This is a genomic window from Paenibacillus abyssi (genome assembly GCF_014640295.1).
Lineage (GTDB): Bacteria > Bacillota > Bacilli > Paenibacillales > Paenibacillaceae > Paenibacillus_D > Paenibacillus_D abyssi.
The window spans coordinates 115,344-161,500 of sequence record NZ_BMGR01000013.1 but is presented as its reverse complement, the minus strand read 5'-3'; the positions used below and the strand labels follow the sequence as shown (position 1 = coordinate 161,500).

38 protein-coding genes and 2 pseudogenes (1 of these 40 only partly in view) are annotated in these 46,157 nt (G+C 48.5%); 10 read left to right on the top strand and 30 right to left on the bottom strand.

Annotated features, from left to right (window positions below; genetic code table 11):
- Positions 1–103: 103 nt before the first annotated feature.
- The 3 genes from IEW11_RS19000 to xylA form a co-directional block, all read right to left on the bottom strand.
- On the bottom strand, positions 104–436 hold the full coding sequence (locus tag IEW11_RS19000) for a hypothetical protein (RefSeq protein ID WP_188532634.1): 333 nt from the start codon (positions 434–436) through the stop codon (positions 104–106).
- A gap of 349 nt (positions 437–785) precedes the next feature.
- Complete coding sequence (gene xylB / locus IEW11_RS18995) at positions 786–2,282, bottom strand: xylulokinase (protein ID WP_188532633.1); 1,497 nt, start codon at positions 2,280–2,282, stop codon at positions 786–788.
- A 42-nt stretch (positions 2,283–2,324) separates the two neighbouring features.
- Complete coding sequence (gene xylA, locus IEW11_RS18990) at positions 2,325–3,638, bottom strand: xylose isomerase (protein ID WP_188532632.1); 1,314 nt, start codon at positions 3,636–3,638, stop codon at positions 2,325–2,327.
- A gap of 259 nt (positions 3,639–3,897) precedes the next feature.
- Here xylA and IEW11_RS18985 point away from each other — a divergent pair, with 259 nt between their 5' ends.
- Complete coding sequence (locus tag IEW11_RS18985; RefSeq protein WP_188532631.1) at positions 3,898–5,064, top strand: ROK family protein; 1,167 nt, start codon at positions 3,898–3,900, stop codon at positions 5,062–5,064.
- 202 nt (positions 5,065–5,266) lie between these two features.
- On the opposite strand, the gene IEW11_RS18980 is transcribed toward IEW11_RS18985, so the two are convergent.
- Positions 5,267–6,031, bottom strand: coding sequence for a DUF2087 domain-containing protein (locus IEW11_RS18980; protein ID WP_188532630.1), 765 nt, complete (start codon positions 6,029–6,031; stop codon positions 5,267–5,269).
- Between the two features lie 238 nt (positions 6,032–6,269).
- Between IEW11_RS18980 and IEW11_RS18975 the strand changes: the two genes are divergently transcribed.
- On the top strand, positions 6,270–7,097 hold the full coding sequence (locus IEW11_RS18975) for an aldo/keto reductase (RefSeq protein WP_188532629.1): 828 nt from the start codon (positions 6,270–6,272) through the stop codon (positions 7,095–7,097).
- 666 nt (positions 7,098–7,763) lie between these two features.
- Here IEW11_RS18975 and IEW11_RS18970 read toward each other — a convergent pair.
- Positions 7,764–8,633 carry an AraC family transcriptional regulator gene (locus IEW11_RS18970; RefSeq protein WP_229725463.1) on the bottom strand — a complete coding sequence of 290 codons (870 nt, stop codon included), beginning with the start codon at positions 8,631–8,633 and terminating at the stop codon, positions 7,764–7,766.
- Between the two features lie 324 nt (positions 8,634–8,957).
- Between IEW11_RS18970 and IEW11_RS18965 the strand changes: the two genes are divergently transcribed.
- A complete protein-coding gene (locus IEW11_RS18965; RefSeq protein WP_188532628.1) occupies positions 8,958–9,722 on the top strand; it encodes a dioxygenase family protein in 765 nt (254 codons plus the stop codon).
- 15 nt (positions 9,723–9,737) lie between these two features.
- On the opposite strand, the gene IEW11_RS18960 is transcribed toward IEW11_RS18965, so the two are convergent.
- Positions 9,738–10,958, bottom strand: coding sequence for a sn-glycerol-1-phosphate dehydrogenase (locus tag IEW11_RS18960; RefSeq protein WP_188532627.1), 1,221 nt, complete (start codon positions 10,956–10,958; stop codon positions 9,738–9,740).
- Between the two features lie 186 nt (positions 10,959–11,144).
- Entirely contained in the window at positions 11,145–11,465 is a 321-nt protein-coding gene (locus IEW11_RS18955) for a DeoR/GlpR family DNA-binding transcription regulator (RefSeq protein ID WP_188532626.1), read from the bottom strand.
- 140 nt (positions 11,466–11,605) lie between these two features.
- Here IEW11_RS18955 and IEW11_RS25160 point away from each other — a divergent pair, with 140 nt between their 5' ends.
- Positions 11,606–11,737: a hypothetical protein gene (locus IEW11_RS25160; protein WP_268237418.1), complete on the top strand. Its 132-nt coding sequence runs from the start codon at positions 11,606–11,608 to the stop codon at positions 11,735–11,737.
- Between the two features lie 148 nt (positions 11,738–11,885).
- Complete coding sequence (locus tag IEW11_RS18950; protein WP_188532625.1) at positions 11,886–12,086, top strand: hypothetical protein; 201 nt, start codon at positions 11,886–11,888, stop codon at positions 12,084–12,086.
- Between the two features lie 17 nt (positions 12,087–12,103).
- On the opposite strand, the gene IEW11_RS18945 is transcribed toward IEW11_RS18950, so the two are convergent.
- Entirely contained in the window at positions 12,104–12,487 is a 384-nt protein-coding gene (locus tag IEW11_RS18945) for a VOC family protein (RefSeq protein WP_188532624.1), read from the bottom strand.
- Between the two features lie 57 nt (positions 12,488–12,544).
- Positions 12,545–12,853 carry a hypothetical protein gene (locus IEW11_RS18940; RefSeq protein WP_188532623.1) on the bottom strand — a complete coding sequence of 103 codons (309 nt, stop codon included), beginning with the start codon at positions 12,851–12,853 and terminating at the stop codon, positions 12,545–12,547.
- A gap of 75 nt (positions 12,854–12,928) precedes the next feature.
- Between IEW11_RS18940 and IEW11_RS25370 the strand changes: the two genes are divergently transcribed.
- Together IEW11_RS25370 and IEW11_RS18930 are read left to right on the top strand one after the other, a co-directional pair.
- Positions 12,929–13,273 carry a polymorphic toxin type 44 domain-containing protein gene (locus tag IEW11_RS25370; RefSeq protein ID WP_373289350.1) on the top strand — a complete coding sequence of 115 codons (345 nt, stop codon included), beginning with the start codon at positions 12,929–12,931 and terminating at the stop codon, positions 13,271–13,273.
- 11 nt (positions 13,274–13,284) lie between these two features.
- On the top strand, positions 13,285–13,674 hold the full coding sequence (locus IEW11_RS18930) for a hypothetical protein (protein WP_188532621.1): 390 nt from the start codon (positions 13,285–13,287) through the stop codon (positions 13,672–13,674).
- Between the two features lie 354 nt (positions 13,675–14,028).
- On the opposite strand, the gene IEW11_RS25365 is transcribed toward IEW11_RS18930, so the two are convergent.
- The 5 genes and pseudogenes from IEW11_RS25365 to IEW11_RS25230 all read right to left on the bottom strand — a co-directional run bounded on the left by IEW11_RS25365 (position 14,029) and on the right by IEW11_RS25230 (position 17,035).
- The gene (locus IEW11_RS25365; RefSeq protein ID WP_373289351.1) at positions 14,029–14,274 is read right to left on the bottom strand and encodes a polymorphic toxin type 44 domain-containing protein; all 246 of its coding nucleotides are present in this window, start codon (positions 14,272–14,274) and stop codon (positions 14,029–14,031) included.
- Between the two features lie 66 nt (positions 14,275–14,340).
- Positions 14,341–14,760 carry a hypothetical protein gene (locus IEW11_RS25015; protein ID WP_229725460.1) on the bottom strand — a complete coding sequence of 140 codons (420 nt, stop codon included), beginning with the start codon at positions 14,758–14,760 and terminating at the stop codon, positions 14,341–14,343.
- Between the two features lie 564 nt (positions 14,761–15,324).
- On the bottom strand, positions 15,325–15,957 hold the full coding sequence (locus IEW11_RS18915; protein ID WP_229725458.1) for a hypothetical protein: 633 nt from the start codon (positions 15,955–15,957) through the stop codon (positions 15,325–15,327).
- A 70-nt stretch (positions 15,958–16,027) separates the two neighbouring features.
- Positions 16,028–16,402, bottom strand: a pseudogene (locus IEW11_RS25235) (PGAP1-like alpha/beta domain-containing protein); the annotation flags it as partial.
- A gap of 18 nt (positions 16,403–16,420) precedes the next feature.
- Positions 16,421–17,035 carry an RHS repeat-associated core domain-containing protein gene (locus tag IEW11_RS25230; protein WP_188532649.1) on the bottom strand — a complete coding sequence of 205 codons (615 nt, stop codon included), beginning with the start codon at positions 17,033–17,035 and terminating at the stop codon, positions 16,421–16,423.
- A 54-nt stretch (positions 17,036–17,089) separates the two neighbouring features.
- Here IEW11_RS25230 and IEW11_RS25005 point away from each other — a divergent pair.
- A pseudogene (locus tag IEW11_RS25005) lies at positions 17,090–17,293 on the top strand (IS256 family transposase); the annotation flags it as partial.
- 150 nt (positions 17,294–17,443) lie between these two features.
- Here IEW11_RS25005 and IEW11_RS18900 read toward each other — a convergent pair.
- From IEW11_RS18900 to IEW11_RS18885, 4 genes are all read right to left on the bottom strand, one after another.
- Entirely contained in the window at positions 17,444–18,643 is a 1,200-nt protein-coding gene (locus tag IEW11_RS18900; RefSeq protein ID WP_188532617.1) for an IS110 family RNA-guided transposase, read from the bottom strand.
- A gap of 598 nt (positions 18,644–19,241) precedes the next feature.
- On the bottom strand, positions 19,242–19,640 hold the full coding sequence (locus tag IEW11_RS18895) for a hypothetical protein (protein ID WP_188532616.1): 399 nt from the start codon (positions 19,638–19,640) through the stop codon (positions 19,242–19,244).
- 1,652 nt (positions 19,641–21,292) lie between these two features.
- On the bottom strand, positions 21,293–26,407 hold the full coding sequence (locus IEW11_RS18890) for a polymorphic toxin-type HINT domain-containing protein (RefSeq protein ID WP_188532615.1): 5,115 nt from the start codon (positions 26,405–26,407) through the stop codon (positions 21,293–21,295).
- 82 nt (positions 26,408–26,489) lie between these two features.
- Positions 26,490–27,041, bottom strand: a complete 552-nt coding sequence (locus IEW11_RS18885; RefSeq protein WP_188532648.1) for an SLOG family protein — start codon at positions 27,039–27,041, stop codon at positions 26,490–26,492.
- 296 nt (positions 27,042–27,337) lie between these two features.
- Here IEW11_RS18885 and IEW11_RS18880 point away from each other — a divergent pair, with 296 nt between their 5' ends.
- Entirely contained in the window at positions 27,338–28,009 is a 672-nt protein-coding gene (locus tag IEW11_RS18880) for a putative endonuclease domain-containing protein (protein ID WP_188532614.1), read from the top strand.
- A gap of 1,296 nt (positions 28,010–29,305) precedes the next feature.
- Here IEW11_RS18880 and IEW11_RS18875 read toward each other — a convergent pair.
- The 12 genes from IEW11_RS18875 to IEW11_RS18820 all read right to left on the bottom strand — a co-directional run bounded on the left by IEW11_RS18875 (position 29,306) and on the right by IEW11_RS18820 (position 45,275).
- Positions 29,306–30,307, bottom strand: coding sequence for an ROK family protein (locus IEW11_RS18875; RefSeq protein ID WP_188532613.1), 1,002 nt, complete (start codon positions 30,305–30,307; stop codon positions 29,306–29,308).
- Entirely contained in the window at positions 30,304–30,993 is a 690-nt protein-coding gene (locus tag IEW11_RS18870) for an N-acetylmannosamine-6-phosphate 2-epimerase (RefSeq protein WP_188532612.1), read from the bottom strand. The genes IEW11_RS18875 and IEW11_RS18870 overlap by 4 nt, the downstream gene beginning before the upstream one ends.
- Positions 30,994–31,051: 58 nt before the next feature.
- Positions 31,052–32,626, bottom strand: coding sequence for an FAD-dependent oxidoreductase (locus tag IEW11_RS18865; RefSeq protein WP_188532611.1), 1,575 nt, complete (start codon positions 32,624–32,626; stop codon positions 31,052–31,054).
- Position 32,627: 1 nt separating this feature from the next.
- Positions 32,628–34,262 carry a glycoside hydrolase family 3 protein gene (locus IEW11_RS18860; protein WP_188532610.1) on the bottom strand — a complete coding sequence of 545 codons (1,635 nt, stop codon included), beginning with the start codon at positions 34,260–34,262 and terminating at the stop codon, positions 32,628–32,630.
- A complete protein-coding gene (locus tag IEW11_RS18855) occupies positions 34,204–36,057 on the bottom strand; it encodes a glycoside hydrolase family protein (RefSeq protein WP_188532609.1) in 1,854 nt (617 codons plus the stop codon). The genes IEW11_RS18860 and IEW11_RS18855 overlap by 59 nt, the downstream gene beginning before the upstream one ends.
- A 10-nt stretch (positions 36,058–36,067) precedes the next feature.
- A complete protein-coding gene (locus IEW11_RS18850; RefSeq protein ID WP_188532608.1) occupies positions 36,068–37,078 on the bottom strand; it encodes a hydroxyacid dehydrogenase in 1,011 nt (336 codons plus the stop codon).
- Positions 37,079–37,302: 224 nt separating this feature from the next.
- The gene (locus IEW11_RS18845) at positions 37,303–38,199 is read right to left on the bottom strand and encodes a helix-turn-helix transcriptional regulator (RefSeq protein ID WP_188532607.1); all 897 of its coding nucleotides are present in this window, start codon (positions 38,197–38,199) and stop codon (positions 37,303–37,305) included.
- A gap of 159 nt (positions 38,200–38,358) precedes the next feature.
- Positions 38,359–39,864, bottom strand: coding sequence for an extracellular solute-binding protein (locus IEW11_RS18840; RefSeq protein ID WP_188532606.1), 1,506 nt, complete (start codon positions 39,862–39,864; stop codon positions 38,359–38,361).
- 78 nt (positions 39,865–39,942) lie between these two features.
- Positions 39,943–41,727, bottom strand: coding sequence for a cache domain-containing sensor histidine kinase (locus tag IEW11_RS18835; protein ID WP_188532605.1), 1,785 nt, complete (start codon positions 41,725–41,727; stop codon positions 39,943–39,945).
- The gene (locus tag IEW11_RS18830; RefSeq protein WP_188532604.1) at positions 41,727–43,298 is read right to left on the bottom strand and encodes a response regulator; all 1,572 of its coding nucleotides are present in this window, start codon (positions 43,296–43,298) and stop codon (positions 41,727–41,729) included. Before IEW11_RS18830 ends, IEW11_RS18835 begins: the two co-directional genes overlap by 1 nt.
- 118 nt (positions 43,299–43,416) lie before the next feature.
- On the bottom strand, positions 43,417–44,343 hold the full coding sequence (locus tag IEW11_RS18825; RefSeq protein WP_188532603.1) for a carbohydrate ABC transporter permease: 927 nt from the start codon (positions 44,341–44,343) through the stop codon (positions 43,417–43,419).
- Positions 44,343–45,275 (bottom strand): ABC transporter permease, encoded by a 933-nt coding sequence (locus tag IEW11_RS18820; protein ID WP_188532602.1) that lies wholly within the window; start codon positions 45,273–45,275, stop codon positions 44,343–44,345. Before IEW11_RS18820 ends, IEW11_RS18825 begins: the two co-directional genes overlap by 1 nt.
- 362 nt (positions 45,276–45,637) lie before the next feature.
- Here IEW11_RS18820 and IEW11_RS18815 point away from each other — a divergent pair, with 362 nt between their 5' ends.
- A protein-coding gene (locus IEW11_RS18815) for a hypothetical protein (RefSeq protein WP_188532601.1) crosses the window boundary here: on the top strand, positions 45,638–46,157 show its start. Its footprint extends 2,951 nt past the window's final position; 520 of the gene's 3,471 nt are visible here — the first part of the coding sequence; the start codon lies at positions 45,638–45,640; its stop codon lies beyond the right edge, outside the window.

Sequence of the window (46,157 nt, the reverse complement as noted above, 5' to 3'; positions counted from 1 at the left end):
CTCTCTCAATGTATTTGAGGGACGGTACCTTCTTTGTTTAAAGGACTTTTTCAGTGGCCTCGTGCAAGGTTGGCTGGGCTTGTTGATAAATCTGGCGATCCTGCTACAAACGGTTCTGCTCCGGGTCTGACTCTGTGTAGTTATCGAACCGATCCTCATTGACTATGTGAGCAGGAATACGAATTGAATCCATTGTATACGCCGTATCGGTATAGCAGGCCTCCTCCATCGGCGCTTCTTCAATTAACCGCCCCCCATGCGCCATAGCAATCTCGAGCGCAGAGGTCAGATCGCCCCGCTCTAAATGGATATGGACACGATGGCCGTCTTCTCGTACCGGCGAGTAGCCCAGCTCCTTTAACGTTCCCCATGCAAGAACTGCGCTGTTATTATCGAAAAATTCGAATCGTATCGCCTTCGAAGGGTACTGGTCCATTACATTCCGCTTCCTTTCCATTTACTATCATAAGTGATGCAGATATATATTTTGCCCATAATCAAACCTTAATATTACCTTTTAAAGGTAATGGGCGAGAAAAACCTGATCGGGAATCCCAGGCGCACTCGCTCCTGCCCCTCCGAATAGATAAAAAAGAATGCCCTGCGGGCCAATACGGCCGTAGAGGGCATTAATCAGTAGCCATTATAAAGAAGGAACCCCTTCGCGCTCCCCCGGCTAAAGAAATCAGTGCTCAGTCTGCCTTGCCCGCTGACACCGCCGGAAAAACGCTTCATTCAAGCAGCTCATTACCCGCTATCGGATCATGATTTCACTGCCGCTTCCGTTACCCCCGATAAGGGATCAATGCTTCATTCAAGCTGCGCGTCTGCGCATAGACCTGCTGATACACTTCGAACAAGCTGGCATACACCTTAACCGCGTCCGGATTCGGATTATATGCCGCGCCCCGTTTCACAAACCGCTGCGCACAGTCTTCCAGGCTGTCGAACCAGCCGCAGCCGTAAGCCGCCAGCATCGCTGCGCCCATACCCGGACCTTGTTCGTTCTCCAGCGCTACGACCGTTGCGCCAAAAATATCGGCCTGCATCTGCAGCCAGACCGGATTCTGCGCACCGCCGCCGATCGAAATGATCGTGTCCACGGTTTTGCCAGCGCGGCGTAAAATATCAACCGACTCGTTAAGCGAGAAGGTGATGCCTTCCATAACCGCTCTGGCAAAATGAGTGCGGCTGTGTGAACCGTCCATACCGATAAAGCTGCCGCGGATGGCCGAGTCGGCATGCGGCGTGCGCTCACCTACCAGATAAGGCGTGAATAGCAGTCCGCCCGCTCCAGGAGCAATATCACCGACGCCTGCAAGCAGCTCCTCGAACGATTCGCCTTCCGCAAAGGTATTTCTGAACCAGCTCAGCGAGTAGCCCGCCGCCAGCGTGACGCCCATCGCATAGAACGCATCCTGTTTGCCATGATTGAAGAAATGCACCTTGCCGCCGAATTCCTTCTGCTTATCGCTTTCAGAGGACAGGATCACACCCGAAGTACCGATGCTGCACAAGGTTACGCCTTCCGTTAGAATCCCTGCACCGATCGCGCCGCAAGCATTATCCGCGCCGCCAGCGAACACCTTTGTCGACTCGCTCAATCCACTGCGCTGCGCAATGTCAGGCAGAAGCTTACCGGCCAGCCCATGTGACTCGATGAGCGGCGGGCAGAAGCTCGCAGAAAGCTCGAACGCTGATAAAATCTCCCCGCTCCAATGCTTTCCTGCCACGTCTAGCAACAGCGTGCCTGCCGCATCCGAGTAATCCATATGCAGTTGTCCCGACAAGCGGTAGCGGACATAGTCCTTCGGCAGCACGAACAGCTTCGCCTGCTCGAATGCCTTCGGCTCGTTCTGCTTCACCCACAAGATCTTCGGCAGCGTGAAGCCTTCAAGCGCTGGATTGCGCGTAATTTCAAGCAGCCTGCCGCCCAGCACGCGGTCGATCTCCCGGCACTGCTGCGTCGTGCGCGTATCATTCCACAGAATGGCGTTGCGCACGGGACGGCCTTGGCCATCCAGCAGCACCAATCCATGCATTTGACCCGAGAAGCTTATTCCTTCGATCTGATCAGCACTGCTGCCCAGCCCGGATACAAGCTCAGCCAATGCATCAATCGTTCCCTCTACCCAATCCTCCGGCTGCTGCTCACTCCAGCCCGAGTGCTTGTGTACAAGCGGGTAGGAACGCGAGGCTTCAGCCTTCACATTTCCATCCCGGTCTACCAGCAGTGCTTTGACAGCGCTGGTGCCTAAGTCAATTCCAACTACGTAACTCACGCTTTAACACGCTCCCCTCGAGAACTTTCCGTGACCGGACAATTATACGCTGTAGATGATTTCATTGATCATCAGCTTAATACGTTCTTGACGGCCGGACTCATTCTTGATCGTATTATTCTTCAGAGCGTACTCTTCGAGTGATTTCAGCGTCGCTTTGCCGGATACGATGTCTGCACCGATGCCTTCTTTAAAGCTGCGGTAACGATTGTCCAGAATGTTGTCGAAGAACTTGCTTTCGATCATTTTCGCAGCTGCCTTCAAGCCCCATGCGAAGCTGTCCATACCTGCGATATGAGCAAGGAACAAGTCTTGGTCCTCGAACGAACCGCGGCGAACCTTAGCGTCAAAGTTAATGCCGCCGCGTCCGATACCGCCCGCGCGAAGCACTTCATACATCGTTAATGTTGTTGCATACAGGTCCGTCGGGAACTCATCCGTATCCCAGCCAATCAGCAGGTCGCCTTGGTTCGCATCGAGCGAGCCCAGCATGCCATTGATTGCCGCTACACGGATTTCATGCTCGAACGTATGGCCTGCAAGTGTTGCATGGTTGGCTTCCAGGTTCAGCTTGAAGTGATTTTGCAAATCATATTTCTGCAGGAACGAGATCGTCGTCGCCGCGTCAAAATCGTACTGATGCTTGGATGGCTCTTTCGGCTTTGGCTCGATCAGGAATTGGGCGTCAAACCCGATTTCATTCGCATAGGCGATTGCCATGTGGTATAACCTTGCAAGGTTATCCAGCTCCAATGCCATATCAGTATTCAGAAGCGTTTCATAGCCTTCGCGGCCGCCCCAGAATACATAGTTTTCCGCACCGAGCTCTTTACCGACTTCCAGCCCTTTCTTCACTTGTGCAGCCGCATAAGCGTATACATCCGCATTCACGCTTGTGCCAGCGCCATGCACAAAACGCGGGTTCGTGAACATGTTCGCTGTATTCCACAGCAGCTTAGCGCCGCTTGTTTTCATATTTTGCTTTAATAAATCGACGATTACGTCGAGGTTTTTGTTTGTTTCCGCCAATGTTTCGCCTTCCGGAGCGATATCACGGTCATGAAAGCAGTAGTACGGTACGCCGATTTTCTCCAGGAATTCAAAGTTTGCTTCGACGCGCGCTTTCGCTTTATCCATTGTATCCAGATGGTCCCAACCGCGAACTGCTGTGCCGGCGCCGAACGGATCCGCACCTGCACCGGTAAAGGTGTGCCAGTAAGCGACTGCAAAGCGCAGATGCTCCTCCATTGATTTGCCGAGCACGACTTCCTTCGGGTTGTACTGTTTGAACGCCAGTGGATTGTCGGAGCCTTTACCCTCGTACTGAATTTTATTAATGCCGCTGAAATAAGTCATTGCGAAACAGCCTCCTCTTTTCGGATAAATGAATGAATGATTATGGTTTAGATAAAATGAAAACGCTCTTTCTAAATCTATATTATCACTTTTAAACTTAGTTTGTCTATTAAACAAACTAAGTTTTATGTTAAAATATATCTATTCAATTCACCATCTATTCATCCTTCTAACATAATAAAGGGTTAAAATCATGTAAATCATGATAAAATCGAGAGCATAGCCACTCGCTAGCTTTGGACGGAGGTTCCTAACGAACATGTACAAAAAAACAGGAGACACAGCACTCATTAAAAAAATCAACACCGCTGTCGTGCTGGACGCCATCATTAAGCAAGCTCCACTCTCCCGCGCGAAAATTTCCGAGCAGACCGGGCTCAATAAAGCAACCGTCTCCAGCCTGGTGCAGGATCTGATTGACAATCATCTGGTGCTCGAGATCGGACCGGGACAGTCCAGCGGCGGGCGCAAGCCGGTCATGCTGCTGTTCAACAACACGGCAGGTTATGCGGTCGGGATCGATTTGGGAGTCAACTATATACGCGGTGTGTTAACCGATTTGGAAGGATCGGTAGTCGCCGAGCTCGACAAAGCACTTCTGCGTCATGACACAGGCAGTGTACTGCCTGAATTATATGAGTGTATTGAAACACTTATTATGCAGGCGCCGAAAAGCCCATACGGGGTTGTCGGAATCGGCATGGGTGTCCCCGGCATTGTGGATGACCACGGCTCGATCTTATTCGCGCCAAATTTGGAGTGGGAGCATGTGGAGCTGGAGAAGCTGCTGTCTGAGCGCTTCAATCTGCCGGTCATCATTGATAATGAAGCCAATGCCGGGGCCCAAGGGGAGCAGAAATACGGTGCCGGCCGCGGAATTCCCCATCAAATCTATGTCAGTGTCGGCATTGGAATCGGAACAGGCATCATCCTGAACAAGGAGCTGTATAAAGGGGCATCCGGATTCTCAGGCGAGCTCGGGCATCTGTCCATCGAACTCGGCGGCAAGCCTTGCCGCTGCGGCAATCAAGGCTGCTGGGAGCTGTATGCTTCGGAGAATGCACTGCTGGAGCGCGCCGAGAACCTCGGATTCGGGGATCTGACAGGCCTGCTGAGAGCAGCAGAAAGCGGCAACGAAGAAGTAGCAGCGCTATTCCGCAGCATCGGGGAGTTTCTCGGCGCGGGGATCGCCAACATCATCAATGTCTTCAATCCCGACGTGGTGATCATCGGCAACCGGATGAGCCGTGCGGAGGCGTGGATCGGTGATGCCGTACGGGAGACGGTGGAACGCCGCACGCTGCCGTATCATCGCCGCCACATGCACATTTTGTTCGCCGAGCTGGGTGAGCAATCCGCCGTGCGCGGTTCGGCTTATTACGCGATCAGCCAATTTTTCAACCGGGTTAAAGACGGCGGGAAGTAGAACCCCGTTGACCCGGCCTATAAACGGCGTATCGGTCCATTTCAGAATGGTTGTGCTTATCCCGATATGGATAGCCGGAAAGGCCAGCCCATTTAGAAACTGCAGCGTCAGTGTAAGCGGAATACTGGTCGACAGTCCGACTCCGATGATGCTCGCGCCGCTAATAAACATGCCAAGCGCGAGCAAAGCTTGCGAAGGAAGCTTATATTTTCAGCCAGTAAGCACTGCCGTCATCCTCGCGTCCCATGAAACCATACTCAATCAGATAACGGCGCAGCGTCACATAATCCTCTTCATAGAAACGGCTGAGCACTTGATTGACTTCCTTCTCCGTATATCTTCTTTTTCTTTCAAAGAAAGAGGCGATATGGCGCAAAATCGCGAGCTTTCGCTTCTCCTTGCGGGGAAACCCGGTTAACCGACCTTCCGGACCATCCGGAAAATATTTGCTCAGCAGCGCGGCATACTCCTCCTCCGTCAAGTTATAACGTTCATCCACCTGCGTTGCGGAACGATGAATCGGAATAAACCTCGGGGCGCCCGATGCATACTGCTCCAGCATTTCCATAATGGCCAGAAACAGCTTCGCCTGCTTCGCTTTCTCCTTCAGCGCGAACCGGTGGTTCCGGATCGTTGACGTGCTTCCCGCGCCTGTCTGCTTCACAATATCCCCGTCGCTCATGCCGGATGCAAAGGCTTCAATCAGCTCCTTCTGTAAATCCGTCAGCCCAGTTGCTCTCTTATCGAGGCTCAGCAGGTAAGACAGCATCGAGCCGTGCGTATGTTCCAAATGATGCTTGACGAATTTCCGTGCTTCGAAGAACTGCTCCCCCTGCGGATAAATGACGCCGTCCTCGAACATTTCCCCGCAAATCAGGCATACGTAGCTTTCCAGCGACTCATCAAATAAATATCCATTCATCAGTTCATCTAATGATGCGCTCCAAAAACGCTCTGTTAGCTCCATGGACAATCAACTCCGTTATTCGTTTATTTTCATAATAGACATCATACAGTTTTGTTTGGTTTCCGTCAACGATAATTATAGACGTATATGATATTAGTTTGTTTTTTTGTTAGACAAATTATATTTTGATCTATAAAAATTGAATGATAAGGGATTGTAACACCTCCAAAAAAAGAGTTTTTAATTTCTGCTCATTCGGGTATATAATGAAATAATCCAATAATTAGGAGGATGAGAGATGACATTGCGGACCGCAGACTGCACAACATTGAATAATGGCGTCAAAATGCCTTGGCTGGGCTTAGGCGTGTGGAAAGTTGAAGACGGGAAAATTGTACAAGAGACAATCGAGCAGGCCATCCAAGCCGGTTACCGCAGCATCGACACAGCAGCAGCCTACAAGAATGAGACAGGCGTCGGCGAGGCCGTTCGCAATAGTGGAGTAGCCCGTGATGAGCTGTTTATTACCACTAAAATATGGAATGGCGATCAAGGCTTTGAGGAAACCTTGAATGCTTTCGAAGAGAGCAGACAGAAGCTCGGTCTTGAATATTTGGACCTTTTGCTTATTCATTGGCCGGTCAAAGGAAAATACAAGGATACTTGGCGGGCGCTTGAAAAAATTTATAACAACGGACTTGTACGCGCGATCGGCGTAAGCAACTTCAAAGCGCATCATCTGATTGATTTGATGGGTGAGGCTGAAATTAAACCGATGGTGAATCAGGTGGAATATCATCCCCTCCTGACGCAGCGGGAAACACATGATTTCTGTATCGAGAACCACATTCAGCTCGAAGCCTGGAGCCCGCTCATGCAGGGTAATCTGGATCTGGACATCTTAAAGAGCATTGGTGTGAAATACGGCAAATCTCCTGCTCAAGTTGTGCTGCGCTGGAATCTGCAAAAGCATGTCGTAACGATTCCGAAGTCCACTACGCCATCGCGCATTAAAGAAAATTCGGAGATCTTCGATTTCAACTTAACGAAGGAAGAAGTTGCACAGATCGATGCGCTTAATCAGGACAAGCGTTTCGGTCCGGATCCGGACAATTTCGATTTTTAATAGAACACCAAATAGGACCTGACGGACATTCCGTCAGATCATTCCACGTCTCGACCAACACTCTCCTGGTACACAGCCGATATAAAGGCGGTCGGCTTGGGGATATCGATCAGTGAATAGACCGAACCTTTTCCAGGGGGGCGGTCTATTTGCGTTTATTGATCAGTAGAACGAGTGTCGCACATGAAATCATTAGGAAATGGCGCCATTTCTCGTCTTCGGTCAACTGCGGCCTTCTTCATGGTTTTCGGGGATATCTTCCTGCAAGTCCATGGGCAAAGTAAGCTGCTGGTCCATGGTATATTCGATGTACAAAAGAAGCCTCTCCTTTGTTCATGTTTGGTCGTACTTACATGTTAACAAGGAAAGGCTTCTTTTTTTATGAAAGAAAAGGTTACGCCTAAACGAAGCAGATCGAATGATTCTGGAGAAGCGTCAGCGGTCGCCTTTGTTCCCGGATTCCCACCTCGGCCTATTTATTCAAGGGAATCCGGGAACAACAGCGATCGGAAGAACATTCGACTGCGCAGTGATTGCGGTACAACCAATGCTTTTAAGCTATCATCGTTGATCATCGATGACTTATGGGACACCCCCATTGGCTGAACCATACGATCCGAGCATTGGAGAGGAGCGGAAGAACAAACTCCCATCTCAGGAAACATATTATGGCGTGTCATTCGTGTACTGCTTACGATACTGCAGCGGCGAGATGCCCGTATGCTCTGAAAAGGTCCGGGAAAAATGCGGTGTTTGCCGAAACCCTGTCTCTTCAGCGATCCGAGCTACCGGCCAATCGGTCTTGATTAACATCAGCTTGGCCTGATCCATCCGGTAGTGCAGCAAATACTGCTGCGGCGTGATGCCATACACTTCAATCATACACCGCGCGATATAGTTCGGATGCAGCTGCAGCTCACCGCCCAAGCCTGTATTGGTCACCTGCAGCTGATAATTACGCTTTAAATAAGTTGCAGCCCGCTCAGCAACTCCCACCGCTGTCGGTGCAGCGATTGAACGCCAATCCTCATCGATCAACCGGAGCAATTGCAAAAACAGCTGCTGCCGCTGCCAAAACGCAGACGCGGCTGTCCCGCCTGCCGCCTCCTGCAGCCGGTCAAAAAGTGAACTCGCAGCTTCAGGCGAGGTAAGGGTCATCGTCTTGGGAAGACGAATAGCATAGATATAATGATCGCCGCGAAGCGTGGCTTCCTGAGCAGCTGCGCTCTCTTCCCAGTCTCCCGCCGTCTGGAAATGCACCCAATCAAATTCGGTTCTTTCTGTGCAGGTCTGATTTGAATAATGAAGTGTGTCCGGCCGTAGAATGAGCAGCTGTCCCGGACCCAAAGTCCACGACTTGTCCCCTTCGACAATGTGCAATCCGCCTGAACGTACATATAACAAATCAAAAGTCCCCATATTAGAACGGCTTGGATGGGCCTCGCCCACCTCATAGCATTTGCGGTCCGATTCAATAAAATAAGGCAGCGGTGGAGATAAAAACGTAAGCAGAGGAACGGTTGTAAAAGACATCATGCTGATATTGGATTCTCATCTTGCAAGACTTTCATGCTGAACCCTAGCCCCCTCGGCAATAAAATCGTAGTTTATAGGTTAATTCAGTTTGATGGAAATGTAAAGTGAAAGAGGAACTATTACAGCGGGAAACGGGGTGCCTAGGAACTTCAGTATTGCGGTTAACCACCGTCATGCGACCAATCGGGCGCTGGGAGCTCGTGAGATATTCCTCCGGTTGTGAACGTGTGTTGTTTGAAGAGCCTGAGTTGACGAATCGATAGGTGCGACGTATACTTAACTAACTATTATAAAGTTAATTATTTTAAATTAGGAGTGGTTATATTGGTTCCTTCATTATTTCTGGCACATGGAGCTCCATATATTACAATTGAAGATACGGAGTACACCCGGTTTCTCGACCAGCTTGGCAAGCAGTTCAATCCCAAAGCAATCGTCGTCTTCACGGCGCATTGGGAAACACAGACACTATCCATCACCTCAACAGATGACACGTACGAGACGATTTATGATTTTGGCGGCTTTCCCGAGCTCATGTCCATACGTTATCCGGCCAAGGGATCAACGGCAATTGCGGCCATGCTGCAGCAAAAATTCGCGGATCACGGCATCGCCTCGCAGCTCAACACAACGCGCGGTTTGGATCACGGCACGTGGACGTTGCTTCACCGCGTATACCCTAAAGCGGATATTCCGGTTATCCAGCTGTCCGTTCATCCTTTTCTTCCAGCGGAAGAACAATACAAAATAGGCGCTGCGCTGCGCGGATTAGGACAGGAAGACATCCTGATCATCGGCAGCGGAGCGACCGTTCATAATTTCAATCGGATTCAATTCGGCAAGACAACACCGGACGTTTGGGCCCAGCAATTCGATGACTGGTTTATCGAACGTCTCAGCACACGTGACCTGCCCGCCATCTTCAACTATATGGAGCTCGCCCCTTATGCACGCGAAGCCGTGCCCCGGCCGGAGCACTTTATTCCTTTGATCATCGCCTTCGGAAGCGGCAATCCGGACACACCGGCCAAGGTGCTTCACAAAAGCTATCAGTACGGCAGCTTAAGTTATTTGGCAATGCAGTTCTGATTGAATATAGAGATCTTACAACAAGAACTCGTTATGCGCTCTCAGGAGCGTGTAACGGTTCTTTCTTACTTCATGGGCCTCTCGAAGGCTGCGTCCAACAAGCTCCTGCGTGACGCCAAGCTCCGATGGAACGGTCGGACCCCCGACGGTCTGAAGCCAAGCCTTCAATTGGTCCGTAGCCGGAATCTCCCGCTGCCACCCTTGAATCTCGCCCCACTTGTCTTGAATGTAGAGAAGCTTCCCGCTGCTCGCCTCGTCCTGTGCTGCATTCGCTGCCGCCTTCGGCAGCTGCTCCTCCTTGATCACCCGGTCGTATAACGCCGCGATCTCCGCGCAGGCCGCGCCGACCTTCGCGCCATGCAGCAGCTGCTTGTTGCCAAGCCGCAAATATTCCATCTCCCAATAATGCGACAGATGATGCTCCGCCCCTGATGCCGGGTGAGATTGACCGAAGACAAGCATCGCCAGGCCGGATTCAATCAGGGCCGTAATCAACAGGCGAATCCCTTCCTCGCTTCGGGCTGCAATCTCATCCACTTGCGCCACACAATCCTGCAGCGCTTTCTCCGTAATGCTGGCCACCAAAGGGCAATAAGGCTCTTCCGCGATCGCATGCGAGAACTTCCAATCGAACAAAGAGGTGTATTTTCCGAGCATATCGCCAAAGCCTGCCGCAATCATAGCCGCAGGCGCTTTTACCAGTACATCCAAATCGGCGAAAATCGCTGCCGGCGCTGAAGCGGGGATCGTGATTTTCTCCCCCTTAATAACGATCGGTGCTCCTTTTGAATTAAAACCGTCTACCGAAGGCGCTGTAGGTACGGAAAGAAACGGTTTGTTCATTTTATAGGCTGCAAATCGCACGATATCATGAACCGTGCCGGAACCGACGGCAATGAGAATATCCGTAACATCCGGGGAAACCTCCAGCATCAAATGTACGATGGATCGTTCGTCGGCAACAACATCTCCCTGATGATCCGGAGGAATGATACACCTCTTGATCTCCAAATCTGAAGCAAGGAGTGACTCCTGCAGTTTCGCTCCCGCTGCTTCTAACGTGATGCTGTCCGCTACAAGCAACACACGTTTATAATTCCGTTCCAGCAAGTAGGAGGCTATGCGATCCATAGCCCGAGATTCAATGTAGATAGCATCAATTTCGATTGGATGATGGTTCGATCCGCATGGACAACTTTTAGCCTGCTCGTTGATTTCCTTCATTCGCTGCTGCATCCTTGATCTCTCCTCCGGTAGAAGCTTGTTTGGCTTTTACTTTAATGACTTCTATTATGATGACTATATTTTTCCATCGTTTATTGTCAACCGTCAAGCTTTGTTTTCGTTTGTCGGCGTTTATTTATGTTAATGAACAGCAATTAAAATCACAATAATTCATTATTCATTTACTAATGTTTGTTGTCATTCCGCAATGATGACGTTAAGCCCGCTCAGCCTGGATAGATAGGACCGGTCAGCTTTGCTATCCGTGATGAGCGTGTGAATGCTCGACGCCTGGATTGAGGTCGCTATCGACCGGCGGTTCAGCTTGGTGTGGTCGAGCATGGCAACGACTTTGCCCGCATTCTCCGCCATCTGCTTCTTCAGCTCGGATTCATAGACGCTGAAGTCCGTCATTCCCGCTTCCAGACTGAACCCTTCTGACGAGGTAAAGAACAGGTCCGCATGAATCTCCGACAGGATGCTCTTTCCGAGCAGCCCCTCAATCGTTCTGGAGGCCATCCACTTCCTTGTTTAATCGGCTTGGTAATATCACCAATGATTTTACGATAATAATAAACAATCAACAACATTCAGCAATTTAGTCGGAGGTATGAAAAGTGCCCGATCCGTTCATCTTATGAACGTTGGAGGTGATCTACATGTCAGGAAGAAACAGCAAGCCGGATAACACCGGCCCTGCGGCAAAGCCTTCACGATTGGAGCAGTTCGGGGACAAGCTTGCCGATACCACCGAGACGAAACCGATGAAGAAAGACAACAAAGATTGCTGAAGTAAGGAAAAAGGACAGCCCTTGTGCGATCATGCCGGGCTGTCCCTCGTTTTTTTCCGATACCCCCACAAAACGGAAGCAGGTTTCGTATTATTATTGAAGATTTTTATCTGCTACAAGATTTAGTATCGGGGGATGAAATACTACCATGAATGTAATCAACTGTACGCACTGCGGCCAGCTTATACTCACTACACCATCGAAGCTTTGCGCAAGCTGTCTGACGAAGGAGCATCAAGAGGTGCAAAAGGTCAAGCAATATATGGCTGAGAATCCGCGGGCTAGTTACATGGAAGTTGTACATTCCACCGGTGTATCCATTCAAACAGTGCGCAGCTTGATATCTTAGCTGCACTTCCCGGCAGCTTATTTTACCGCATTGAACTCGATAACGTTGCCGTCAGGATCCGTCACAAATACCTGGTGCCATCCGGTAATGCTGTCAGGGTTATTTTTGCAGGGGATCTGATGCTTGGCCAGCCGATCCAGCACCTCCTGCATGTTTGCCACCCGCAGTGCAAAGTGTCCGTCCCGGGTATCAATGCTCGTCGTACCGCGCAGCGTCTTCGCCGGTTCGTGAACGAGCAAATGTATTTGCATCGCTCCCACCTCATACCAAGCCCCGTCAAAATCAAACGCCGGCCGCTCACCGCTTTCCTTCAGCCCCAAAACCTCACCGTAGAACCGCTTCGCCCTCTCCAAATCCGTAATGACTACTCCAACATGATGAATGCCTTCATAATTGATCATTTGATTATCAGCTCCTTAGTTTGAAAAGGTTAATATGCATTGTGGTTTCAAGGACAATCACAGGTTTTCAATAAGCTTTTTAATCTCTTTAAGTTCAGGAAAGAGTTGTTCGGCTAGAAGTTTATTGCTCGGGTCATTTCTATCCTTGAAGTTTGCCGCCGCAAAAAAATCATAATGGAGACTCATAATTCGTTTTTTAATTCCCTCTTCTTTTTCTCCATACGCTGTACTATAAAAGTGTTCATATTTTTCCGTCTCATCATACGGATATCCGACAAACTCGATACTAATTTTATACAATTCAATAATTTCTAACGCAGTCTTCTTAAAATCACTATCCTTAGAATTTCCAAATTTAGTTCCCATAGAGCACCCCATAATAAATACAATGATATAAAAATCATACAATATTTTATCTTGTCATAATACTCTACATTCATTTTGTGGAACCGTTACTCGGCGGATCCTGTTACAAAATTAAAAAGATTCATTAATCTTGTAAAAACAGATGGGAGAGTGGATGTGAAGAATTCATACTTTAAAGACAACATGTATTACATTTATAATGGGGAATTATATAGAAGAAATGATTTAGGTAATATATATTTTGGATACGCAGGTAAAGTTTTTGGATATGATGATACTTTTCTTACAGGAGGAGCGGGCCTTTTTCAAATATATTCGGGTACATCTGAATGGAAATACATCTCAACATATTTTGATGATCCGAGGGACTTCGCAATGATACAGGTGGGTATTAACATCTACAAAAAATCTCGCAAGTAAGGAGATATTCAATGAACAGATTTTTAATACACTTGTTAAATCCACTAGTGCATTTGATAATGACATTCATGCTTTTGGTCTTTATTCTTAATTTTGATTGGGCGTTTACAATAGAGTTTGTGATCGTTTTTTTTGGATTATCGGCAGTAATTAATGCAGGTACATTTGTATTCTTATATGAGAAAGCAACTTGGAAATATTATTTTAGTAGTGTTGGATTGTTTGTTTCTCTTCCTTTACTCTATTTGGCGTTTATGATAACAATAGGAGAACCCAGTAGTCAAGGAGATGAGGGTAACATTGCAGAGGGACTTGTGCTAGTTATGGTACTTTTTATATCCATAATAGCAATTGTAGTTGGGAATCTGATTGGGCTAATTTTGAAAAAATGCTTCAAATAATGATAAAGAAGATAAATTTTATATTTCTAACCACAAGTGAGTGTAAAAACTCCAAGTGGTTTTCTTTTTACACGCTACAAGCATACTTCTTTAACCAGTTAAGTACTTTCAAGATGTACCGCCCGATTCATTTGGCACTGGGCGGGGGTTACTGCATAAATACGAAAAAGAAACCACAGGGAGTTCATTCTCACATGTGGTTTTCTCGATGATACATCAATTCCAATTAGGGGGAGTTGGTAGGATATACTGTCCAAAAAACCATATTCCAAAGATAACTAAGAATATGACAAATAGAAATATTAATACGATTAACCTAAACCACCACTTTTTTCTCAGACTCATCACCTAGCCTTATTTTTTATTATACAGATCAATTCCATATTGAATGTAATACTGATCTAACGGGTCATCTCCACCTGTTATAGGTATCCAGTCATTCTTATAAGTCCCGTCTTTTATCTGTGCATAACTTCTACCAGCAAATAATACTGAATCACTGATTCCAAACACTTTACCTAGATAGCCGTATACTATATTTCCAATTGCATCGTACCTCATTATACTTCCATTAAAATATACATACGTATCCTGAGTAATAAAGATCCTAAGTTATACGAAAAAACGGCGAAATCGTTAGATTTACACCGCCGTCCCTAACCATTATTATACAACATCTTCCTTCGGCATAGCAGGCATAACATACGCCGTCTTGTTCTTCATCATCTTATAGACGATGTTGATCAGCTTTCTCATGATGCAGACAAACGCCTGCCCCTTTGTCTTGCCCTCCGTTTGCTTCTTCTCGTAGTGCGCCAAAAAAATCGGATTGTGCGGTTCTTTATGGCGGCGGGATAGGGCTAACTGGCGGAATGCTAATTGAAAGAATAGTTGTTCCCTATTCCCCTGTGAAGCCTTCACAATGAGAATTAGCTTCTCATAGGGACTCAAACCGTAACACCGATGAATTTTATGCGGCACTTTGGTAAATCCCTTATGCTGTGAAGTGAATTGGCTTGCCTGACTTACCTCGTCCATGTAGGCATTGGCGGCTTGGTTGTTCTTTATCAACCATAGGTCTTTCATCTGCTCTACCTTCCTTCTTGGAGTATTTTACCGCGCAGCAGCAAAGATAATTGGGCAAGGTGGCTAGCCTTCACGTTATCTTACCCTGTATATGTCAACTGGCCGTCACCAGAGTGCTATCACACTATAGTCATCGTGGTATACTGCCGGATAGTTGCAGACAATTTGCAGATAAGTTCTAACAATAATAGTGGTCGGGCTTTCCTGCCATAAAGTTGCAAGGGCTTAAACAGCATATCTATCCGAGCGGTGTCTGCTACAGTTGCGAAATATTTTCAAAAACCCGTGAGAAAACGAAGATAACAAAAAAACAGGTCAATCATGGTGGTATCTGACCATAATCGACCTGTTGGATGTAACTCGAATGCGTTATTTAGGTGATAAAATTCAAGCGTACTGTGCGTACAGGCATACTACAGAAATATCATACGGGTACGATGAGAGTTAAGTCCATTCGAGTCGTGCCGCCCGATTCATTCGGCACTGGGTGGGGGCTATGTAAAAAGAAAATACCAAATGGAGTTGTTACACTCGCATGTGGCCAATTGGATAAATTGGTTGTTATTATTCCTGCTTCTTTGCTTCTCTTTTCTTCATACTAACTTCATATGTTTCATCAGATAAGGGAAATCTTGGTGTCGTGTACAGTATATATTTGTCCGCCTCAGATGTACCTTCTAACATAATCCAATAATTCTCCTTTTCCTTTGTTAAACCCTTAATAGTATTTACAGGCATATCTAAAGGAATCCGCATTTCTTCACCTGTAGAGTTGTTTTTAATATAGAGCCTAGCAAAACTGTTTTTTTGGAATAAATTTATTAATTCCAGCTGATATTCATACTGACCATCTGCTGTTGTTTGCAACGTATCGGTTACTATATTCTCAGATAACCAACCACCTGTATTTACGCTCTTGAATAGTGTTGGACTTAATGAAAGCATACATAAAATCATAATTGAAACTATAACTATGCCCCATGCCGATGAAGGAGACCATCCTTTAAAAAGTAAAATAGATGATAAAACAATCAACAATATCGATGGTATCCCAAAATAGGTAAGAATGACTGTTGAAACCAAATCTATTCCTCGTTGGAAATTTGCTGTTGTTCCAAAAACAAACCATACAACGGCAAAAAGATTAACTAAAGTAGCCAATACCCATATAACTCTCAGTACTTGCAGCAATAACATCACTCCTTTTGATGCTCACGAGAATTATATACGGACTGCTAATTGCAGTCCGTATACACCAATGAATTTGTTAATGTTTTACATAAAAGTAAGCGAGTAACGGTTGAATATGTTCCTTCCAAATTTCTACATTCGAGTGCATTGCTGAATGCGCCTCAATATTATCGTATTTTTTATCAACCTCAATTTTTACATTCGCGGCTGCAGAAAATGTTCGTCGTGCTTTTCCTAACAACCATATGCTCCCCCCATTAACTTGAACGCTATCTCGGTCATTATACGCATGAAGATGCTGACCTACTTCTTGGTTAAGTTGATACCCTCGTACTGGCGTTGCAATAGTCACTAGAGTTTCAACTCTTATATCTTCTTCACCTAGTAGATTCGCGACCATTATCGCAACGTTACCACCATGACTATGACCTACCAATCTGATAGGCTCATTCGGGTTTTCTTCCCTCCATTAAATAATTTCCTCAGCTAATGCTTCAGCAGCTTCTTTTCTAGCTGGTTTATTATTGCCACCTGACCAATAGTGCCTAGCAACATCTTCATCATATAAATCACCAATATACTCTCTAAATTCTGGAGTCCATGTATCTTCTGGGTTATCAACTTTCATTAAATTTGTACCATGAATAAGCCACACTTTATGTCCAGTTGGGTCGGTATAAATCAAAGGGTTATTATGCACATACCCATAAAGATTCTGACTCTGAGGATTCCACATATCCCCCTTATAAGTATCCTCACTAATAAACCGTCCCAACTCAGGTTGGTAATAACGAGCGCGCGCATAATTGAGTCCGTTGGTATAATCATAACCCAATCCGGTGTAGCCGAACAGACCGCCTGGTCCTTGTCTGTCATTCGTATCAAACTTATGGGTGCCAAGCATGACGCCGAATTCATCGTAATGGGCGCGAGCGGTTACTTGGCCGCGCTTATCAAGCATGCCAATCACGCTGCCCAGCGCATCCTGCAGGTACCATTGCGTTCTAGGCTGACCATCATCGTCCCAGTCATCATCATCCCGATCATCATCGTTATCGTAGCGATATTTCGATGGAGAGGTCATGCTCAGGCGTTCGCCGCCTGCTCCGTATACATACGTTTGCTTCCATTTGCCGTCACCGCCGGCTTGATCGAGAGCTACCAACGACAGCTTCGCAACGTAACCAAGGGAAGAGTATTTCCCTTCCGATGAATCACTACTCAAGATGCTCTACTTGGCAACAATGGATGTGACCCGCAAGTGGACCGGACGCATACAGAACTGGGGATCCTCCAGCTCTCCGTTATCTTCCCAGATCGGTTCGGTCAGTACTTACGTTAACTTCTGCTACAAGAGGGTTTACACAACCAGCTAATATGATGTCAAGTCTCTTTCGGCAAAACTTATTTCTTTGATAGAATCAAAAAAAGGCAATACGAAAGTAACCCCAGCCACAACTGGAGTTATATGTAATATTGACCTTTTTAAGGATTAAGATGGGCAGTACCGGACTGAGTTTTTAAGTAATGCATAAATGATACGAAGCAGCTTATTGGTGCAAGCAATAAGCGCAACACGATGCGGTTTGCCTTCAAGTCTTTTCTGATCGTAAAACAAACGAATACGTTGGTTTCTGGCTGCCCCTCGGATTCCACAAAGCACTGCCAAATATAAAGCTCTGCGTAGGCGAGTGGAGCCTCGTTTTGTTATTCGGTTCCTAGTCGCTGTAAATTTCCCTGACGAGAATACACTTGGATCAATACCAGCAAATGCGACAAGCTTTTTCGAATGATCAAACGATGAGATATCCCCAATTTCGGCTAGGATTGTTGCGGCAAGTTTCGGACCGATTCCAGGAATCGAACACAGTAAATCAAAACCAGCAATGCAACTAGCTTTTGTTCTGATTTCTTTTTCCAGATTAGCAAGATGGCTTTGGTATTCCATTAGCAAATTAATCATAAGCCGTAATGCTATAACCTGGCTCGGATTTGAATCAATCACTAGGCTGTTCCTTGCTGCCTGTATAATTGCAGCAGCCTTAGTGGATGCCCAACTATCCGACCGATTACAGCGGGCAAAAATCATGTCCTTAAGCTCCTCATGAGTGGCAGTAAGAACAAGTTCGGGCGTTGGGTACATCCTTAGCACCTCAAGCGCCGTAACGGAGAATAATGGGCCAAATATGTCGGTGTATAGGGGAAATACTTGATCCAGTATGGACTGGAAATTAAGTTGGGCTTGGACATAAGCGTGATTAATCATTTGGTGCTGTCTGCTCAAGAAACGGAGTTCTTCTTGCTCCATTGACCGCTTCGTCAGACCGGGCTTTAACTCATCCCGGTAGTATAATTCTGCTAGATGTTTGGCGTCTTCTGAGTCGGTCTTTACCTTTCTTAACTTGGACTTCCTAGCTCGCTGAGGAATAAGGGGATTGAGTACAATGACTTCGTACCCATGTTTTTGTAACGTGCTCACCAGCCCCAAATGGTAATGCCCCGTTGATTCCAGAACAACAGCCGGCTTTGCACCGGTGAGCTCCTCCACCTTCTCCAACTTCAAAATTAATCTGGTAATTTCCTCGTGGGTATGTAGAAAGCGGAATGCCTTCTCATACGGTTTATTCCGTTCCAGAAGGATATACCCTTCGCTTTCACCTTTTGAGACATCGATTCCAATGACTGGCTTCATAATTCCTCCTACAGAAGATTTGCCGGATCCCCACTAACCATTGCACGTCCATAGCTTCGCGTGTTATACGAGATCAAGATTGTCTCAACCAGCTTAATCATGGTTTGTGTAATAGCGGGTGAACAGTTTGTGTAACGGGCTCATTCGCCCCAATACTTGATCGTTCTCCCCCGGCTACAGCTATCATAAACCAAAAAGAGGCTAACCAGATTAAGCTGGCTAACCTCATAATACGAAAATACTGGACAGACCCTTATTTAGCGTATTATTTCCACTTCTCTTATTCCTCAAATATACAAGATAAATGTTATCATCTTGAAACTCTGCCACTTCACAACTGGGGTTTATTTCCTCAGCTTTAAAACGAATTTCCTTTCTTTCTAAGTTTAATGTATCTCTGTTATCGTATTCATAAATAATAATTACTTCGAACGTCAGAGGCAACAGAACTAAAGTTTGAGCATTAGCCAGATTGCTATAAATTGGTATTTCCTGAGAAGAGACTTTATAAACTAATTTCTCGCTTTTACATCGTTTTAATACATTGTCCGTTCTTATCCCACTCCCCCCTTATCTTTTCATTTGGTGCAACGAATAGCTACATTTTTTGCAACTCTTTTCTGTAATTATCTAGTTCACCAAGTAACTCATTTACCAGTAAATCATTTTTAGGATCATCTAAATTTTTGTGATTTATCTTCGAAAAATACTTTCTAGAAGTTTTTAATACAGGATACTTAAACTCTTCTTCATAGGGGGTATATTTTGTTTCGGAAAACTCTCGTATAATTCTTCTTTCGTCATCAGTATATAAACTCTTGTTACTAATTACAATTTCAAGAATTGTTAGTGTCTTTAAACAATCCTGTCGAAACTCTTCACTGATGGTCTTATTACCCTTTTCATCTTTATTGTTTTCACTACCAAATGAAGTTATAGAGAATAGAATAATCAAAGCGATCAACACCCCAAATGTTATATTCACTTTCTTAGTCAAATTATCGACCTCCTCTCCTCGTCTTCCAATCAAACTCTTCAAAATATTCCGCCCTGGTGAAAATCATAGCATTAAACGTATCTACTTTTGTTTTTGCCCAGTCGTCTTGTGAGTCATAATAATAAAAAGAATATACTGGTTTTCCATCATCTTTAAATCTTGTCTCCATAAAAAGGTCAGGCAACCAAGTACCAAGTTCTTCAATGTATTCATCTTGGTCTATTATTTTTACTTCTGTAATTTTAGAAAAATATCCTCCTATGGTCCTTGTCTGTCATTCGAATCAAACGTATGGGTGCCATTGGCGCAAATGTGGAAACGTCCAACATTGGACTTCGACCGACTTACTAGCACGTAGGATGAATATCCGTTCCAGTACCGTAAGTCACCTTTGCTCCGACAAGGTGAATGCGGCTTACCCTGCAGGATGCGCTGGGCAGGGCGAGCAGGATATTGCCGAGTGTATGACAACCTGTCCAGTTCATCGAGTAACAGCTTGGCAATGTTCTTGCGTTCAGAGTGACGGGAGTACTCTCAAGATAGAAAGCTAGCCACCTTGCCCTCTAATTATAGACGGAAATTCGTTAAAAAATTTCCGCAGGGGGCTAAGCATGGAAGGAGTATTGCGTTCTAGGCTGACCATCATCGTCCCAGTCATCATCATAACTAATGTTACGAGAGCAGATTTTGAAAAGCGATAGAACAGAAGCAGGTAACAGCGTATTGCCTAGCTTGAGTGCGATTTCTAGCCGCTAGAAAATCCCAATGAGCGTATCTGATGGAACTGTTAGACCATTTCCAGTATAACCGCACGAACCAACTTTTCCCTAGTATATTCTCCTTGAATATACTCTTTCTCTCGATCAAGCCGGCGGTGACGGCAGATTTCCTTGTACGAAGCCATGTAAACCAAACAATTTGGTTTTATAAACGAGTTTGGGCGGCCTTCCTTGAAGGTCGGGCATAAATGAGTTGATACGAGAGTGCTTTCCCACACACTATAAAAGTCGGGCTATGTATCTGAATAGTTGCGACTATTCTTCCTCGTCCTCCCTATCGTGTCGGTAATGCTATTTGTTACGGATTTATTTGCATTTGCTCTTTATTTCAGAAAAACGGGAGAAAACGAAGATAAGGTACTTCGGCCTGTATACGATGGTAACTGATGATTTTGAGGTGCAAACGAGGTCAGAAGATAACTGAAAAGGGGTATAAAATTCAAGCTAACTGAAAGAAATTGTGCGTACAGGGGTTTTGAGAATATCTCATACGGGGAAAGTGGACGTTAAGTTCATCATGTCTTAGCCGCCCGATTCATTCGGCACTGGGTGGGGGAAAAGAAAGACCTTGAGGATTTCCGCCCCCAAGGTCAAAGCACATTCAACTCTTATTATTTAGTTGTTCAGCCGGACTCCAATTTTTGGCCGGCTTCCTGCCTTTTGAAAACCATAAACAACCATTCTTTATCCACTTATCTAGCCATAGTTTGTAGGCATCTTCCTTATTGCTGAACCCATCATCATCAAAACCATAATGGAATCCACAGCATGGACATATCTCATCGGAAGGTATGCCTCTATTGTCATACGGTGGCTCATATAAATCTTGATAGTTACACACAAAGCAAACTCGATTCATGCTGTCCTCCTCAACTATTTTCCGGGCTGGTCATCCCAATAAGCTTGCCCTCTTTTTGGCTTATAGAATGTTTTTGTTGTTCCATCAGCATTATAAGAACCAAAAGAATTTGTTTTAGGGTCATAAACCCTGATTGTACCGTCAGTATCTACCTTTACTTTGTACTTATTTCTATTCTTAAAGAAATCATTAGCCTTATTCGCATACTCAGTAGGATTCTTTGCTCCAAAGTAAGAGCCATGTCTGTCATAATGGTCTTGTAATGTGTTTTTGTTCCCCCACTGATACGGTCCACATGCATTATGCGTCCAAATGCCAAGATTGGAAACAAAGTACGTATGGAAGTCCTTCACCTTAAAGTTGTAAACGGTCTTTTGTTCCTGCTTAACCTCAATCTTCTCAATGGCTAATTCCTTACCATCCGAAGTTGTCAGAACATCGCCCACCGCAAGATGTTGTGCTTCCACCCAACCTTTGCCGACAATCCAAAACGGATGTTCGTCAGTTGTCGTTATGACTTCGCCGCCAACAGTAATATTATACGTTTCCTCAACATCACGTTGGAAGAGCCATTCAACTTCCTTGTACGCCATCTCGCCTGTCTCATCGTCTTTGGCAAGAACCTTGTCACCTACCTCGATTTCCTCGATAGGTTTCTCCCCTTCGTCTGTTATAACTTTGGTTCCCGCCGTAAAACAGTTACACTTACTTGCAAATCGGTGAGTTCCATTTAGAATTTCAGTTGATACTTCTCTGGTCATTTTCTGAGGCGTATAATCTATAAATATCAGGAATGCCGCTACAAATTGCTCTAGAGAGAGAGGTTTATTCTTACTTATCTCAAGATAACTTTTGAATTGCGTCAATCCACCTCTGGACCAATAATCCACTGCAGTATACCAGTCAGAGTGAATAGTCCTTAAACTATCCCAAGTGGTTATAACATCATTTTTAATTGTTTTCCAAGCTTTTTCACAAAATGATTTTCCAAGCCAATCCGTAATACAATGTCCGCTAGGATCAGTATAACGCAATGGATTATTATGCACATACGTATACAAATTCAATGTCAGGGGATTGTTCAATTCTCCCTTATAAGTATCCTCACTAATAAACCGTCCCAACTCAGGCTGGTAATAACGAGCACGCGCATAATTGAGTCCGCTGGTATAATCATAACCCAATCCGGTGTAGCCGAACAGACTGCCTGGTCCTTGTCTGTCATCCGAATCAAACGTATGGGTGCCAAGCATAACGCCGAATTCATCGTAATGGGCGCGAGCGGTTACGCGGCCGCGCTTATCAAGCATGCCAATCGCGCTGCCCAGCGCATCCTGCAGGTACCATTGCGTTCTAGGCTGACCATCATCGTCCCAGTCATCATCATCCCGATCATCATCGTTATCGTAGCGATATTTCGATGGAGAGGTCATGCTCAGACGTTCGCCGCCTGCTCCGTATACATACGTTTGCTTCCATTTGCCGTCACCGCCGCCCGTAATTTGCAGGGGTTCGGGCAGAGCAAGACTTACATCATTGGTGAAATACAGCTCCGTGCGATCCTCATCATCCCACTCATCGTTCCAATCCTCAAACCAGTCGTCATACCAGTCATTGTGCCCATCCTCATACCAGTCCTCTTCCTCATACCAATCATCGTCCCGGTCCTCGTTACCGTAATGACGCTGAATGTCGGAATCGGCATTGTCTCTTTCAAACGGTACATTGCCGCCTTCAGAGCTTTGAAGGCCTTCGCGCAGCCATTGCTCGTATTGACGCCAATCATCGTCACCCCAGTCTTCATCCTCCCAATCATCGTCATCATCACGCCAGTCGTCAACCCGATCGTCATCGTCCCAGTCGTCGTTGTAATCAACCGTCATCTTCATCCGGTTGTCGTCTCCATCATATGCGTAACGTGTGATATCGCCGCGATAATTTACCTGCCGGGAAAGCCGGTTTGCGCCATTCCAGACATACTGCGCGACTATTCTTGGTTTCGACCATTTTGCCGTCTCAAAAAGGTTGCGCAGCGGATCGAAATCTTCCTCCGTCATTGAATCCAGATTCCGGTAGACACTATCCGTAACCGTCTTATTATAGACGCTGTCCGTTAATGTTTTGCCTAGAATATCGGAATCGATTTTCAGCTTACGCGGAGGCAGCAGGCGCTGCTGGGTGACGCTTAACAAATTACCGCGCGGATCATAGAGATAATCGTTGATTTCTCTCTCGCTCGCCATCTTGATCAGACGATCCGCCGCATCATAGGTGTAGGATTCCGTCTTCGTCCACTTGCCCCATGCGCTTGTTTTCTCCAGCCGGTTCCCCACTGCATCATAGGCATACTTAGTTGTGGAAACAGGGTGTTTCGAAGACATCATATTCTGTGTTTGCACTTCAACCAGCTGATTTAATGCATCATATACATAGTCGGTTACGATTCTCAGTCTGTCGTCATCATCGTAGTCATTATCATCGTCGTCATCATCTTCATTCGACAGCCGCTCGCTTTGAATTCGATTTCCTACCGGATCATAGGCATATGCCAATCTTTCCAAGACGTTGCCAAATTGATTCTGATGCGTCAATTCGAGCAATTGTCCGGCATCGTCATACTGATAGCTGCTTAGGCCCATTGACGGGATCTGCTTGGAGACAAGCAAGCCGCGCGGGTCGTATGCATAGGTCGTCGTATTCCCCTGCGCATCGGTTACCGCCGTCATCCGCTCCAATAGATCATATTGGTAGCTGACGGAGGAAGCATCCGGATATTCAATTCGGCTGCGTTGGCCGCTCGCTGTCCATTCATAGCGAATTGTCCGTGAATACGGATCCGTCACCTGGATCAGACGGTTCAGCGCATCAAAGGTATATGTCGTTGTGCCCAGCTCGTCGGTCATTTTGGTCCTGCGGCTGGTTGCGTCATATTCGTAGCCGACCCGCTTCCCGTCTGAATACTGGATATCCGTCAACCGGCTCAACACGTCATAGCCGTAGCTTGTCGTTTGGCCGTCCGGGTGGGTAACGCCGACCCTATTGCCAAGAGCGTCGTAGGAAAGCTCCGTGACTCGCTGTTCGGGACCGATTTCCTTGATCAACTCGCTGCGCAAGTTATATTGATAATTCGTAACACGGCCGAGCGCATCGGTCTTGGAGGTGAGATTACCCAAAACGTCATATCCATATGAGGTCGTGTTTCCAAGCGCGTTCGTTACCTGCAGCAATCGGCCCAGCGGGTCGTAGCTGTAAGAGGTCGTTTGGCCTTTCGCATCTTTTACCGCCGTCAATAAACCGCGTGCATCATATACCGTATCCGTCGCATAGCCAAGAGGATTAATCACCCTTGTTACCTGACCTAACGGATTGTACTGGAATGTCGATTTCTTTCCCGCTTCATCGGTAGTGTTCACTACTTGTCCGAGCGCATCCCGGGTCATTGCAGATACTTGTCCGAGTGGATCCGTTACTTTGACAAGCATACCTCTTGCGTCATACTCAAGCTTCCATTGCGCTCCATTCGGCTCGGTCGTATGGACAAGGCGTCCTGCGTCGTCATACGTATATGTCGTCTTCTGTCCCAATGCATCCGTCTGCGTTACTACCCGTCCCAACTCGTCATAGACATAACCCACACTATGTCCAAGCGGGTCCGTTTCCTGCGTCAACCGGCCTGCGGCATCGTAACTGAACAAGGAGGTTCCGCCATTCGCATCCGTTACTTTGACCGGCAGATTTCGCCCATCGTACTCAATGCGGGTCTCCCCGCCGTTCGGATCAACGGTACGAATCAGATTACCATTTCCATCGTACTCATATTCGCTGACTTTACCCTCCGGATCGGTAACAGACGCAACCCGGTTCGATATGTTGTAAGTATAAGACGTTACCGCGCCATTTGCTTCGGTGACTTTTATCATATTACCAAACGCATCATAGCTATAGCGCGTTATATTGCCCATTGCGTCCTTCTCCGACAGCAGCTTGTCCAAACCATCGTATTCGAAAACAGTCCGCGCTCCAGCCGGATCTGTGTAGCCGGTCAGATTGCTGTTTCTGTCGTATTCATAACGCTCCGTATTCCCGAGTGCATCAATTCTTGCCGTTAATCTGCCCCGCGGGTCATACTCCAGCTTCGTCTGCTGACCCAGCGCATCCAAAATGCCGGTTATCCGGTGCAGCGGGTCGCGGGTCAACTCCTGACGGTTGCCAAGCGGATCAGCAATGGTTCCGGACATGCCGTACTCATTATTTTGAATGGTCGTCGTTTCGCCTTTTGCGTTGGTCATCGATTCTGGAATTCCCTGGCCATTCACGGTAAAACGCGACACAGCCCCGAGCGCATCGGTGATGGAAACCAGGTTTCCTCTGCTGTCGTACTTCAGTATCGTCTTGTTCTCAAGGGGATCAATAATCTCCTCGGGGAGGTTCAAGGCGTTATAACGAATCTTCGTCTGGTATCCGGCCGGGTCCTTCGAACGGATCAGATTCCCTCTCTCATCGTACATATACTCCCATACATTCTTGTTACGGTCAGTCATCGCGGTCATATTGTCATGCTTATCATATTCGAACCGCTCCGTTGTACCGTCCGGATAAGTCATTGCCGTTTTGCGGTAACGCTCATCGTATTGGTAGACGGTTTTGCGGCCAAGCGCATCCGTCGTCACCGTCTGCATCTCTTCAGGGTAATATTTGATCTCTCCCCATACACCCGCGAAGTCCACCTGACTTACGACACGATCCTGGTCGTCGTATTCGTTAATCAAAGTTGCTGTTTCATTCGGATTGCGAATCGAAGTCATGCGCTGCCTGTCATCATACCCGTAATCGATCCTTGCGCCGTCCGGCAAAATCATCGCTGTTAGAACATGGTTAATGGCGTCATATTCATACGCGGCATACCGTCCGGTATGGTCGGTAACACGGGCCACTTTGCCCCCGTCCCCGTACGTGAAAGTCAGTTTTCCGCCTAATGTGGACACCTCAGTCAGCAGGCTTCCCAGATAAGTGAGCTGAACGGTGTTTCCATTCGGATCTATTATTTGGTACAGCTTACCGTCCCGCCGGTAGATATATGACCATTGTGACGGCGTTTTTTGCAAATATGTGCCGTCTTTGTTCTTCATAAGCCTTTCTGCCGGGACTGCCCACAAAAAAGAGGAGCCGCCTTCTTAGGCTTGCTCCCCAACTTTACCCACATCTATAAATCTACCATTCCCGCCTCTCCTCATCGGCAATTCCCTGAACGTCCTCCGCAGTAATGTTCAGGTACATATACCCGTCCTGCTCCTGCTTTTTCAACGCTCTTTGCTTAATAAATTTAGGGCTTGCCTCTCCTGCATCCTCATCATAGAACAGAAGAATCCCGTCCGTCTTTCTGAGCAGCAGATCATCCCTTGCCGTTAGCTGCCATACGCCGTTGTAGGGCTGGTGGCTGACCGTGCCATGGTAATCAACCTGCTTCAGAATGTCTCTGTAGTAGTCCTGTTTTTCCTCTTTCCATTTCTCTTCCGGATTAAGATATGCGGAAATAACGGACAGCTTAAGGTGCGGATACCGCCGCTTCATTTCGATAACCACCTCGCATGCCCACAGATCCACGCCATATTGTCCGGACGTAACGACCCACTCCAGCCCCTCTTCAACGAGGGGAATGAGCTTACCTTCGATTGCTTTTTTAATATATAGAATACCTTTATTCTTTTGATCAAAAATATTCAATTCATGGGCACGGTACCCCGTGACGAGAAGGCTCTTCATAATCGGCTCCTTGATCGGCGTGAGTTCCCACTCAGTGTACCCTGCGGCATGGAAAATTGCAAAACAAATCAAACACCCCCCAATTCTCAATAAGGAGGCATTAATTTTCCACAAAAGAGACTGGTCATACCCAACAAATTAACCTATAATTTGTAATAAGAGACGAAGAACGTCCCGTTTCACTCCAGTGTGAACTGTGACCTGAAAGAGAGACACTTTAAAAAAGGTGCATCTTCCAGGTCACAGTTAGCGAGTGCAGAACGGGGCGTTTTTTTATTTCAGAGAGGATGATAGAAATGCACTTTGAAGAAGTCCACACTTCTTTTATCCAGCACCATCTCACCAATAGAACCGGAGAACGGAAGGGACGGTTAGAGAGAGGGCATAACCACGCCGAAACTCTGTTTCTACGTAACGTCTGGTGGCCGGTTCAGGGGAATCTCCAAAGTCTGCATCCGGAATACGAAGTGCTCGATTGGCGGGGAAGATCGTACTTTGCGGATTTGGCCTGGCTCCCGGGATATGTAAAGCTTTTATTTGAAATTAAAGGCTATGCAACCCACGTTCGGGACATGGACCGGAAAAAATATTGCAATGAGTTGAATCGGGAAACTTTTCTTCACGCTATGGGATATCACGTCATTTCCTTCGCTTACGACGATGTGGAACAGCAACCCGAGCTTTGTGCTACAATGCTGCGTATGGTTCTGAGCAGATACCAGCCTTCACAGACGCCTATCTCTCGCGCACTACTTGCCGAGAAAGAGATCATCCGCCTCGCACTACAGCTGGCTAAGCCCATTCGGCCGAAGGACGTGGAGCAGCATTTCGGAATCGACCACAAAACTGCGGTATTAATGTTACAAAAGCTATGTACAAAAGGCTGGCTGATTCCCTCTTACAGCGGGAAGGGAGCCAGAATCGTCCGATATGAGCTGGCTCGAGGGGGATTAGATTACTTCAGCTAGCGGGGATCTTATAAGCGCCTTAGGAGTCCTTTACCATCTCACTGGACAAGTCCATAATTGTGTGTAAAATCCTCGGATCGCCAGTTACTGCGTGACTGGTGATTCGTTTATTTCAATTAACTGGAAAATCTCCCGATAATATTTACACTCATCACAACAACCAACACTTACCTGGAATACCTCCCGTTAATTGCGCCCATATTGGCTGTAAACCAGGTCAAGCGACCATTTAGCTGGAGCTTTTCCAGGTAATTAGTTCATAAGCACGGATCAGTTAAAATTTTGCTGGAGGAATTCCAGCTAAAATTTAAATTCCAATCAAGAATCGGTTTCGTCACCTACTAAACTGCTTAGTAGAACGCTTTAACACGTACTAGAGTACTGTAAAACAGACTATGATACGCACTAGGTCGCTTTAATAACACTAGATGGCTGCAATATAGAGAGATTTTAATTAACTGGAAAACCTCCCGATAATATTTGCACTCACCACAACAAGCAACACTTACCTGGAATACCTCCCGTTAATTTTGCTCATATCGGCTGTAAACTAGGTCAAGCCACCAATTAGCTGGAGTTTTTCCAGGTAATTAGTTCATAAGCATGGATCAGTTAAAATTTTGCTGGAGGAATTCCAGCTAAAATTTAAATTCCAATCAAGAAAGAATCGGTTTCGTCACTACTAGACTGCTTAGTAGAATGCTTTAACACGTACTAGAGTACTGTAAAACAGACTATGATACGCACTAGGGCGCTTTAACACGTACCAGAGTGCTGTAAAACAGACTATGATACGCACTAGGTCGCTTTAATAGCACTAAATGGCTGCAATATAGAGCTTTTAATTAACTGGAAAACCTCCCGATAATATTTGCACTCATCACAACAAGCAACACTTACCTGGAATACCTCCCGTTAATTGCGCCCATATTGGCTGTAAACCAGGTCAAGCGACCATTTAGCTGGAGCTTTTCCAGGTAATTAGCTCATAAGCACGGATCAGTTAAAATTTTGCTGGAGGAATTCCAGCTAATTATTTAAAAGAAGTGATGAAAAAGCATGATTGGGCTTGAAGCATATGGGGTGTACAGCACGATAGATGTAAAGGTGTAACTGTCGAGAAGTATATTGAGGGCCAACCCAGCACCTTGGTGATTGTATCCATCTGATTTACGTAGAGCTGCCACAGTGAAACTTAATCTGAATCTGAATCTGATCGCTTGTTTCACTCCGAACTCAAGAAAATAAGCAAAAGCTGCCTTTGCCATTCCCAAAAAAAACACGGCGCCCGTCCTCTCAGACGTTCGCCGCGATTTGCCCCAGATAGGCTGCCCCTATGATGCCCGCCTGGTTTCCAAGCTTCGCTCTCTCAATGATAATCGGCTTCTGCGACATCTCGCAAAGCGCCTGCTCCAGCCGGTCCCACCATAAATCCGCGGTTTCGATCAACCCGCCGCCGAGCACAATCGCTTCCGGCCCGAACACATGATAGAGCGAGATGAGCCCTGAAGCCAGATCACTCACAAATGCTTCGACCGCTTCGACCGCACGCGCTTCCTTCTCCCCGTAACGCTCCATTAACGTGTAGCTCGTCCACTGCGGATCAATCCCGCGCGCAATCCGGTTGAGCGCCGTTCCGGAGGCATACTGCTCCAGGCAGCCCTTCTGCCCGCAATTGCACGGCAGCCCCCCCGGCTTCAAGATAAGATGGCCGATCTCGCCGCTTCGTCCTTGGAAGCCATGAATGATTCTGCCCCCGCTGAAGAGCGCTCCGCCAACACCTGTTCCCAGCGCGGCAAACGCGAAGGAATCGTATCGCTTCGCCGCGCCTGTCCAGGCCTCCCCGATCGCTGCCACGTTCACATCATTATCCGCCCGGACCGGAAGTCCGGTTCGCTCGGATAATTTGGCGGCTAATGGCGTACCTGTCCAGCCCGGCAAATTATCCGTGGCAAATATCACCCCGCCGGATACGGGATCAATCGATCCCGCCGAGCCTACGCCGATGCCAAGCACAGGCCGCTCCGAAGCGGCGATAAGCGCCAATGCGAGCTGTCCGAGTTCACGCAAAATGCCGTCTCTGCCTTCCTGCACCGGCGTACGCACCGAGCGCTCCAGCAATAATTCGCCGGTGGACGTCACCAATCCGCCCTTGATTCCCGTCCCACCGACATCGATACCGATAAAGACGCCAGGTACCCGCTCATCGATTCCCGGAGTGCTTCCAGCAGACGTGGAATCTATCCTCATCTCTTCATTACCCGACCTTACGCCTTCACCTGCTGAGCCCGCCATCATTTCCCCGATTCCCGGGCTTCCGCCATCGCAGAGGTGTACTGTGCCGTAATGAGCTGCGGACGCGTAATTGCCGAGCCCACGACGACGAAGGAGGCGCCGTGCTCCAATGCTTGTCTGGCCTGCTCCGGCGTCCAAATTCCGCCTTCCGCCACAACCGGAACAGTAAGCTTGTCAGACAGCTGCTTCACTAATTCCAAGCGTGGAAGCGGCCCTTCGCTGTATGGTGTGTATCCCGCTAATGTGGTGGAGATATAATCCGCGCCATACTCCGCGGCGTTGATTCCTTCTTCATAAGTCGATATATCCGCCATGATCACGACGCCTCTTTGCTTCAGCTTCGCAATCGTGTCTTTCAAGCTCAATCCATCCGGACGCGGACGGTCCGTGGCGTCCAGCGCTACGATATGCGCTCCGGCTTCATGAACGGCAACCGCATCCTGCACGGTTGGCGTGATGTACATGTCAAAACCTTCGTAATCGCGCTTCCACAGCCCGATTACCGGAAGATCGACAGCCGCGCGGATCGCGCGGATATCCTCGGGGCTGTTGGAGCGGATTCCCTTTGCCCCTCCCTCGCAGGCGGCACGGGCCATCACTGCCATATGCTGCGAACCGTGCAGCGGTTCATGCGGCAGCGCCTGGCAGGAAACAACAAGACTTTTCGGAGCGATAAGCGTACTCAACATTCGTTCACCTCTTCGTCAATTAGCCATGCGGATCATCCGCATGGCTGAAACCATCGATTTATAATGCATGCAAGGAAGGCCATTTCATCTCAACTCCGGCAGCGCCGAGCCACCCTTGATAACTGCTCAGTGCGTCATGATCCGCCCGAACGGCACGGGGCAACATCTTATTCTCGAGGCAATAAGCCGCCAGATATCCTGCCGCCTCGCCGATATTCCATTCCACCGGATGCAGCCTGTAGCAGCCGTTGGTAATATGCGTGGTTCCGATATTCTTGCAGGCCGCCAGCAAGTTATTCATCCGCACCGGAATCAGGCTGCCAAGCGGGATTTGAAAGGGCAGACTGGATACGTCAATGTAAGTCCGCAATCCTGTGCTTGGATGCAGGTCGATGCGGTAGCCGCCTACTCCTACCGAATCGTGATAATCCATCGCCTTGCCATCCGGCCGACACTCGGGATTCAAATGCTGCTCCAACACAGTCGTTTCCGCCCGAATCCGCCTGGACTCCCGGATATACGGCATCTTCGCCAGACCGTCCAATGTCCCGGACACATCCCCGCGCAGCCTGATCCCGGGGTAGCCGGCCTTGCCGTCCGGGCGCGGCGCTTCCGTCTGCATCCAATACAGCAGCGACAAGCTCAGCTGGCGCGCGTTCTCCAGATGCTTCTCACGTTCAGCCTGCTCCACATCAATGATGGGACCGAGCCAGTAATCATTCTGCGGCCAGTTGACCAGCGTAATGTCACTGTCGAATGCTCCGTCCTCGAACAGTGTACGGTCAATGACTCTGCGGTATTTCCAGAGTGAGAACGACTTGCCGTCCGGAAAGAAGCTGTAACGGACCGGCTCCAGCGTATGCGGAACGAGCCCCATCCAGCTCAGCTGCTGATCCGGCCAAAAATCGGCTTTATACTGCCTCCAGAAATCATACTGCTCCGGCTTAGCAATGGTGAAATCTTCGCCTTCGATGTGATCAATGGCATAACACCAGGTAAAAGCCTGCATATCCGCAGGATCGGCAGCTCCTTCCAGTGCGTGCGGTTCCCCGGTTTCCTGCATCGACTCGGCTCCTGTGACATACTCCGTTCCCGACATCGGGAGCAGGTCGCCTTCATCGGTTGCATCCAGGAAATACGGAGCGGTCAGAACGGCAATGTCTCCTGTCAGCCTGCTCTGAACATGAACCGCATGAATGATATCCCCTTCGGTCTCCACCCGCACCGCTTTATAGTTTTCTATAATCGTCAGCGTACCCCGGTGAACATAAGGGGCAAGCATGTCGCGCAGTACCGCCAGCGCAACTCTTGGTTCATGCGCGATCTGGCTGACAATCGCATTGCCCGGATTGAACGGATTCGCAGCCTGCGCAGCAGGCTGGAGGCGAAAGTTTCGGCGATAATAATCCCGCACCCGGGTACGGAATTCACGGTAGCTTGCCGTGCAGCCGAACTGCTCGATCCACGGATGCTCATCGGGCGGTACCGCTTGGCTGGTCAGCTGGCCGCCGATCCAATCCGATTCCTCCGTCATAATGACCGTTTTACCGGCTTTGGATGCCGCCAGGGCAGCCGCGCAGCCGCCGGTGCTTCCGCCGATAATGACGATATCGGCATGTTTATGTATTTCCATCTTATAGGCTCCCTTCGCTCTGCAGTTGGCGCACCAGATATTCTACAGCCGCCTCCTGCAGGGCAGGGGCGCGGTCATGAAGCAGCAATGCCGGCACATTCGGAAACGATACCGCATCGAACGGCGAACCGAAGTGGACAAGCACAACAGGCTGGTCCCGTTCCAATGCAAAATGATTCAGCTGCTCCAGTACGTCCTGCCGCATCCGTTTATTGCAGGTAATGCCTACAATCAGTGCCTCCTGCTTAGGCACCTGCAGCAAAGCATCCGGCAATTGTTCATAGGAGGCGATCGCCATTCGTTCAGACACAGCGCCATTGCTAACCAGTCCCTTTGCAAATACCGCCAGCACATCCTCACAGATCAGCCGCAAGCGGGCGCCTTCGGCAGCGCCTTTCCGCACCGCATCCCATAATGCCGCATCCCCATGTGGACGAAGCGCTTTTCTGGCCAGCTCCAAGCTGATCCGCTTCGAGGCTGCCAGCTCCAATCCGGATCCGTCGAATGCCCGAAGATCATACTGCTCCGGCGTTAATCCGTATTTCTCTTTTGCAAGGATAACCCGTTCAACAGATCGCGTAATCTGCGCTTCGTCCAGCTCACCCGAGCGTACCGCTTCCAGTACCGCATTGACCATCGCCTGCGCTTCACCCGGTTCCAGCGGATCCACAAGCAAAATATCGGCGCCGGCATGCAGCGCCATGACACAGGCGCGCGCCTGTGTAAACTTCGAGGTGACGCCTTTCATCGACATGCCGTCTGTTACGATCAGGCCTTCAAAGCCCATTTGCTCCCGCAGCAGCCCCGTTACCATCGGACGGGAAAGGGATGCGGGAAGCAGCTCCTCATCTAAGGCAGGTACGGCGATATGCCCCACCATTACTGCATCCACACCCGCCTCAATCGCCTTGCGGAAGGGAGCAAGCTCAAAGCGCTCGAGCCGCTGTCTATCAAAGGACAGGACGGGAAGATCGAGATGGGAATCCACATTCGTGTCGCCATGACCTGGAAAATGCTTTGCCGTCGCAATCATACCGTGCTCCTGATAGCCGCGGATGACCGCAGCGCCCATGCGCGATACGACATCAAGCGAATCGCCGAAGGAATGCGTGCCGATCACCGGATTATCCGGATTGTTGTTAATGTCGACAACCGGGCTGTAATTGAAATTCACACCCATCGCCAGTGATTCTGCAGCGGTAACTCTTCCGCTTTCATAAGCCAGTGACTCATCATCCGCTGCGCCGATCGCCATATTTTTCGGAAAATATACCGCCCCGCCGCGCGGCAGCTTGCAGCCTGCTCCCGCAACGAAGTCCGCAGCGATAAACAGCGGAATCCCGCTTCCCCTCTCCAATGAAGCACGCTGCATACGCCCGGTTAAACCGTGTACCTGCTCAGGTGTGTCCAGGCTCTCCATATCCAGGAAAATGCCGCCGGCTTTAAATTCCGAAATGAACTGTTCCGCAGCTTCGGAATAAGCTGCATCTTTATAATAGAAGGTGAACAGCTGTCCGACCTTTTCCTCCAATGTCATGTGCTTCGGCTTCTTCATCATCTCGTTCTTCCCGCCTCCGTCAGTCAAATACGCTCTCGTCCAGTAAAGCGAGCAGCAGCCCGGCTGAAGTAATCGCATTGGTCCAGCCGCTTTCCATGCAGTAAGGCCCCCAGCCCGTATCTCCGTTATTGCCGAAATATTCCGCTTTGTTCAGATCGAACGCACGCATCCAGCCTCCGTTATAACGGCCATCCGCGCTGCGAATTTGTATATGCTGCATAAATGCAGCCACCTCATCATGCAGCTGCTTGTATTGCGGATTGCCGGTTGCCCGCCAAGCCTCCCAGCTGTTCATCACAAGGAAATTGTTCGTATACAGCTGATCTGCAATTCCCTCTCCGTTGGCGATATATACACCCGCATCCTCCTGGCCGAAACGCTCCGGATCCGGATTATCCGCCTCCTCAATGCCGCCGAGGGAATGCTGATGCGCGGTTAAATATTCCACCGTCTGACGAAGTCCCGCTTCAAGCTCGCCTGTATGGTCATGCCCAGCCAAAAATCCAAGCGGCAGCAGCAGCCTCGTCAACCCGGATGTACGGCTATACATGAATTTGAACTCGTCCCGTCTGGCCAGCAGCGTACGGGCGCCGGTCACCGCTGTTTCCAGGTACGCATTCTCTCCGGTTACCAGATAGGCTTGAATAAACGCCGCATGGGTGATGCTCTCAAAATGCGGATTCAAGCTTGGCTCAAGCTCTCGTACTCCCGCTCTTCCGAGCTCCGCAAGCTGCCCGCGCGTAAGACAGTTCGGGCGGAGCCCATCCGGCCGCTGCGTCGAAAGCAGCCCTTCCGCCACGAGCATCCCCCGTTCCCGGTAAATTTCTTTACCGGTCTTGCGGTACAGATACAACAGCACAAAGCAGACCCAAGCGTTATCATCGGTAAACAGCTGATGCGGATAAGCGCCCGGGAAATCGTACCACTTGAAAAATCCGTAGGAAGGCGATAACGGATCCATATCCTGGAAACCCTCTTCAAACAAATAGTGAAGCAGATGATCGGATGCCGCCAGCCACTTTTCGTCATTTTTCCATCTGCCATATAAATGAAACATCAGCGCCGTATGCGCATGGCAATCCGGCCGGCGGTCGGGGGAGAGCTTCGCTGTGACGGAATGAATATTCTCATACACGCCTTTTGAGCCATCGGCACTTGGCAGCATGCCCGAGCTGATGAACCAGTCGAGGTTCGCCTCTACCGATTGTCTGGCCGTTACATGACCTCCCATGCCAATCAGCGGCGCCCACATTCGTAATGGAAGGCCAGTCTCTTCCGCCAAATGCTGGATAAACGGTGCCCACCGGCTGTATGGCCTCAACGTTTCCGGATCACTGCAGGAAAACAAAGAGAACGCGGCGTATACGACCGTACCTGCCCCAAGCCTGCGAACGATAAGCCCCGGAAGTGCGCCTCCCCCTCTTTCCTCGCTTCTGTGCGTCTCTTGATAGACGCCAAAGGAGAGTTTAACCTCGGAATCAAATGTAAAGCCGCGCAGCATCGGGCCCGACCATTCGAGCAATTCTCCCGCCGCCATTCCCTCAATATCACGGTCGTTCCGCAGTTTTTCGATCGTTCTTCGCGTAGCCTGAAAATCCTGCTTCCATCCGAATAAGCGGGAGCTTGAAAAATCAAACGCTTCCACCAGCTCCGCATAGATACGTCCGCCCTGTTCTGCGAATGCCCACAGCTTGGCGCAAGCCTCAGGCGACAGGACTGAAGACTTATCGAGTGTCGGTGAACCAATAAGGAACACCGCATCGTAATTTCCCAATGCAATCGTATCCAGATCCATCCAGGCAAAGCGGTCTGCCTCTTCAACCGGCGACAATCGAAGAGACTGATGACTGTTCACAAATATAGCGATTTTCATATACATCCTCCTAAGCCAACATATGTAGACGGGTTGGATCAATTTCTCCAATCAAACGTTCTCCTGCGTAAAAACGCTGTAATTCATCCACGGTAAAATCGCCGATGGATAACAGGCCATTATTAACCGCCCCTGCAATATGCCCTGTCAGCATCACATTCGGATGCTTACGGAGCCAGTGATCAGCCGGAGGCGGTTCAGGTTCGGTAACATCCAGAATCACCTTTAGCTTTCCGGATTCAAGCCGTTTGCCCAGCGCATCTTCATCAACCAGCGACCCTCGCGCCAGATTAATGAGCACGGCATCGTCTTTCATCATGAACAGCCTTTCTTCATTAATCATGTGATATGTCTGCGGTATCTCAGGCGCAAGCACCATAACGACATCCGAGCTTTCCATTAACTGCTCCAAGGAGACGGATTGCGCACCCAATGCTGCGGCTTCCTGGACGGACACAGTTGGATCATAAAGGAGGATGTTCACCCGAAAATGGCGCAGCAGTTCCATATAATGTCTTCCTGCCTGACCGGCCCCGATGACACCGATTGTTACGCCATACATCTCCCGTATATGTTCACGCACCTCATCCGCCCGGTTGTTCCACCAATTTCCGGCACGTGTCTGTGCGGTTACTTCCCATACATTTTTCAACGTCATGATCGTCAGGCCCAGTGCCGTTTCAGCAACCCCTCTGCTGAGTACGGAAGCTGCTGAGATGACAGGGATTCTTCGCTCCCATAAAGCATCGGTAATAATCGGTTTCACCGAGCCTGCCGCATGAAGGACCAATTTTAAATTCGGGGCCAAGTCGAGCAGGTTTTGAGATAATGCCGGACTTGCCCATGAAGTGATGACAACATCGGCATTCCGGATAAAATGTTCCGCCGCTTCGGGTGTTTCTCCCAATGGTTCAGAAGGAACGGCGAGTTCCCCTGCCATCGCTGAAAGTCTCTCCAATGCGGATGATGTGAACACCCGGCGAATGACGCTGGGATTTTGCAGCATGGTGATTTTGTTCATCATTCCACCCTTTTCTATACATAATTCTGATTTTACGGGCGGCATAAAGCCTCCCCGCTTCTCACCTACACCAAGCCTATTAACCCTACCAAAAGATCAAGGTAAACTGGGAGGCAGGTACAGAAGTTCCATTTTATTATAGACCAAAGGGAAGAAATGCGCTAAAAAATATTTATTCTGCATTTTTCAATCATATTCAACAACCATAATGATCAAATATGAATCTATCTATAACCCGATCCTTTTCCATAGAGACTCTGATATTCAGACGGCGTAAAGCCGGTCACCTTTTTAAATGCTTTACTGAAGGAATGAATCGATTGATAGCTCAAATCCTCGGATATTTGCGTAATGCTGCAGCGCCCGGTTTGCAGCCTGTTCATCGCCCTCATCATACGGCGCTTCACCCAATACACCTGCAGGGGAACGCCCATCTCCGCCCGAAACGCGTGCGACAGATGTGAATAGCTGTATCCTAATTCCTCGGCGACCTGGCCAAGCTCGTCAATATGTTCAATATGCCGGTCAATGTACTGCACCGTCTGGTAGACGAGTTCTTTCTTATTTAATACCCTCTGTTTGCCGTTTGCCGTACTGACAGCCCCGTCTATTAATCTGCCCATCTGGACAATCATCCGGTTGATCAGGCTATCCAGCATCGTCTGTGTATAACGGTCATGTATCTGTAATTCCTGCATCAGCTCAAAGAAGAGTTCGTCCATGCCTGCCGTATCATGTATCGCCTGGCTGTCTGTGCCTGATTGAAAAACGGCTGCCAGACGCTTACTCCCGGTTACCGGCTGCACCTCCACGGACACGAGTCTCATCGCCTCATTCGAACGTTCTGCCGTATCGATCCGATAGCTTCGACCCGGCTCGACCCGGATGAAATGCCGCTGCGGCAGATGGACCCGGTGTCCATCAACCGCTGCCATGCCGTTCCCGGACAGCATATAGATCAGCAGGTGTGCCTGTGCTGTGGAGCGTCCTTCCAGCTCGTAACCGCACCAGTCACGCACCTGATAGAGCGTAACATGGCTCAGCGTAATTGCACGCTCTAAATAGCGTTTATCAAAACCAGCTGTACCGGCAGGATGTACTGCAGCAGCAATAGACGGCATAACAAAACCCTCCTTCTCTAAGCTGAACACAATTCTATCCTTCTATTTAACCTCAGAAACAGCCGGTCAGTCATCCATAGGATCTTACGAAAACAAGGAATATCTTTAGGTATTTATATAGAAGAAAGCCGGGATGCTGCCATCCCGGCTTCAGCTTCATTATTTCTGCGATTCGTCATACCAAGCCGACAGCTCAGCCAGCAAATCGGCACCGCCTTGCGATTTCCAATCCGCTACGAATTTATCATACCCATCCAGCGTTTCAGCGCCGGCCATAACCTTAATCACATAATCGTTCTCCGCCTTGTTCAGCTTTTGCAGATTGTTGGCAACAACCGGCAGCGGCGGCGCAAGCAGTGTAGGGTCGCTTTTCGAAAAGGAGAGCTGCTTCTCCTGTATTTCCTCGAAGGTTGCGTACAGCACAGCATCCTTGCGTACGCGAAGCATCCAGAGCTCTTCGAATTCCGAAGCATCGGTGCTGGTCATGAACCAGTCGGAGTTGCCTCGCGCCTCATTGAATGCCGGCAGAACCGGAAACATCTTCCCGTCGCTCTCTTTCGTATAATGGACGCCTTCTTCACCGATCGCCAGCTCCTTGAACAGCTCCGGCTCCACCTTCATGTTCATATATTTCATAGCTGCTTCTTTATTTTTGGAGGATTTAGGTATCGCGATATACCAGCTGACGCCGCCTCCCTGAATCCAGTTGCCGATTTGTCCGTCCTCACCCTTCAAGGAGGTGATCAGCGTAATTTTCGAATCCGGAATGTTCTTGTTGAGCGCTTCGGTTACAGCAGGCGCAATTCCCCATCCGTACGTCATGATGCCGGCTTTGCCGGTCGCAAACTTTTGTTGAATTGTCTCCGGTTTGTTCACCGGCCATTCAGGGTCGATCAACCCTTCACTATAGAGCTTATTCATAAATGCAAGATACTCTTTCATTCCCGGCCCTTCCAGGCGGTGAATCAATTTGCCGTCTTGAACGTCAAAGCTTGTTACTACACCGAAAGCACCGGAAATTTCAGGGATCATACTTTCAAATCCGGTTAAAGGCACAATACCCTTTTGTTCCTTAATCGCTTTTAACAAGTTATAGAACTCATCAATTGTTGTTGGAACCTGCATATTCAGCTCATCGAGCAGCCCTTGGCGTATCGCAAGCGCACTGCCGACAAATCCGCGCGGATGTTTCTCCGGAATACCATAGATTTGACCATCTACTTTAGCGTTCTCGAAAAACTCAGCCGGTGTTTCTTTCAGCAAGTTTTGACCATGCTGCGCAAGCAGCTCATCCAGCGGTTCGAGCGCGCCTTGAACAGCAAGGCGATTGTATTGTGCGCCGGAGAGCTTAACGATGTCATACGGCTCGTTGTTGGCCATTAACAGATTCAGCTTGTCATCCGGGTTCTCAAGCGGCAGCGTTTCATACTCCACTTTGTAACCTGTCTTCTCCTCCAGGAAAGCGGCAACCGGATCCTTGTTGGGATCGAAGTTCCGTTGGAAGCCGAGCTGCTTCAGAACAGGCTTCTCCTGCTCCGCGGACGCTCCGCCGTTGCCAGTTGCCGGGTTACTGTTCCCGTTATATGACCCGTTATTGCTGCCGCAAGCAGCGAGCATGGCCAAGATCAATACGCAGACGATACCGATACTTAATTTCTTGTTCACTGTATCTCCCCCATTTATGAAAGTGTTTTCTTTTCCTGATTTCAAGCTTATCACGCGCCCGCGTGTCTGTATTTGTCTTTAGATGCTTGCTTTGTTGTCCTGATATGCTTCCTCGCCCATCTCCCTGGGCTTTATATCCTCCAAGGTAACCGGAATGCGGATTCGGACCCGGGTACCGCCTTGTTCAGCCGGTTCATAGGTTACCTCCGAATCTTTACCGAAATAGAGCTTCAGCTTGTCCTTCACGTTGCGGATGCCGTAGCCTGTATTCAGCGAGTCGCTGTTCAGCTCATTGAGTTTATGTTTGCTTATTCCCACTCCGTCATCTTCAACGGTAAATTCAACCTTATCCCCATGTAAATAACATGTAATTCGAATGCAGCCTGATTTGCCCCGCTTCTCCCGGATGCCATGCAGCACCGCGTTTTCGACGACAGGCTGCAGAATCAGCTTGACCGTTTTCAACTGAAGAAGCTCAGGATCCGCATCGATCGTATAATCAATCTGCCCGCCAAAGCGGCGGTTTTGTATATCCAGATAAGTTCTTACATGCTCCAGCTCATCAATGATCGGAATGACGTCACGCCCTTGACTGAGGCTGATCCGGAAGAAACTCGACAGCTGGCCGGCAACATCGCTGATCTCGCCCGCGCCCTTATCCATCGCCATCCAATGGATCAGATCCAACGTGTTGTACAGGAAGTGCGGGTTGATCTGCGCATGCAGCGCCTGCAGCTGTGCCGCTTTCTTCTCTGCTTCTGTCTTATATTTCTCCTGAATCAACCGGCGCATATTCTCGCTCATCTGATTTAAATGAGACTGCAATACACCGATCTCATCATTCGAGGTCACCGGGGTATGCGAATCCCAATTCTCCGATTCAATCTTCTTGATCTGCTGCAGCAGCGGCCCGATCCGGCGCGTCAGCCCCTCCGAAAAAGCTGCGGCCAGCGTCACTCCGAAAATGGTAACGACAAATAATACGGCATATAACTGATAAGACCATTGGCGGCTCTCCGCATAGATTTCTTCCATCGGAATGTGGGCAACCAGTCCCCAGCTTGTCCCGTCAATTCGCTTGTTTATCACAATATGAGACCGCATATCGACCTCATCGACGGCCTGACCGATATCGGACGGGTCGTCGCTGGAGATGACGCGGTTCATTTTATCCACCAGATAGACCTTGCCGGTTGTCGTAATCTGCGTCTCTTTAATGATCTGTTGGAACGTGTCTTCCAGAATATCAATCGACAGGACGCCCAACACTTCTCCGCCGAATCCATTCGAATACAGTGGACGAACGCAGGATACAATATTTTGCTTGCCCCGTTCTCCGTAATAATCATGTTCATAGGTCGACCGGCAGTAGATCCCTTCCGAATTGACCAGCATCTCTTTGTACCAAGCCTCCTGTTCGATCTTGGACAAGGCAAAAATCGCGCTGTTTTCCCGTGTATAAATACTGCTGGATTTCACATAAAGCCGGATGCTGTAGATTTCACGGCTGTTTTGGGCCGACCTTAAAATATTCAATATTTTATGATAGTCATCGATTTGCCTGCTCAGCGATGTGCCCGCTTTCCCGGCGTTCAATGTATCGTTCAGCTCGGTGTTCATAAACAATATACTGGAAACGTCCTTTACATTGCTGAGCTTGTATGAGAGGAACGAGTTAGCTTGATTGATCGCCCGTTCAGTCGTTTGCTCGACGCGGTTTTCCAGGATGCGGATTGTATTTTGGTAAATAATGAGGGACACCAATCCGACCGTGATAAAGATCAGAGCTAAAAATACCAGCATAAGCTTCGTTTTGATCCGGACGCGCGACAATTTTTGGCGAAGCACATTCTCCAGCTTCATCAGTCTTCCTGGAGGGTATCCCGGTATTGCGAAGGAATGACCCCGGTCAGTTTGCGGAACACCTTGGCAAAATAATTGGCATCCTGATAGCCAACCTGTGCCGATACCTCATACAGCTTCAGCTTCCGGTCGCGCAGCAGCCGCTTGGCCTGTTCAATCCGGTATTGGGTAATATAATCGTTGATCGATACGCCCTTTTCTTTCTTAAACAAAATGCACATATAGGTCGGGGCCAGATGGACATGGCCCGCCACCGTATTAATCGATACATCCTTGTTATAGTTCTCTTGAATGAACCGGATGATGTCGCGAATCACTGTCTTGTCGCTTGAATCCGTCTGCTCCAGCGCTTCCTGAATGATGTCCAGCCGGTGCATCATAAATTTGCGGATCGTATACAGCTCGCCGGAGACGAACATTGTCGCCCATAACTGGTCGTTCTCGAATTCCCACATCGTTTCCGAGTAAACCCGGGTCATCGCCACGTACCAGCGGAACAGCTTCTTGCGCACAGCCTCCACGTCCATCGGGGTAAACAACAGCAGCTCGTTGATGATCTGGTCCAGCCATTGCGCGGCCGCCTGCAGCTGCTTGCCTCTAAGCAGCTCCTCAAACCTGATAAAGGCTTGTTTATCAAATAAACCCGACTGATGGCTGTCCGTCGGCAGATTGTTATACCAGATCACTGTGTTCCAGCCTCTGTAAAATCGATGGGAAAGAGCTTTTAAAGCTTGCTCATAAGAAGTCCCGCAGCCGTTCAAATGAGGGAACGCATCCCCGGCCCCGGCGACAACCCCTTGCTGTTCTTCTTGCCCTTTGCGCCTGGTCAAGCGGTTTAACCACATGCCGAGCCGGTCGTCATTGCGCTGCGAGGACAGCGCCACACAAGCGATCCCGATGCCGTCCACCAAGGCGGTCAACGCGGGCAGCCCGGCCGAAGCCGCTTCAGCACCAGCCTCCTCCTTCCAACGCAGCCTTGCATCGTCGTTTTGAAAGCCGAATACGATGCATTGATAGTAACCCTTCAGAGGAAAGGAAGCCTGCAGCCGTGTTATGTCCTCTTCGATCGCTTCATACCCGGGCCCGGAAACCGGAGAAAGCTGCAGAATGGTCTTCAGCAGCCGCTCCATCAGCTCCGGCTTGCTGCGGTCAAATTGATCCCGCATCGCATCCAGCTCCTGCTGTTCTGATCTAGATGCACGAATGGACTTCACTGTTTCTTCCAGCAATTCGGCCAGCTCAGCCATCTGAATCGGTTTGAGCATATAATCAACGGCTTTCAGCTTAATTGCGGATTTTAAATATTCGACATCGTTGTAACCGCTTAAGAAGATGATTTTGCAATCCGGATCAATCTGGCGGATTCGCTGCGCGAATTCGATCCCGTCCATACGGGGCATCCGGACATCGCATAATACAAGCTCCGGCCGCAGCAGAATGAATTGCTCATACGCTTCAATGCCATCCTCCGCTTCGCCGGCAATCTCGATCCCGATCCGTCCCCAATCCACAAACCGCCGCAGCCCGTTTCTTGTCATGGGCTCATCATCAACAAGTATCGCTTTAATCAAGTTCCCGCCCCCAAACTCTGTATAATACAGCCTGTGTAATAAAGCCTATGATAACAGAAAAACCCTTCATCCCCACAAGGTAAAAATGTGGAAATGAAAGGGATTTATTACATGTTATTCAGCCCTTTACAGAGCCGACGAGCACGCCTTTGACAAAATGCTTCTGCAAAAACGGATACACAAGCAGAATCGGGATCGTAGCCGTCACGATCGAGGCTGCACGAACGGCTTCAGGAGCCTGATTCAAATCGCGGTTAACGTCAATCTGTCCTGCGGTGGTCAGCACCTCTTGCGTAGATGCGATCAATTCCTTCAAATAGAGCTGCAGCGTCTTTAATTCCGGCGAGGTGATATAGATCATCGCGTTGAAGTAACTATTCCACAGCAATACCGCATAGAAAAGTCCAACCGTAGCCAGTACCGGCTTCGATAGCGGCAGAATAATGCTGAACAGAATCCTCATGTTCGAAGCGCCGTCGAGCTTAGCCGATTCCTCCAGACTGTCCGGAAGGGCTTCGAAGAAATTTTTGACAATCAGCATATAGAAGACGTTGATCAGGCCTGGAACAAAGAGCGCCCAGATCGTGTTCACGAGCTCCAACTCGCGCATGACCAGGTACGTTGGAATGATGCCGCCGTTAAACAGCATCGTGAACACATAGATCAGCAGCAGCGGCTTCCTGAATTTCAAGTTCGGCTTGGACAGCGGATAAGCGGCTAATACCGTCATGAGCAGCGAAGCGAAGGTGCCGACGACCGTGACTAAGATCGTTATTTTAAAGGAATTCAGGAACTGCGTGTTGCCGAGCACCAGTTCATAGGTGCCGACCTGAAAATCAATGGGAAAGACCGTTACGATGCCCGACACCACTGCCGCTTCACTGCTGAATGATTTCGCAATGACATTGAGAAACGGGAACAGCGTGATGATGCCAAGTACGATAAAGAAGCTGTAATTGAGAACATTGAACACCCGTTCTCCGAACGATTCTTTGATGAGATTTTGCTTATCGCGCCGTTTCAAGGCCGGTTTTGTCAGTTCCATTACCAGATGCTCCTTCCGAGAAACTTTTTGCACATCGCGTTGCCGGATACGACCAGCGCAAAAGCGACAACGGACTCAAACATGCCGACCGCGGTAGAGAAGCTGTAATCGGATGCCCCGATTCCGACCCTGTACACATACGTTCCGATGACATCGGCCACGTCATAGACGACCGGATTGTACATGACGAGAATCTGCTCCGTGCCCGCCTCCAGCATATTTCCGAGCCGCAGAATAAACATCAGTACAATCGTGGAAAAAATGCCGGGAAGTGTAACATGGATCATCTGCTGAAATTTATTCGCGCCATCCATTTTGGCCGCTTCATACAGCTGCGGATCGATCGATGCGATCGCCGCCAGGTAAATGATCGTACCCCAGCCGACTTCCTTCCACCCTTCCGTAACGACAAGCAGCGGACGAAATGCACTCTGGTTCATAAAGAATGCGATGCGTTCCCCGCCCAGCCATTCAATTACGGTATTGACGATGCCGTCAGTCAGCGAGAGCATGTTGATGAACAAGCCGCTGATAATAACCCAGGAAATAAAATGCGGCAGATAGATGACCGATTGCACAATGCGCTTAAACATCATTTTCCGAATTTCATTGAGCAGTACAGCCACGATAATCGGTGCCGGAAACAAAAAGATCAGCTTGTAGAAGCTAATCAATATCGTGTTGATTAATACATTCAGAAATTGGTCATTTGCAATAAGCCTCTCAAAGTGTTTCAAACCTACCCACGGGCTTCCTCCGATCCCTCTAAAGATGCTGAAATCCTGAAAAGCAATGATTAATCCGTACATTGGCGTGTACTTCAGCAGGAAGAGGAACATCATTCCTGGAACAAGCATGAGATAGAGATCCCAGTCCTTGACAATCGTTTTCCAGGTTCGGGGGTTGTTGGCATGTGCCTGTGTCACTTTCATGCTTAGGACTCCTTTTGGTGAGATAAGTAATGCCGAATGCGCTTTCTGCGTTTATTATGCTTGAGAAGGCAAGCCAAGAAAATAATGCAATCTTAACAAAAAGAAGAAAATCTAAAGGTTCTGTGGAGAGGATTCTATAACAGCTATTTAGAGAAAAAAAAAATTAAATATCACATTTTTCCTTTAAAACGAACGAATTTTTGAATTTTTTAATCAATTTAACGAGGTTAATGGTCATTTCTTCCATTGACAAAGGAAATATTTGCAGGCTAGTCTTGATAACAAATCGATTTCTCTTCCAATTGCATCCATGTATTCGATTGAATAATAAGGGAGAGCACATTTGAAGGAGGTTAATGGTCATGAAATGGAAACGGTTAACCGCGATCCTGCTCAGCGCGGCATTGGCCGTGCCGGCTTTGTTTCCCGCAGCACAGACAGCCCGCGCAGAAAATGTCACTTATGAGCCGATCGCAGTGCCTAATGGAGGTTTTGAACAGTCTGCGGACAGTTATCTAGGATGGACGGCAAATCCCGCCATGCCATCGGACGGGCTTGAGGTCAGCGTTCGCCAGGAACGCGTTGCATCCGGTTTGAACAGCTTGTATATGGCTGACCACTCGACATCAAAATCACTCGAGGTTGCCAGTGAATTGATTCCAATCACAGCAGGCGGAACCTACCGCGTAACTACAAGTGTCTATGTTGAATCCAAAAGCGTAAGAGTCTACCTGAGGTACAAAAAAGCAGGCTCCAGCGCAGATTTAAGCAGCAGCTCGAACAGCATCCTGGCTAATAAGGTCGGCGTATGGGACAATGTAACGCTCGAAGGCATCGCGCCGGCTGACGCCGAATTTGCTCAAATCACCTTCTATTATGGCG

Bases quoted from the DNA above. Each gene is read 5' to 3' on its own strand.
- IEW11_RS18835 (WP_188532605.1), bottom strand. From the start codon at position 41,727: ATGAAGCTGGAGAATGTGCTTCGCCAAAAATTGTCGCGCGTCCGGATC.
- IEW11_RS18950 (WP_188532625.1), top strand. From the start codon at position 11,886: ATGAATGTAATCAACTGTACGCACTGCGGCCAGCTTATACTCACTACA.
- IEW11_RS18860 (WP_188532610.1), bottom strand. From the start codon at position 34,262: ATGCGATTACTTCAGCCGGGCTGCTGCTCGCTTTACTGGACGAGAGCG.
- IEW11_RS18960 (WP_188532627.1), bottom strand. From the start codon at position 10,958: ATGCAGCAGCGAATGAAGGAAATCAACGAGCAGGCTAAAAGTTGTCCA.
- IEW11_RS19000 (WP_188532634.1), bottom strand. From the start codon at position 436: ATGGACCAGTACCCTTCGAAGGCGATACGATTCGAATTTTTCGATAAT.
- IEW11_RS18915 (WP_229725458.1), bottom strand. From the start codon at position 15,957: ATGTTATTGCTGCAAGTACTGAGAGTTATATGGGTATTGGCTACTTTA.
- IEW11_RS18850 (WP_188532608.1), bottom strand. From the start codon at position 37,078: ATGAACAAAATCACCATGCTGCAAAATCCCAGCGTCATTCGCCGGGTG.
- IEW11_RS18880 (WP_188532614.1), top strand. From the start codon at position 27,338: ATGCACTTTGAAGAAGTCCACACTTCTTTTATCCAGCACCATCTCACC.
- IEW11_RS25230 (WP_188532649.1), bottom strand. From the start codon at position 17,035: ATGACCTCTCCATCGAAATATCGCTACGATAACGATGATGATCGGGAT.
- IEW11_RS25160 (WP_268237418.1), top strand. From the start codon at position 11,606: ATGTCAGGAAGAAACAGCAAGCCGGATAACACCGGCCCTGCGGCAAAG.
- IEW11_RS18945 (WP_188532624.1), bottom strand. From the start codon at position 12,487: ATGATCAATTATGAAGGCATTCATCATGTTGGAGTAGTCATTACGGAT.
- IEW11_RS18980 (WP_188532630.1), bottom strand. From the start codon at position 6,031: ATGGAGCTAACAGAGCGTTTTTGGAGCGCATCATTAGATGAACTGATG.
- IEW11_RS18845 (WP_188532607.1), bottom strand. From the start codon at position 38,199: ATGCCGTCTATTGCTGCTGCAGTACATCCTGCCGGTACAGCTGGTTTT.
- IEW11_RS18870 (WP_188532612.1), bottom strand. From the start codon at position 30,993: ATGTTGAGTACGCTTATCGCTCCGAAAAGTCTTGTTGTTTCCTGCCAG.
- xylA (WP_188532632.1), bottom strand. From the start codon at position 3,638: ATGACTTATTTCAGCGGCATTAATAAAATTCAGTACGAGGGTAAAGGC.
- IEW11_RS18970 (WP_229725463.1), bottom strand. From the start codon at position 8,633: ATGATGTCTTTTACAACCGTTCCTCTGCTTACGTTTTTATCTCCACCG.
- IEW11_RS18975 (WP_188532629.1), top strand. From the start codon at position 6,270: ATGACATTGCGGACCGCAGACTGCACAACATTGAATAATGGCGTCAAA.
- IEW11_RS18940 (WP_188532623.1), bottom strand. From the start codon at position 12,853: ATGGGAACTAAATTTGGAAATTCTAAGGATAGTGATTTTAAGAAGACT.
- IEW11_RS18900 (WP_188532617.1), bottom strand. From the start codon at position 18,643: ATGAAGCCAGTCATTGGAATCGATGTCTCAAAAGGTGAAAGCGAAGGG.
- IEW11_RS18855 (WP_188532609.1), bottom strand. From the start codon at position 36,057: ATGAAAATCGCTATATTTGTGAACAGTCATCAGTCTCTTCGATTGTCG.
- IEW11_RS18820 (WP_188532602.1), bottom strand. From the start codon at position 45,275: ATGAAAGTGACACAGGCACATGCCAACAACCCCCGAACCTGGAAAACG.
- IEW11_RS18885 (WP_188532648.1), bottom strand. From the start codon at position 27,041: ATGAAGAGCCTTCTCGTCACGGGGTACCGTGCCCATGAATTGAATATT.
- IEW11_RS18825 (WP_188532603.1), bottom strand. From the start codon at position 44,343: ATGGAACTGACAAAACCGGCCTTGAAACGGCGCGATAAGCAAAATCTC.
- IEW11_RS18985 (WP_188532631.1), top strand. From the start codon at position 3,898: ATGTACAAAAAAACAGGAGACACAGCACTCATTAAAAAAATCAACACC.
- IEW11_RS18930 (WP_188532621.1), top strand. From the start codon at position 13,285: ATGAACAGATTTTTAATACACTTGTTAAATCCACTAGTGCATTTGATA.
- IEW11_RS25015 (WP_229725460.1), bottom strand. From the start codon at position 14,760: ATGAAAGACCTATGGTTGATAAAGAACAACCAAGCCGCCAATGCCTAC.
- IEW11_RS18955 (WP_188532626.1), bottom strand. From the start codon at position 11,465: ATGGCCTCCAGAACGATTGAGGGGCTGCTCGGAAAGAGCATCCTGTCG.
- IEW11_RS18875 (WP_188532613.1), bottom strand. From the start codon at position 30,307: ATGATGGCGGGCTCAGCAGGTGAAGGCGTAAGGTCGGGTAATGAAGAG.
- IEW11_RS18890 (WP_188532615.1), bottom strand. From the start codon at position 26,407: ATGAAGAACAAAGACGGCACATATTTGCAAAAAACGCCGTCACAATGG.
- IEW11_RS18865 (WP_188532611.1), bottom strand. From the start codon at position 32,626: ATGGAAATACATAAACATGCCGATATCGTCATTATCGGCGGAAGCACC.